Here is a 57,671-nt window from a genome sequence, read left to right as displayed (position 1 = left end):
AAGTGAAATAAAGCGTGATTCACGAAGGATCTCTTTTCCATTATAAAATAATAAAACTGTTGGTCCTGTAAATACTGCATATCGCCCCGCGATCTCTTGCATGTCTTGTAGTAATATTTCTACTTTCTCTACGTAATCATAATTCTCTAATACGCAATTTACTTTTCTTAACATAACATCACAAATACCACAATTTTCAGTTTTAATAAACAGCAGTACTAATTGTTGTCCTTCAATATATGTCGCTAATTCTTCTATCGTTTCAAATGTATTCATCTTATCCCTCTTAGCGTAATTTACGAAATACTTTACCCTGATACATACGAAAAGCTGAACTATCTTTAATCTTTCTCTTTTCCATTACCTGTTGAAAACGCAGCGTTTTTGCTGTTAACTCTTCTTGTAATTCTTTTTTCTCTACTTCATCATAACAGCACGCAATTAAGTCTTCTATTTTTAATATATCTTTTTGTAGTTCCATTTCTGGTGGAATCATACCCGCATTTTTTAAGATTTTATAACTCATTCTAAGTTCTGGAGGTACCATTGAAAGGTCTTCTAATTGTAGTGGTTTTCCTTTTCCCGGAATATAATCAAGGTCTCCATTCCGTATTGCTTGTCGAATTTTTTCTTCAGCAATGTTCAAAAAGACATCCACACCATTCGCTCCTTTACATATTTTTACTATTATTTTACATGATATTTTCTCATCTTGCTACGCTATTACAAATTGACTTTATACAATTTTTTCTCAAATTTAATTACAAGGAGCCTTTTCCTCCCTAATCAATATTTTATTTTCATGTGTAGTCTGTATTAGAGCCATTTCATATTGAGAAAATCTTTGCGAATTAAATAAAGCGTTTACACCAAATCTTACATTTGCTACGATTTAATCACCCCCAGCTCCCTTGTATAGACTTCGTGATGTCTGATCATTTTTATCTAGACGTTTCATACGTCTAGATTCACTTTGGTTTATTGGCGCATGCCTTTAAATATATCTTTTATTTTTGAAAGGAGAAATGACTATGAGCTCAAAAAAATTCACACTGCTATTACTATCCCTACTACTCTTCTTACCTCTTTTTCTCACAAACTTTATTACTCCAAATGTTGCATTAGCAGATTCACCAAAGCAAGGTCAAAAAATTGTTGGGTATTTTCCTTCATGGGGCATTTACGGACGTAATTATCAAGTTGCAGACATTGATGCATCAAAGCTAACTCATTTAAACTATGCTTTCGCTGATATTTGCTGGAATGGAAAACATGGAAACCCTTCTACTCACCCCGATAATCCAAATAAACAAACGTGGAACTGTAAAGAGTCTGGTGTACCACTGCAAAATAAAGAGGTTCCTAATGGCACTCTCGTACTCGGTGAACCATGGGCTGATGTCACAAAATCTTATCCAGGATCAGGTACAACTTGGGAAGATTGTGATAAATACGCACGTTGTGGAAATTTCGGAGAACTGAAACGATTAAAAGCTAAGTATCCTCACTTAAAAACAATTATTTCCGTTGGTGGCTGGACTTGGTCTAACCGTTTTTCTGATATGGCCGCTGATGAAAAAACAAGAAAAATATTCGCTGAATCTACAGTAGCTTTTCTTCGCGAATATGGATTTGACGGCGTTGATTTAGACTGGGAATACCCGGGTGTTGAAACGATTCCTGGTGGTAGTTATCGTCCTGAAGATAAACAAAACTTCACCCTACTCCTTCAAGATGTTCGAAATGCATTAACGAAAGCTACTGCAGAAGATGGGAAACAATATTTACTAACAATCGCGTCAGGTGCAAGCCAACGTTATGCGGATCATACAGAGCTAAAGAAAATCTCTCAAATACTGGATTGGATTAATATTATGACATATGATTTCCACGGTGGCTGGGAAGCTACTTCTAACCATAATGCAGCACTATACAAAGATCCAAATGACCCAGCAGCGGATACGAAATTTTACGTAGATGGTGCGATAGACATTTATACAAATGAAGGGGTTCCAGCGGATAAACTCGTATTAGGTGTACCTTTTTACGGACGTGGATGGAAAAGTTGCGGAAAAGAAAATAATGGGCAATACCAACCTTGTAAACCAGGTAGTGACGGAAAGCTCGCTTCTAAAGGTACTTGGGATGATTATTCTACCGGTGACACAGGTGTGTACGATTATGGTGATTTAGCAGCTAATTATGTTAATAAAAATGGTTTTGTTCGCCACTGGAACGATGTAGCGAAAGTACCTTATTTATATAATGCGACTACAGGCACGTTTATTAGCTATGATGACAACGAATCTATGAAATATAAAACAGACTATATAAAGACAAAGGGTTTAAGTGGCGCAATGTTTTGGGAACTAAGCGGGGATTGCCGTACAAGTCCAAAATATAGTTGTAGTGGGCCAAAATTACTTGATATGCTAGTAAAGGAATTACTTGGTGGACCTATTACTCAAAAAGATACTGAACCACCAACAAGCGTAAAAAATATTGCTGTTACAAATAAAAATTCAAACTCAGTTCAATTAAACTGGATTGCATCTACTGATAACGTAGGAGTTACTGAATATGAAATTACTGCCGGAGAAGAGAAATGGAGTACAACAACAAATAGTATTACAATTAAAAACTTAAAACCTAATACAGAATACACCTTTTCAGTATTAGCAAAGGATGCTGCTGGGAATAAATCACAGCCTACTTCCATTCTTGTAAAAACAGATGACGCTAACACAACACCTCCTGGTGGAAATAGCAATGCTACCTTTTCAGTCACTTCAAACTGGGGAAGTGGTTACAACTTCTCGATTGTAATTAAAAATAGCGGAACGACCCCTATTAAAAACTGGAAATTAGAATTTGATTATAACGGCAATTTAACACAAGTTTGGGATTCTAAAATTAGTAGTAAAATAAATAATCATTACGTAATTACGAATGCAGGATGGAATGGTGAAATTCCTCCTGGTGGATCGATTACAATCGGAGGGGCAGGAACAGGCAATCCTGCCGAACTTTTAAATGCATCTATTAGCGAAAACTAAACGTAACCTCCATTAATTATTTCACTAAAGTTTGAATTTAGGTTTGAGTGCTCTATCCTAAATTCAAGCTTTTAATTTTATGAAAAATCACAAATTGATATTATAATAACCTATTATAATTATATTTAATTTCTAATATGAAGTTCATGTGAAGTTCATCTGAATTTTACATGAATTCCCTTTAATTTCTATTGTCTTCCTATACTAATCACATTATCCTTTACATATAGGAATTATTTTTATTCCATTTCAAACTATCTATATATATAAAGAAAGATAGTCGCCTGTTAGGGAAAGGCATCTAAATATAAACATAACATAAGAAAAAGCACGCTTATAAGCGCACCATAAGAGTGCTTCTTCATACAATTCTCATGTAAGAGTTCTCGAAAATCATGTTAATCGCAAAGAAAAGGCATTAGCTTATACAAGCTAATGCCTTTTCTTTATTCATATCGTTCAGCGTCCCACTCTTCTATATTCCATACTTTTGTTATCCATGCTTCATAGAAAGAAGGCTCATGTGAGACAAGTAAAACTGTTCCTTTATATTGTTGTAACGCTTCCTGCAAAGACTTCTTTGTTTCTCTATCCAAATGATTAGTCGGTTCATCTAAAATTAAAACATTGCTTTTCGTTACGATAAGTTCACATAAACGTACTTTCGTTTGCTCCCCGCCGCTTAATAAACGAATAGGTTTTAATACATGTTCTTCTTTCAATCCACACTTTGCTAATGCTTGACGTACTTCTTTCTTTGTCATATCTGGTCGTTCTGCCCAAACTTTTTCTAATGGTGTTGTTTCTGAAGCAAACTCTTCCTGTGCAAAATAAGCAGGATTTACTCGTTCTCCAACAGAAATTGAACCGCTTAGCGGCTTTATTTGACCTAATAACGTTTTTAACATTGTCGTTTTTCCAATTCCATTATGACCAACAATCGCTATCTTTTCTCCTTTTTTTACTTGTAAATTCAATTCTGGAAATAACGGAGAACTATATCCTATCCTTAATTTTTCAGCCTGTAATATGCGACTAACTGGCTCCTCATAAACATTGAAATCAAAACGGGATCGAGGTACATGATTAACCTTTTCAATCCTTTGCATTTTCTCCAATACTTTCTCTCGACTTTTGGCCTGTTTCGCTTTTCTAATTTTATTTTTTTGAATAAATGTTTCTAACTGAGCAATTTCTTTTTGTTGTTTCGCATGCGCCGATTGTAATTGTTTCCTTTGCAATTGATAACTTTGCACAAATTTTTCATAACTTCCTACGTACCGCTTCACTTTCCGTTCTTCTAGATGATAAATAACATTCGTAATACTGTTCAAAAATACTTCGTCATGTGAAATAATCACATAAGCTTTTTCATACAGTCTCAAATACGATTGCAACCATTCTATATGGGCTATATCTAAATAGTTTGTTGGCTCATCTAGCAATAAAACATCAGCTTTTTCTAAAAGGAGCTTCCCAAGTAATAACTTTGTTCGCTGTCCTCCACTTAACTGTGAAACATCCTTTTGAAGCCCGATTTCAAATAAACCTAAACCGATTGCTACTTCTTCAATTTCTGTATGAATTTGATAGAAATTAGAGCTTTCCAATATAGTTTGTAATTCTCCATACTTTACTAACAGTTTTTCTACTTCTCCTGCTCCATTCATTTCTTCAGCAATTTTTAACATTTCGCATTCAATCACATACAAATTAGAAAATGCACTTTGTAAGTATCCTTCAATTGTTATCCCCTCTTGTAAATCCATATGCTGCTGTAAAAAACCTATCTTCACATGTGGAAACCATTCAATGTTTCCGTCATCATGTATAAGTTCTCCTGTTAAAATCCTTAACAATGTTGATTTCCCAATTCCATTTTTCCCAACTAACCCAACATGCTCGCCCTTTAATAGTCGAAAACACGCATTATATAAAATGGTTTTCTCACCATATGAATGACTTAAATTTTCTACTGTTAATATACTCATTTTTTTCTCTCCTCTACTTATAGTCCATAAGCTAAATAGAGAGAGCAACAGTATAAAGCCTTATTTAATTGTGCATATAAAAAAATGGGTAAGGTGAATACACCTTACCCATTACATATTATCGTAAAAAAGGATTAAGGTTCTTTACCTGCTGTCTTCAATTTAGCTTAATCGTTAAAAATGGGCAGACTTCTCCCGTATCAAGCTAAAACCATTTGAAGAACAGTTGATAAAGTCATTTTATCCTTTCACTCCTTTAACATTTGTTATATTAAGAGTATAAACTACTCTGTTATATTCTATTCTCTATTTTTTCTTTTGTTCCTTCTCCGTTTTTTCATTTTCTGCGTAAATTTCTTTATACATCTTTTCTAATGCATATGGACTTGTAAAGATGAGCGTTAACGATTTCCACATATAAATTCTTCTTTGTAATTCTATTCCATACTCTTTACTAACCATATTTTTCACTTCTGGAATATGTTCTTCGTTTTGAAATTGTTGTACAGACTTCAATTCATTCGTTTTAAAATCTGTTAAAAACCCTATTACAGATCGTCCATGTTCCTGTGAACTTTCTTCTAAATCAAACTGAATTGAATGAACAAAACCTAAAACATGAAAGATTTGAACATGTAACCCGACAGCAGCACGCTGTTCCATTAAGTTGTAGCACTCTCGTTTTAACTCTTCTACCATTTCTAAAGAATTTCTATTAACTGTCCTTTTGCTGACAAACATAACTTTTACAATATGAGCGACTGCCCCCATACTTTTTAATACACTCTCTAAAACTTCTACCGCGTCTTCCACATAACCATTTGAAATTATAGAATGAATAAATTCATCTAATACCACTTGAAACTTTTTAATTAAATGTAAATCGCGTAATTCTGGAACATCTTCTCTTAATTGATTCCGGCCTTGAACCCACTTTAAAACTTCTGTCATTTCTTCTTCTTTTAATTCATGATGTTCCATACCATACTTCATTAATAAAATATGATTTTTTAATAAGGTCTTTCCTTCTTCAAGATTGTCCGGCGTTAATGAATCAACTATTTTCTCTATAGATTTCATCTTTCTCCCCCTATATAAAAAAGCCTCTTAACAGTAATTATACCAAAAACTGTTAAAAGGCTTTTTCTATTTTTTCATATAAGGAGCTAATACTCTCAAAATTTCTTCCTTATCCTCCTTTAACTCAAGTGATGTTAACATATCCATCGTTCTCGGCCTAGGTAATTTCACTTGTACCTCACCAACTATTGATGCTGGTCTTTGGGATAAAATAAAGACGCGATCCGAAAGCAAAATTGCCTCATCTAAGTCATGTGTAACCATAACAATTGTTTGCTTCTCTTGGTGCCAAGAGTTTAAAAGCCAGCTATGTACTTCCATTTTTGTAAAGGCATCTAATTTTCCAAAAGGCTCATCGAGTAGCATAATTGGCTTTTCACATAAATATGTGCGCAAAAAACTAATTCTTTGACGCATACCACCAGACAATTCATCTGGATAATGGTCTGCATATTCATCTAGTTCAAATTGCTTTAATGCTTCCATTCCCTCTGTCAGCCTTTGTTTTTTCGGTTTCCCTTCGATTTCCAATGGAAGAACTATATTTTGCAAAGCTGATCGCCAAGGTAGTAATAAATCCTGCTGCGGCATATAACTTACAACATCTTGCTCTTGTACGTGCCTATCCTTATACGTTACATTCCCACTTGTTGGGTTTTCAACATTTGCAATCATATTTAATAATGTACTTTTCCCACAACCACTCGGTCCTACAAAGGAAACGAACTCTCCCTCTCGTATAGAAGCACTAATATTTGCTAATACATTCTTTCCATCAAAAGCTTTTACAATCTCTTTTATTTGTAATCCACTCATTTTTCACTTGGAAGGAACTCATTTGTAAAGGCATCTTTCACATCAATTTTCTTCTTAATAACTTTGTTATCATATAAGAAATTCATGTAATTCGTCCAAACTTCTTCCTTCTGTACTCCCCACGCTTTTGCATCATCTTGATACTTCGTACTTAACCATTTTTGACTTTCTTGTACTAAGTCTTTATTCACATCTGGAACAGCTTTAATTAAAATATCGGCTGCTTCTTTCGGTTCTTTAATTGCAAAATTATAACCTTCTGTCGTTGCACTCATAAACTTTTTCACAAAATCTTTATCTTGCTTCGTATGTTTTTCACTCGTAATAATAACAGGACTATAGAAATCAAGCGCTGGGTCTAAGTCTTTCACCATAATCGTATTTAACTCTTTTCCTTGGCGCTTCGCTTCAATTCCATCCCATCCGTAATATATCCATTCAAAGTCTGCATCACGACCGATTGATTTAAAGAAATCTGTTTGTCCTAAGATGATTTTTTCAACTTTATTAAAATCAGCTTGATGCTTCTCCATGATTGTCTTCAACGTTGCTTCTTCTGCTGGTCCTCCCCAGCCGCCGTAACGTTTACCTTCAAAATCTTTTGGTGACATCATATTATCTTTTTTAAGTGATGCAAAAGCTGAAGTGTTATGTTGGATGATTGCTCCTACAGATACAACAGGAATACCTTCCACACGAGCCAACGTTACATTTTCTTGTGCGCTTATTGCGAAGTCAGCTTTTCCGGAAGCTATCATTTGCTCCGCTGTCACATTATCACCTGGCTGAATAATTTCTACATCTAATCCTTGCTTTTTATAATAATCTTTCGCTTGCGCTACATATAGGCCAGTATGATTCGTATTCGGAAACCAATCTAATACTACTTTTACTTTTTGATCTTTACTTGCACTTTCTTCTTTCTTCGCCGGATTACATCCAGCCACACCTACTGCTAATAAGGCAGCCAATATAACTTTTAAACCTTTTTTCATTTTCTGCCGTCCTTTCTATATATCCATGGTGCTGTTATTCTTGCCATAAACTCCACGATAAAATACAGACATAATGTCACCATAACAATAATTGCTGCCACACCAAATACTCGGGCTGTTAAAAAGGATTTTGTAGCTCTCGTAAGCATAACTCCTAATCCTTCACTGGCACCGAGCCATTCCCCAATAATTGCTCCCATTACGCTATATGTAACTGCAATTTTTAAACCAGAGAAAAAGTATGGAAGCACTGCTGGAAACTTTACTTTCTGGTAAACTTGCCATTTCGTTGCCTTCATCGTTTGCAACAACTTCAGCATATTTTTATCTACCGTTTGAAAACCTTCTAAAATACTAAGCGCAATCGGGAAGAAACAAACGAGTATTACTACCATTACTTTCGGTAACATTCCATATCCAAACCAAATAATAAATAACGGTGCAAGTACAACGATTGGAATCGTTTGCGAAATAACAAGCAACGGATTTATTAAAATACGAAATAAAGGGATAACATCCATAATAATTGCAATACTTGTCCCAATTAAAATCGCAAAAAACAGTCCGATTAGAACCTCTTGTAACGTTTGCATCGTATTCGGTAATAGTAAATCTTTCATTCCAATTAATTCTTGAACAATGGCAGAAGGCTTCGGTAAAATCCACGGTTCAATTTTAAATAATGAAACAGATCCTTCCCATATCGCTATGAGAAGGATAAGCCAAATTGTTGTAATTATTTTAGATTGCTTCTGGTTTTGCATATTCATCACGGTACTTCCAAACCTTTTCATCTATCGTTACACCAGTGCTTGGACGATAATGGATTTTAATAGAAGTAATCACTTCTTCTGCTCCAGCATCCACACAAGCTTGTTGCGCACGTTTAATGACATCAAGAAGTACATCTAATTCTCCTTCCAGCGTTGTTTCCATTGCCCCTACTTCATAACGAACTCCCGATTGTTGTACAACTTCAATTGCTTTATCGACAACAGAATACACATCTTTGTTCTTCGCTTGCGGTACTACTGAAAATGAAATCGTAACTTGTTGTGACATAGTAAAATCCCCCTTATAAAATGAAATGTTAAAACAAGAAAAGGCTTTCCTACTGCGTAGGAAAGCCTTGTATGCAAGTTATTATAGAATAACATATGCTACATCACTTTAAGTAACTCCCTACGCTGGCATTATCCAGATCAGGTTGAGGGTCGATGTTTGTTTACATCCTCTCAGCCAATTGGCTCCCCGGTCCTTAATTCGTCTTCATTGTAGCATGATTCATTTTATTGAACAAACAAAAGCACGTATAATTATTTCATTTAACTTTTGAATTCCCCAATTAACTCTTGTAACTCCTGTGAAAGCCAGCTTAAAGAACTAGCTAATTCAGCAATATCTTGTACAGACATTTCCTGTTCTTTCATACTTTCTTCAATATTACTACTACTATTCGCATACGTATTTGCGATAAGTGATAGTTCATTTACAACACGAACAATATTTTGGCTATTTTGCAATATATCACTTGAATTGCTAGAAACAACTTTAACTTGATTTGTAACAGATTGTGCTGATTTTGAAATTTTTTCAAAGAAAGTGCCACTACTTTCAACAAGTTTCATTCCAGATTCTACTTCTTTTGAAGCTTTTTGCATTGAAACAACAGCTTCTTCCGTCTCAGCTTGTGTTTCTCCTATTAATTTCGCTATATCTTTTGCTGATGCTTCCGTCTGCTCTGCTAATTTACGCACTTCATCAGCAACGGCAAATCTCTTTCCGCTTGCATCAGCACGTGAAGCTTCAATAGAAGCATTTAAAGCTAGCGAATTAGTTTGATTTGAAATACCTGTAATTACATTTACAATATCTCTAATTTCTTTTGATCTTGTTTCCAAAGAATGAATGATAGAAGATAAATCTTGTACTGCATTTTGTATTATATTCATTTGATTAATCGCCTGTTTAATAACACCTTTTCCTTTTACTGAATGATGCTCCGTACCTTCAGACTCTTTCGCCATTTGTTCTGCAGCATTCTTTATCTCTTCCATCTTATCTTCCATTTCATATACAATACCTAAATACTGTGGTACTGACGTTTCTTGTGATTGAGCGCCAGCTCTTAACTCAACCATAGAACTTACGATTTCTTGAACTGCCATACTATTCTCTTTCGTACTCACTGACAATTCTTGTGAAGATGAGGAAGCCTGTTCTGCTGTCTGCTTCACTTTATCTATAATTCCTTTAAACTTTTCGATGGTATTATTAAAATACGCATTAATAATACCAATATCATCTGGTCTTTCCTCTAATTTAATACTTAAATCACCTTCCCCGACTTTGCGTAATCCTTCACGTAAATCTCGCAATGGAGCAAGTGCGTTACGCACAATTAAGAATTGAATAACAGTTGCAATTAAAACAGAAATACAAATAAACAGTAAACCTTGTATAATGAACTTTTCCTTTGTACTAGGAACAATCGAGGCATCTACATCAGCTGCAACAAGTGCCACAATATTATCTTCCCTATCTTTAATCGGCTCTAATATCGTTACCCATGTTCCTAATGCGTCTTCATATACTTCTGTCATGTTTGCTTTTTTCGTGCTCATTACTTTATCATATGCTTTCATCCAAAGATCTGGTTGTTTATAATATTCCCCCGGCCTTACTTCAACAACATTTGCTAACTCTGTAGACAAATCGACGATTAGTAACTCACCTTTTTCATTTTCTTTTGCTCCAACAATATAGGTTTGTCCAACACTGTTCAATTCTTCCGTTGCTTCATCTAATTTCTCTGTTAACTTTTCTCTCTTTTCTCTTTGTGCCAATGGGTCTTTTGTAACATCTCTCACTATTTCTTCGTCTAATTTATGTAATACCGTATCTCCTGTTTCAAAAGAATGCCTTTCAAACATAGACATCATACTATTTTGAAACATGTTAAAACTTAACGCTCCCATAGTACCGACAAGCGTCAAAATAACTAACACAGTTAACAATACATTTTTTTGAAGAAATGATAGCTTATGCCAATATTTTCTCATTAACATCACCTTTCTTAATTAACTTACTATAAAGTAACGCTATTAAAATATACACCTTATTAATAAACGATAACGGTTCTCATTTTTTTATAAACAAAAAAAAGACCAATGAAAAGAGCATTGGTCAAGACCAACCCTATCCGTCCGGTAACTGGCTAGCATAACCTTTCGGCCTTAGCTCCTGTAGTTTTGCGTCCTAATGTTTCCATCAGTTTGCCTTTCTCGCTGAACGAGTTGAACGATATGGGAGTTCTATGAGAATTAAATTATTCTCTATCAAAGATTACAACATAAAAATTAAAATGTCTACCTATTTAGAGATGCAAATGTAAAGTTTCAATGCATTATTTTTTCGAAATAATTTAACAAAGTTCGTGAATGTTACATTTCTTGTGTTATATAATAAAAAATGTATATAACACAAGGATTATTTTGAGTATTTGTTTTAATTTTCGTTCAAATTAAATTATTCAAATATATCTTAACTAATGAATTTCGGAGGTAGTTTATCATGTTTTGGCTACAATTTCTTACGTTACTACTCTGCATTTTTATTGGCGCACGCCTAGGCGGAGTCGGTCTAGGAGTAATGGGTGGCGTTGGTATGGCAATACTTGTTTTCATCTTCCACTTACAACCTACAGCTCCTCCTATTGATGTAATGCTTATGATTTTAGCAGTAATTACAGCTGCCGGTGCACTGCAAGCCGCTGGAGGAATGGACTACCTTGTTCATCTGGCTGAGAAAGCATTGCGAAAAAATCCAAAGCGCATTACATTCTTTGCTCCAATTGTTACTTATTTATTTACACTGTGCGCAGGAACTGGTCACGTTGCTTATTCTGTACTTCCTGTTATCGCAGAAGTCTCTCGCGAATCTGGGATTAGACCTGAACGACCAATGTCAATTGCCGTAATCGCTTCCCAACAAGCAATTACAGCTAGTCCTATATCAGCTGCAACAGTTGCACTTTTAGCAATGCTAGCTGACTATAAAATCACTTTATTAGATATTTTAAAAGTAAGTATCCCTTCTACCTTCATCGCTTGTATGGTAGCTGCATTTGTTGCTAGCAAAATGGGGAAAGAATTAAATGAAGACCCTGAATACTTGAAACGTTTAAAAGAAGGAATGATTCCTAAAATTGAAGAGAAGAAAGAATTTGTTGGTTTAAAAGGCGCTAAACTATCCGTTATCCTTTTCTTAGTAGGAACTTTCCTTGTCGTACTTCTCGGTTCATTTGAAGCACTTCGTCCAGGATGGATGGTTGACGGGAAGTTAGTTCGTCTTTCCATGCCAAACACAATTGAAATGGTTATGTTAACTATCGCAGCTCTTATTATTATTTTCTGCAAACCAAATGTAGAAAGCATCGTGTCTGGTAACGTCTTTAAAGCGGGGGCAACAGCAGTTGTTGCTATTTTCGGTATCGCTTGGATGGGAGATACTTTCTTTAACGGAAACTTAAATATGATTCAAGGATCAATTCAGCACCTAGTAACAAGTGCACCATGGCTATTTGCCATCGCATTATTCATTCTATCTATCTTACTATATAGCCAAGCCGCAACAGTACGTGCTTTAATACCTCTCGGATTATCACTCGGTATTCCACCAGCACTACTAATCGCGATGTTCCCTGCAGTAAATGGATATTTCTTCATTCCAAACTATGGAACAATCGTTGCTGCCATTAACTTTGATCGCACTGGTACAACAGGCATTGGTAAATATGTTTTAAATCATAGCTTTATGATTCCAGGCCTAATCGCAACATTCACTTCTATCGGAATTGGAATGCTCTTAATATCAATTATGTTTTAAAGAAAAAGCACAAACCTACAATTTTAAAGGGTTTGTGCTTTTTTAATTAAACGTTTGTTTAAATATTTTTAACCGTCCATTATGTTTTTTACTATTTTTGTGAAGTTCCCTTTTCCTACAAACTCCTATTTACTTCCTCTACTAGCTTCTTCGTACTTTCATACGGAGATTCAGCTAAACTAATCGCGGAAATAACAGAAACACCGTCCGCACCGGCTTCTATAACCCTAGCGGTATTTTCAATTGTAATGCCACCAATCCCAACGATTGGTATTGTAATTTCTTGTTCTCTAAAATGAGCTAAACCTTTCGTTCCTTGCACAGCTTTCGTATCTTTTTTCGTACTCGTTGGGAAAATAGGGCCAACACCTAAATAATCAGCTCCGTTTTTAATTGCCCAGCGTGCTTCTTCAATTGTATGGGTAGATACACCCACAATTTTATCTCCCATTTTTTCACGAACAGAAGTAATTCCTTCATCATCTTGTCCAACATGCACACCATCTGCATCTAACTCGAGAGCCAGTTCCACATCATCATTTACAATGAATGGTACACCGTACTCCTTACAGACTGCTTGTAATTCTTTCGCGAAACAAATACGTTTTTCCCCCGTTAAAGCGCCTTCCCCCTTTTCACGAAATTGAAAAATTGTTATACCGCCTTCAAGTGCATCTCTCAATACTTGTAGTGGCTCCTTCGTACAATTGTTACTTCCCATAATAAAATATACTGATAATAATCTAGACATTTCAGCCTCTGTAATACGCGACATCTAATTCCCCTCCTTACTATATAAGCTCAATCTTCCCATACTTCTCAATATCATCTGAAGTTGTATTCGATAACTGATTTAAAAATTCAATTTGGAAACTACCAGGTCCCTGTTCCACTGTCTTAGCAGCTGCCAGTTCCGCAGCTACACCATAAAACGTTAATGCCGCTACTGCTGCCTTTACATAATCCTTTTCTACTGCTACAAATGCTCCTATTACAGAAGTTAGTAAACAACCAGTTCCCGTAACCTTCGTTAAAATAGAGTGACCATTTCGAATAAGAATCGTTCGCTCTCCATCTGTAACAACATCTTCTTTTCCAGTAATCACCGCTACTGTATTTAATTCATCCGCTGCCTGCCTTGCAATACTTACAACATTGCCATTTCCAGCACCGGCGTCTACCCCTTTAATTTCCCATCTCTCATTAATAACGTTCGCTATTTCAGCTGCATTTCCGCGAATAATCGCTAAATTAATTTCAGCCGGAATATGTCTTGCAACTTCTGTTCGATACGATGTTGCTCCTGCACCAACTGGATCAAACAGTACTGGTACATTGTTCACATTTGCTGATTTACCCGCAAGTAACATCGCTTCTACTTCTTCAGGACGAAGTGTTCCCATATTTAATACTAGCGCTCCAGCAATGCTAGCCATTTCTGCTACTTCTTCTTTTGCATACGCCATTACAGGCGATGCCCCTAACGCTAACAAACCGTTAGCTGTAAAGTTTGTTACAACAACATTTGTAATATTATGAACGAGCGGATTAGATTCTCTCACCAAATCCACTACTTTACTAATTTCTTTCATATTCATCCTTCTCATCCCCTAACTATTGTGATGGGAGATACACAAAAAGGCACTTTGCGCGTACGCAAAGTGCCTGAACATGTGCTTTTACACTCTCCCTACGCTGGCATTATCCAACAGGTTCAAATGGTCAATGACGGATTAGTCATACTCTCAGTTTGCATCCACAAACTCCCATGTGTTTAGTATTCATCTACTTCAAAGTCTACTCTTATTCTAATAAAATAACAAGTTCTTTCCTTTTATAGAATGATAGAGATCATAACTCTCCTAGTTCAACCATTCTTCTCCTTTATATAAGTAAAACTCTCGCACGTATATTTCATCACAAATAACTCAAACCGTCAGCAAGACTGAATAGAACAAAGATGTATGCTATATTTAACGTATGGAAATTTGAAAGGATGTTTTTAAATATGGCAAAAAGTATTGTAATTGCTGAAAAGCCTTCTGTTGCACGTGATATCGCACGTGTACTGAAATGTGATAAAAAAGGGAACGGCTATCTTGAAGGTAGTAAATATATTGTTACTTGGGCTTTAGGTCATCTCGTTACATTAGCTGATCCAGAAAGCTATGATGTGAAATATAAACAGTGGAATTTAGAAGATTTACCAATGCTACCGGAGCGTTTAAAACTAACCGTTATTAAACAAACAGGGAAACAGTTTAACGCTGTAAAAAGCCAGCTTCTTAGAAAAGATGTAAATGAAATTATTGTAGCGACAGATGCTGGGCGTGAAGGAGAATTAGTCGCTCGTTGGATTATCGATAAAGTTAAAATACAGAAGCCTATTAAGCGTTTATGGATTTCATCTGTTACTGATAAAGCAATTAAAGATGGTTTTGCAAGTTTAAAACCAGGTAAAGCATATGACAATTTATACGCTTCAGCAGTTGCACGTTCAGAAGCTGACTGGTATATCGGCCTTAACGCGACTCGAGCATTAACGACTCGCTTTAATGCTCAACTAAATTGTGGTCGTGTCCAAACACCTACTGTAGCCATGATTGCAAGCCGAGAAGATGAAATTAAACATTTCAAAGCTCAAACTTACTATGGTATCGAAGCTCAAACAGCTGAGAGATTAAAACTAACTTGGCAAGACACAAAAGGAAATAGTCGCAGCTTCAATAAAGAAAAAATCGATACACTTGTGAACAAAATCAGTAAGCAAAATGCTACTGTTGTAGACATCGATAAAAAACAAAAGAAATCGTTCGCTCCTGGTCTTTACGATTTAACTGAGCTACAACGTGATGCGAATAAAATATTTGGTTATTCTGCGAAAGAAACATTAAACATTATGCAAAAGTTATATGAACAGCATAAAGTTTTAACGTATCCTCGTACAGATTCACGCTATATTTCATCTGATATTGTCGGCACACTTCCAGAGCGTCTGAAGGCGTGCGGAGTTGGAGAATACCGTCCTTTAGCACATAAAGTATTGCAGAAACCTGTAAAATCTAATAAATCATTTGTTGATGATAGTAAGGTAAGCGATCATCACGCGATTATTCCAACAGAGAGCTATGTAAACTTCTCAGCTTTCACAGATAAAGAACGTAAAATTTATGACTTAGTTGTAAAACGTTTCTTAGCTGTTTTATTCCCGGCCTTTGAATATGAACAACTAACATTGCGCACGAAAATTGGTGATGAAACGTTCATCGCACGAGGAAAAACGATTTTACATGCTGGTTGGAAAGAGGTTTATGAAAATCGATTTGAAGATGATGATACAATCGATGATGTAAAAGAACAAATCTTACCTCGCATCGAAAAAGGCGATACATTAAACGTAAAACTAATTGTCCAAACATCAGGTCAAACAAAAGCACCTGCACGCTTTAATGAAGCAACTTTACTTTCAGCGATGGAAAACCCAACAAAATACATGGATACGCAAAACAAACAACTTGCTGATACGTTAAAATCAACTGGTGGATTAGGTACTGTAGCGACACGAGCTGATATTATCGACAAGCTATTCAATTCATTCTTACTTGAAAAGCGTGGTAAAGATATTCACATTACCTCAAAAGGCCGTCAGTTACTTGATTTAGTGCCAGAAGAGCTAAAATCACCTACACTAACTGGTGAGTGGGAACAAAAGCTTGAAGCAATTGCGAAGGGTAAACTGAAAAAAGAAGTATTCATTTCAGAAATGAAGAACTATACGAAAGAAATTGTTTCTGAAATTAAATCGAGTGATAAAAAATATAAACATGACAACATTTCAACGAAGTCTTGTCCAGACTGTGGTAAACCAATGCTGGAGGTAAACGGCAAAAAAGGAAAAATGCTCGTTTGCCAAGACCGTGAATGTGGTCATCGTAAAAATGTATCTCGTACAACAAACGCTCGTTGCCCACAATGTAAGAAGAAGTTAGAATTACGTGGTGAAGGTGCAGGGCAAATCTTTGCATGTAAATGTGGCTATCGCGAGAAATTATCGACATTCCAGGAGAGACGTAAAAAAGAATCTGGAAGCAAGGCTGATAAGCGCGACGTTCAAAAATATATGAAACAACAGAATAAAGAAGAAGAACCACTAAACAACCCGTTCGCAGAAGCATTAAAGAAATTAAAATTTGATTAAACAAAAAGGTTCCTACCTCTATCGGTAGGAACCTTTTTTTATTAATGAATAATTTTACTTCCTTTTGCGTTCTCAACAAACTTTTCACTCGATTTGTTAATTGGTGTTTTCAATAATAACGCAGCGATAACAATGACTACTACGAACACACTTAATACAAGTAAATCTCTAATAACTATATCCCAAAGCATGCCACCTACTGTCTCACGAATTGCACTAATTGCATATGTGAATGGTAGGAACGGATAAATTGCTTGGAAGAATGGTGGTGTCATTTGAATTGGGAACGTACCACCCGATCCTGCTACTTGAAGCACAAGTAAAATGATTGCCATCGATTTCCCAACGTTTCCGAAAATAGAAACAAGTGAGTACACGATACAAACAAATACTCCGCCAATAAATAAACTAAATAACACAAACCAGAATTTATCGACTACGTACGTACCAAGTAAGAATATATCCCCCATTGATACGATAAACGCCTGTGAAAGACCTATCGTTAAGAATGTTAATAAACGTCCGAAGTAAACTTCATGGCTCTTATAATTCGCGCCCTCTTCATGTACTTCTACCGTTAATAACGAAACCATTAATAGTGCGCCTACCCATAATGCAAGCACTGTGTAGAATGGTGACATCGCTGAACCGTAGTTCGGCATTGCAAATAACTTATTCTCTTTTAAATTTACTGGATTCGCGAAGTAATCACTTTGCTTTTCAACATCATTTTTCAATAAGCGTATGATGTCTTTTATATCCTCTTCTGATTCAAAATCACGAATTTTATTTGCTAAGTCTTTAATCTTTTTCTCAGTCTCCGGCATGTCAGCTTTAATGTCTGCTAATTTCTTTCTACCGTCTACTAAGCCTTTTGATGAATCTTCTAGTAGCTTTTTAACATCTGGAAGCTTTTTGTCTGCTTCTTTTAAGATTTGAGATGTGTTTTTAGACATCTCTTTTGTACGAGCAATAGCTGTATTGAAATTAGGTACAATTTCTGAATCATACGTCGATAATACATCTGTTAATTGAGCTGACCCGCCCTTCGCAGCGTTGTTAATACTTTCAATTACATCTTTTGTAGGTTTCTGTCCATTGTTAAGAAGTGTAATTCCCTTATTCGTTGCATCTACACCTTTTTGCAGACTACTTTTTGCTTTATTTAATTTTGCAATTCCATTATTAAGGTTTTTATCACTATTTACATCTGCTAAAACCTTATTTGTACTTTCTAGAACAGGAATCATATCATCAATTAAACCGATCCCTGATTGGAATTGTCCATTTAAACTATTTAAAGCTACTTTCGTTGAATCTAAACCGTTAACACCTCTATTTTGTACATCTTCTTTCGCCTTTTGTAAATCTGCTTTTGCACCTTCAAGGCCATTTTTTGCTTTGTCGTAGTCTGCTTTTGCATTATCATATGCTGCATTCGCATCAACTTTAGCTTGATCTACTGTGCTAACTGCTTTTTTATAATCTGCTACAAATGTTTCATTGTAATCTTTTTCCGCTTGATCAATTAATGAGTTTGCTGCATCTAATTTTTGATTCGCTACATCTGTAACATCTTTCTTTACTTCTTGTCCTGTACCGATAACATTTACAATATCTTTAATACCATTATTTGCATTTTCCATACCTTTTTTAACATTAGTTAAGTGATCCACTCGCCCTTTGAAAAAGCTAATTCCAAAATCAGTTGTCGCTGAGTTTTGAAGTTCAGTAAAGAAATTAATAAGATATGAAATACCATCTGTACCAGTTTGCAATCGATCTGATACCGCATTTAAATCTTTCTTTGCTTGTTCAGGGTCAAATTGGCCATTTTGTAAGCCATTTAAAACACTTTTCCCATAAGCTGTTCCTGCACGTGATGAACTTAAAACATTATTTACTGTTTGATTAATATTTTGCGCTATGCTCTTATAACCATCACTATTCAACTTAGAAAGATCCGGTCTTGCAGGGAATTCAGGTAATCCATTCATTCCAGACAAATCAGGAATATTTAATTCTACACCTGGATTCATTAAGAAGTCCGTAAATGCAGCTGCACTATCCATAACGCCTTTTGCTGCTACTAAATCATTTCTTATCGTCCCTGGAGCGTTTTTCAACATTTGATCTTGATTCGCAAAGAATTTATCTAAATTCCCTAACGCTTCTTGCCCATCATTAATAACACTTTCTACAACTGGCAACTCTTTTTGTGCTACTTTCACAACATCCTCTGCTCGAGTCGCATCATCTAACGCCTTATCCATCAATGTATTCATTTCTGGGAACTGCGCTTCTAACTTAAATACAAGGTCTTTTACTTTCTCGATACTCGGCAAGTTCGTTTCTAAATCGATTCCAAGATCGTTGAAGATTTCAAAAATCTCGCCGTTTGCCGTTTTAACAAAGTTTTTACTAATCTCTTCTGTAAGACCCGATGCACCTTTAGCTGTAATCTTCGGCGCAATGGCATTTACCTTTTCATTTACGTAATACTCAATTTCTGGTTTCTGTGGATTTTCATCCAAGACTGTTGCAATCTTTTCAGAGAAATCTTTTGGAATAGTAATACTTGCAGAATAATCTCCACGTTCTACCCCATAAATCGCTTGCTTTTCATCAACAAACTTCCACCCAAAATTTTTGTCCTTCTTAAGTGAATCTACAATTTCTTTCCCGATGTTAATATCTTTCCCTCTTAAATTTGATCCAGCATCTTGGTTAGAAACTGCAATCTGGATTCCTTTCGTATTTCCGTAAGGATCCCAGGAAGCTTTAATGTTAAACCATGCATATAACGATGGTAAAATCATTAATCCTAAAACAATAACAATCGCAGCCCAATGTTTGGCTACATTCCGTAAATCTGTCTTATAAATACGCCAAATCTGTTTCATATAAGCAATCACCTAATTATATATTTTTCTTTCTTTAGAAAATGATACATACATTTTGCCATTATATCACTTTCTACATCGTAGATTAAACGAAAACATACTATTTTTCCCATTAAATATTTCACTTACTTCATTATATAACGAAGTAAAAAAAGTATGCATACAAAATGACCAAATTAGTTTTACATTCAATAATAACAAATATATAGGAAATGTCATAAAAAATACAAGTATTTTCTCTTGGAAATACTTGTATTCCTCAAAAAAATCCTCACAGCTTTTCATCATCTGTGAGGATTTCTTCTATTATATATCTACTTGTACTTCTACACCGAAATGATCTGAAATTACCTTTCTGTTCGTACCATTAAAAATGACTTTTGAAGAACGAACTTTTTCACTTTGGTTACACAATATTAGATCGATTCGTAAGTTATGTTTATTTTCATCCCAACCAGCAATCTCACCTTGGACAGTTGTTCCTTCATCCTTCTCTATTGCTAGTTCATATGTGTCATACAAACCTTTTTGCATCATATATTCATAACCTTCACCTTGTAAACGGGCGTTATTATTAAAATCACCCATTAAGAAGGAAAGTTCATTACTATCTACACGCCCCATCAAACGATTAACTTGATCTTTGAATGATTCTTCTTCATCATTCCACCAACCGAGGTGGCAAGAGTAAAACGTTATGTTCTTATCACTATAAGCAATTGTCGCACTTACAATTTTGCGTGTTTTCCAATACGTTGTATCCTTATTTTCTGAAATAAAGAACGTATCTTCTTTTACAACACTATGCTTCGTTATAATCGCTAATCCTTCTTCATACACATCATAACCAATATGAGAGAAATCCCAAGTAATATTGTAATCTTTTACATGTAACGCTTTTAACTCTTCTAATAGTAAAAGTCCAAAATTATCTTCTTTCTTGTTACCGCATACATTTTCAGCTTGTATCGACTGACTTACTTCTTGCAATGCGATGACATCGTACTCTTCTTCTTGAATGACTTTAGCAAGATATTTTATCTTTTCCAGTTGATTCTCTTCTTGCCAAGAGTGACAGTTTAAAGTTAGCAATTTCATCTTATTACGCACCTAACATATCTTGAATGTCTGACTTTAATACGTCAGCTTTCGGACCATATACTGCTTGTACACCTTTATCTTTTACGATAAGTCCTAAAGCACCATTTTGTTTCCACTGTGCTTCTGGTGCAACAACATCTAAATCTTTTACTGTTACACGTAAACGCGTCATACAAGCATCTACGTCAGCAATATTTTCTTTACCACCTAATAAATCAATAACTTTTGTTGCTAATGAACCATCCTGTACATTTCCTGTTCCTTCTGATGACTCATCTTCATTATCAATATAGTTACCTGCACGTCCTGGTGTTGGTAAATTGAATTTTTTAATTAAGAAATTGAATAATGTAAAGTTCAGACCGAAGAACACTAATGAAACGATAACGAAATTGATTAAATCTCTTGTTAGTCCTGCATTAACCATCATCGGTGTACGAGTAATTAATTCAATAAATCCAAATGCGTGAACACGTAAGTTAATTAAATCTGCTAATGCGAATGCAAGTCCTGTTGTAATTGCATATACAACATATAATACTGGTGCAATAAACATGAACATGAATTCAATTGGTTCTGTTACACCTGTTAAGAATACTGCTAATGCAGCCGATAAGAACATTGGTTTATATTTTGCACGTTTTTCTTTATCAACATTACGGAACATCGCGAAAGCAATACCCATTAACGCTGCTGTTGAGCCAATAACTTGTCCAGCTTTGAAACGAGCTGGTACAACGTTATTTAATAAATCGTTATATGCTTTCGTATCTCCATTTGCTAGTAAATTATTTAAGTCTGTAATCCATGCAAGCCATAAAGGATCTTGTCCTGCTACAATTTGTCCAACTTTTGAACCAGTTAACATCGTATATGTTCCGCCTAGCTCTGTGTAGTTCATCGGAATCGTTAACATATGATGTAAACCGAATGGTAATAGTAAACGTTCTAACGTTCCATATACAAATGGTGCAACAACTGGTGCACTATCTTTAGATGCTGCAATCCAGCGACCGAATTCATTTAATCCACTTTGGATGAACGGCCATAAAAGTGATAATACAATTGCAGTGACTGTAGACCAAACAATTACAACGAATGGTACGAATCGTTTTCCATTAAAGAATGCTAATGCCTGTGGCAGTTTATTATAGTTATAATATTTGTTATATAGAGTAGCTCCTAAGAAACCTGTGATAATCCCTACGAAAACTCCCATGTTTAATGCTGGTGCACCAAGTACAGAAGTAAAGTAATCTTTTACAACTAAATCTCCTGCTAATACTGAAGAAACTGTCGCTTTTGAATCCGCTAACATTTCAGCGTTTACGCCAAATATAGCTCCTGTAATTCGGTTTGTTAAGACGAATGCTAATAGCGCTGCAAATGCACCACCTGCGCGATCTTTCGCCCAAGACCCCCCAATTGCTACTGCAAATAAGATGTGTAGATTTGTAATAATTGCCCAACCGATGTCTTCCATTACACGAGCGATTGTATGAACTGCGTTAATATCCCCAGCAGACATCCCAATTAACTTACCGATAGAAATCATTAAACCAGCTGCTGGCATTACAGCTACAACAACTAATAATGCTTTCCCGAACTTTTGCCAAAAATCAAAAGACGTAATTTTCATCTGTTCTTCCTCCCCTTTATTTATAACAACATAATGATTTAAATTATAATTTCTGTTCCTATTATGAAAACGATTCCTTATGTTACTTTATTTTTATCTTTACGCAACCGTTTTCATAAATCTATTTTAATAAAAGCGTTTTCACTTTGCAATAGAAATTTATTTTTTTTCATAAAAAAAGATGCTCTAAGAGCATCCTTTTTTATTATGAAATACGATAAACCCTTGTTTCATAAGGCTTTAACGTGATTGAAGTTACTTGTTCATTTTCCGCAACTTTATAGTTATTTAAAAGCAAACGTTTGCGTTCTAGTGCAAATGAACCCTCATTATACACAGCTTCCTCTTTTGAGATATTGCTAATTACAACGATTTTTTCATCGTTTAATGTACGAGTATATGCATAAATTTGTGGATCATCTTCTAGAAGTAAATCGTACGTACCGTAATTCAGTACATCGTGCTCTTTTTTCAAGGCAATCATTTTTTTATAGAAATTGAAAATAGAGTTCTCTTCATTCTTTTGCTTTTCAACATTAATTTCTTTGTAGTTTGGATTCATACTAAACCAAGGCGCACCTGCTGTAAATCCAGCATTCATCTCATCGTTCCACTGCATTGGTGTACGTGAATTATCGCGGCAAGAAGCCCATATAATTTCCATCATATCTTGATGTGATACACCCTCTGCAATTTTCTCTCGATATAAATTTTTAGTTGCTACATCATCATAATCTTCAATATTTAATAATTGAACGTTCGTCATCCCAATTTCTTGTCCTTGATAAATAAACGGTGTACCGTGCATAAAGAAGTACATTGCTCCAAGAGCTGTTGCACTTTCACGCCAATATTGTTTATCATCTCCCCAAGTTGAAACGATACGTGGCTTATCGTGATTCTCAATATATAAAGCATTCCATCCTTTATTTTCTAACCCTTTTTGCCATTTCGTTAATACCTTTTTCAACCCTACAACATCAAGATCTTTCTTCTTTTCTGCATCCCATAAACTTAAATGTTCAAATTGGAATACCATATTGAACTTGCCTTGCTCTTCTCCAACCCAAAGCTCAGCATCTTCAATCTTAACGCCATTCGCTTCACCAACAGTCATAATATCGTACTTAGAAAACGTATTTTCTTTTAACTCTTCTAATAAAGGTTGAATACCATCCACATTCATATGTTTATCAAAAGATGGTACATACTTTAGTTCTTTTGGATTTGGCATATCTTTGAAACCATCTTCTTTTTTAATATGGCTAATCGCATCCACGCGGAAACCATCAATTCCTTTATCAAGCCACCAATTAACTGTATCGTATAACACTTCGCGAACTTCTTTATTCTCCCAGTTTAAATCTGGTTGTTTACGCGAGAATAAGTGTAAATAATATTGTCCTGTTACTTCATCATATTCCCATGCCGAACCGTTAAAAATACTTTCCCAGTTGTTTGGTTCCGAACCATCTTTACCATCATGCCAAATATACCAATCACGCTTCGGATTGTCTTTAGATGAACGCGACTCAATAAACCATGGATGTTCATCACTCGTATGATTAATAACTAAATCAATAATAAGCTTCATATCACGCTTATGAACTTCATCTAGTAAAGCATCAAAGTCTTCCATCGTACCAAACTCATCCATGATATCTTGATAATCACTAATATCATAACCATTATCATCATTAGGTGACTTATACATTGGACAAATCCAAATTACATCTATACCTAAATCTTTTAAATAATCCAGTTTTGCAATAATACCTTGTAAATCTCCAATACCATCACCATTTGAATCCATAAAGCTACGTGGGTAAATTTGATAAGCAACCGCTTCTTTCCACCATGTCTTGTTCATAGTCATTCTCTCCTTTTGCATCCCATCGGAAATTTTATGCAAACGTTTTCGTAACACTATCATAACAAAATATAAATAGTTTGCAACTGTTTTCATTGAACTCTATGTAGATTCCTTATTCTTATGCTTTATTTATTTCTCACAAAAGCAAATCTCATTCCTCACCTGCTCTTGTCCACGCACGTTACATACACTTTTCATATATTAATAAAAAGCACTGCTTGTTTTAGAAAGGAGTGATAAATTGAAACAAACAAAATTAACAGGTCGTATCGTCGTTCCTTCAGACCCGGACTATGACGTAGCCCGAATGAATTTAAATTTAAGCATTCCAAAACTCCCTTGTATTATTGTTTTTTGCCAAAATAAAAATGATGTGTGTAACGCCTTAAAATGGGCACGCGAACGTCATGTACCATTTCGCTTAAGAAGCGGACGTCATAGCTATGAAAATTTTTCTCTTTTAAATAGAGGACTTATTATTGATGTGAGTGAAATGCATCGTATTACTGTTAATACAGATAAATTAACAGCAACAATTGAAGCTGGTGCAAATCTTGGCACTGTTTATAAAGAACTTTGGAATTTTGGTGTGACAATACCGGCTGGTACAAGTGCAAGCGTTGGAATTGTTGGATTAGCCCTTGGCGGTGGCATCGGTATGCTTTCACGCTTATTTGGATTAACATGTGATCAATTAGTAGAAGTTGAAATAGTACAAGCGTGTGGTAAATTTGGAGCAAAAATCATTCGCGCAAACGAACATGAAAACCATAACTTGTTTTGGGCGTGCCGCGGTGGTGGTGGTGGAAACTTCGGAATTGTTACTTCTTTAACTTTTCGAGTCCATCCTATAAAAAATGTATCAATCTTCTCAATTACATGGGAATGGAAAGATTTTATCGCTGCATTTCAAGCGTGGCAAAACTGGGCACCTTATATAGACAAACGTCTCACTTCATCAATTGAATTATTCGCAAAGCAACGAAATAAAATTGAAGTAAAAGGTGAATTTGTTGGCTCTCCCTCTGAACTCCATTCCTTATTATCTCCTCTTCTTGAAACTGGTACCCCCTCTCTCTTTATAGATGAAGTTCCTTATATAAAGGCTGTTGAATTTTTTAATAGTGGTAACATCCCTGAAAACTTCAAGCGCTCCGGTTCCTATGTATATAAACCGATTCCCCTTAAAGGAATTCAAATCATGCAACATTTTCTTTCTCATGCTCCAAATAAAGATGCGAGTATTTGGCACCAATCGCTTGTAGGTGCTGTTGAAAATATTCCCCCTACTGAAACAGCTTATTTCCATCGTAAAGCAATTATTGCGCAAGAATACATTACCTCTTGGAAATGCGATGATGAAGAAAATCGCAATATACGCTGGGTTAAAGATTTACGAGAAAGCTTAGATCCTTATACACTAGGTGACTATGTCAATTGGCCCGATATCGACATTAAAAATTGGCAAACTAGTTATTATGGTCCTAACTTTCAAAGATTGCGTAAAGTGAAAACCATATATGATCCTTGCAATGTTTTTCGTTTTCAACAAAGTATCCCTCCTTTTCATACGTAAAAAAGGAAGAACAGAATGCTGTTCTTCCTTTTTACATTGAAAATCGTTCAATTGTTTGTTTCAAGTCTGCTGCTTGCTTCTCTAAATCCTTTAACAATTGATCGATTACTACCATATTTTTAGATTGTTGCAACGTCACACGTGCTACTTCTTGCGAACCAGCCGATGTTTCCTCAGCAATTGCTGCTACAGCCTTCGTCTGTGCTCCTGTTTGATGAATATGACTCACTTGCTCGTTCATATAGCCACTAATTTGCTTCGTTGCATCGGCAACTTCCATAATACTTGATGACATTTCTTTTAAAATTAATTCGGTAGCTTCCCCACGTTTCGCCTCTTCTTTAGCTGTTTTCACTTGCTCTGTCATTTTCAATGCGACTTGTTGCACTTCCTCTTGCATATTTCGTAATAACTGCGATATATTTCTTGCAGAATGATCGCTTTCATCAGCAAGTTTACGTACTTCTTCAGCTACAACTGCAAAGCCCCTTCCATGCTCTCCAGCACGAGCTGCCTCAATAGAAGCATTCAGTGCTAATAAATTCGTTTGACTAGCAATCTCACTCACAACGGAAACAATATGTTCTACTTGTTTCATTCGTTCTTCTAATTTCTGTACATTTTGCATCGAATTTTCATTTTCTTTTGCCAATGCTTGAATGCCTTGAATTAAAGAAGTAAAGACTCGTGTACTTTGCCCTAAAGCTTGAACCATTTCTAAAGACAACTCGTCAGACTGTTTTGCTTTTTCTTCTACTTCACTCGCAATAGAAGTTGTTGTATCAACAGCAGAAACAATCGCCTGAATGGAAGCAGCTGATTGCTCAGCGCCAGAAGAAATCTCTGCAAGAGTTTCAGATACACCTTGCGCTTGTCTCGTTGCTTCGCCTGTTTGTTTTCTAATCTGCTGTACTTGATTGTTTGTATAAGAAAATGTTGTATCAATATTTTTTACCATGCCCCTTAAGTTTCCTAACATCATATTAAATGCAACACTTAAAGATTTAATTTCATCATCTGTCTTCGGTAATGGAACATCTTCACGAATATCACCCTCAGCTGCTTTTCTTGCCGCCTCCTCTAACTTGCGAAGCGGTTTAATTAAAAATACAGCTGCTCCATATGCTAAAATTCCAGACCATACTACCCCTAATAACATAACGATAATATTATATACAGTTTGACTTACATAACTTTGAAAATAATCGTATATCACGTAAATAAAAAATATGCTTGTTGAATATGTAATAAAAGCTAAAACTGTAGTAAATAGCATAAGTTGTGTACGTAAACCAAAGGAAAATGTCTTCCTTTCTTTTTCCATTTTTTCTTTCCCCCTTTTTATAAGCAATATAAATACTACCTATATATTATTATCCATATTTTCATTATAGAAGGATATAGGGATTTTTAAAATTTATTATTTCCTTGAATATCAAATCCCACGAAAAAAATAAAGGATTCTGACAATTTATGACTAATAACAGAAATAAGGGGAAACATTTGTAAAATATATTTTTGACTGGGGGTTTTGTATGATTCAGGTTCGAAATCTAGTAAAATCATTCGGCTCGCTTGATGTTTTAAAAGGAATTGATTTAGAAGTAAAAGAAAAAGAAGTTGTTGTTTTAATTGGTGCCAGTGGTTCCGGTAAAAGTACATTACTTCGCTGTCTTAACTTTTTAGAAATGTACGATGAAGGTGAAATTCACTTACAAGGTGAACGAATTGATCCAAAGCATTCAAATTTAAACAAAGTTCGTGAAAATGTCGGTATGGTTTTTCAGCACTTTAACCTCTTTCCTCATATGACCTCACTAGAAAACATCATAGAAGCACCTATCCATGTAAAAAAATTAGAAACAGTAAATGCAAAGGATATCGGAAATCAGCTTTTGCAAAAAGTCGGTCTACAAGATAAAGCAGATGTAACTCCTCACCTCCTGTCAGGTGGTCAAAAACAGCGCATTGCCATTGCACGAGCTCTTGCTATGAATCCTAAAATTATGCTATTTGATGAACCTACCTCAGCCTTAGACCCTGAACTCGTTGGAGAAGTATTGCAAGTTATGAAAGAACTTGCTGAAGAAGGAATGACCATGGTTATCGTTACTCATGAAATGAATTTCGCAAGAGATGTAGCTGATCGCGTCATATTTATGGATGACGGAAAGATTGTAGAGGACGCTCCGCCAGCACAATTCTTTTCAGCTCCATCACATGAACGAGCAAAACAATTTTTACGCAACGTTTTATAATGTAACTTCTGTTTCAAATGAAAAGAAATACATTCATACGGTGCACAACTAATTGTCCAAATAAAATATCTCAGTAACATACTTAAAACCATCCGTATGATCAATATATAGGAGGGGTTTTATGAAAAGAAAACTATTAACCATTGTTGCGAGTATTACATTATGTACATCCTTCATACTAGGAGCCTGTAGTAAGGAAAGTGCTACTACTTCTTCAAATGGTGAAAAAGAATTTCGTTATGCAATGAGTGGCTTATATAAACCTTTTAACTATAAAGAAAATGACGGAAAGCTTGCCGGTTTTGATGTGGAAATTGGTGAGGCACTTGCGAAAAAAATGAATATGAAACCCACTCCTATTACAAATCCATGGGAAACGCTAATTCAAGGTCTACAATCGAAAAAATATGATGCTATATTGGGCAGTATGGCAATTACAGAAGAACGCTTAAAAGCTGTTAGTTTCTCAAATCCTTATTATCGTTCTGGTGCCCAAATTTTTGTGGCTAAAAAGAATACATCTATCTCTTCTCCAGAAGATTTGAAAGGTAAGAAAATTGGTGTTGTAAAGGCTAGTACCTTTAAAGACCTTGTTGCAAAACATACAGATCAAATCACAGAATATGACAGCGATATTACTGCACTTATGGACTTAGAGCCTGGGCGTATTGATGCAGTAATCACTGATCAAATGGTTGGTTTACGTATGATCAAAGAAGGTAAATCAAATATAAAAGAAGCTGGAAAACCATTAAATCTTGATGAAATGGGAATTGCTATTCGTAAAGATAATAAAGAAATGGTTGAGAAAGTAAATAAAGCTTTAGATGAAATCATTAAAGATGGTACGTATGAAAAAATCAGTAAAAAATGGTTTGGGCGTAATATTCTCGGCGAAGAGGAAAAAACGAAGTAAATTAGCTAGTCAAATGTTTCATACATTATGCCCCACTTTTTATGTGGGGTATTTCATTCCCTACCAAAATCCATACAATATGAGGTGACACATATGTTTGAAATTTTTATGTCTACTTATCCCACACTCTTAAAGGCTACTATTGTCACATTACAATTAACATTAACTTCCCTAGTACTCGGTTCACTAATTGGATTACTATTCGCTTTTTTTCGAATCTCTAACAATAAGATTTTAAATAGTATCGCTCATGTATATATCGCCATTATTCGTGGTACACCTTTAATTGTTCAAATTGCCATTCTCTATTTCGGTATTACATCGATTATTGTCTTCACCCCTTTTTGGGCAGGAGCAATTGCTTTAGCAATCCATAACGGTGCATATATTACTGAAATTTTCCGCGGTTCCATTCAATCTGTCGACCGTGGACAATTGGAAGCTGCTCGTTCTTTAGGTATGCCTTATCCTTTAGCAATGCGCCGTATTGTATTACCGCAAGCATTTCGTCAATCTCTTCCTCCTTTAGGAAATCAGTTTATTATTGGATTAAAGGACTCCTCTCTCGTTGCATATGTAGGATTGTCTGAATTATGGGGATCAGGTTTATCAATTGCTGCAAGTAACTTCCAACAATTAGATACATACATAATCGTTGGTTTATATTACCTCGTACTTGTTCTTCTATTTACTTATTTTGTTAATCTTTTAGAAAAACGATTACAAAGAAAAGAAACAAATTCAGTTCAATTTAGCAAAAAGAATAAAAAAGAAGTCTCTTTATAAAAAAAAGCAAGCCTGAGATGGCTTGCTTTTTCACTGCAAAATATATCAATTTTTACTGATTTACTTTTTTAATACTCTCTTCTTCCTCTATATGTTCCTCACGATATGAAATATTATGAGGATCTAGTCCATTTCCTAAAGAACCATAGAAATGCTCTCTATGCGGATCCACTAATTCACTTCCTTGATAATACACACGTGGTGTATTCCATAGCGCTGCCAAAGCTTTTGTCATTGGCATCTCATGATAGCGTTCCGGCCACATTTCTTTAATTTTATCTTTTACTAACGGATAGTATTTAGAGCTCATAGCAGGGAACAAATGGTGTTCTGTATGATATGAAAAATTGAAATGTAAAACGTCTACCCAGCGCGGCACTGTTACTGATAAACAGTTCGCTAACGGATCATTTACTGGAACAATTGGATTTAAGCGATGATTTGTTGCGATATATGCCATTACAATAAAGTTAGCAATTAACAATGGAATTACATATGCAAATAACCATTTTCCAGGTCCCATAATAAACAATAAACTAATCCAAACAGTCCAAGGCAAAAGAAGTTGAAGCCATACAGATTTTTGATTGGATGACTTAAAATCCTTTATAAAATGAAAGAACATTCGAGTTGAATGTAACGTAAATTGAATGGTTAGTGACAGAAAACTAAAGAATGAACGAACATGAAGAGGCATGCGATATACCCAGCTTAAAAACTTACTCTTTTTCAGTTTCTCAAGTGTAGGCCATGCATCTGGGTCATTCTCTTCATGTTGTGTATGAACATGATGCGTTGCATTATGCCACTTTCTCCAAAGCTTCGGTCCAGTTGATAATGGCATAAATGCTATCGCGCCTAAAAAATCACGAAGCCATGCTTTTCTTACAACAGTTCCATGTAAAATTTCATGTCCTAAAAATCCAAGTGAAGCAAAACATAATCCAAGAACAATCGCAATTCCTAGATTCGCCCACACATTCAATTCAAATACACCAATCGATATTAACCCCGCCAATGCCACAAGCAAATAAGCCAGTCCACCAAATAAACGAGTAGGAACTGGTTTAAATGCTTTTTTCGGCAAATGTGGTGATACACGTGCTGCATACCACCCAAACGTATGAAGCTCCTTCATCCTTTTGCCCCTTTCTTATGCCGCGCCTTGCGCAACTTACATATATCAATTCTTGCTTCCAGATTGATTTTACTAGGTGATTAAAAAAGCATTTATTATAAGGAAAATAAACTCACTCTATCGTCACTTATTTTTCGCTTTTATTATCAATGAAAAACATTTCTCTTTTTACTCTCTATCAACCTTTCCACATGATGAATCATATCAATAGAATTTCTATATTGTCAATAACTTTTATGACCTAGTAATAAAAGTTGGTTATATTTTTATAATCATACTTTATTTCACTAAAGAAAAAACATAGATTTTATAAGGCTTCATCCATTATGCATATACATACACTAACATACTATAGACTCTATCTTATTCAAGAACTCTCTGTGTAAACAACAAATAAACTCATCTGAATCTAGTTTTACACAACTCCTACTTCTTCATACCGATACCGATAAATAATTATACTAAAATAATTTTATCTTTCTTTTAATAAAAATAGACTCCTTCTAAAACAGCACACATGAATTTCCTATCATATGGAAATATTAAAAGGAAAATTGTTCTAAAATCGGGAGGTTTCTATAATGACAAGCGATACATTTCCACAATTTCCATTATCCTATTGGATTGAATCTACTCAAGTCCCTGCTTTTCCTCATTTATCTGAAGATACAAAAACTGAAGTTGCTGTTATCGGAGCTGGTATTACAGGCATTACGACTGCCTATTTACTTGCAAAAGAAGGTATGAACGTTGTTTTAATTGATTCTGGCCTTATTTTAAATGGAACGACTGGGCATACAACAGCGAAGGTAACAGCACAACATGATCTTATTTATGATGAATTAATCAATCATTTCGGTGTGGAGAAAGCGAGGCTTTACTATGAATCAAATAATCATGCTCTACAATTCATAAATAAAACTGTGCAAACATATAAAATCGACTGTAATTTCTCAAATGAAGATTCGTATTTATATACAAATACTGATAATGGATTAAGAAATTTATCAAAAGAATATGAAGCCTATCAAAAATTAAATATACCTTGCGACTATGTTCAATCTCTATCAATTCCCATTCCAGTACAATCTGCACTTGTCATGAAAAACCAAGCACAATTCCATCCTATCCTTTATTTGAAAACACTTTTAGAAAAGTTTGTGGAGATGGGTGGAAAAGTTTATGAACAAACAACAGCTATTGATGTAGAAAAAGGTGATTATCCACAAGTCATTACAAAAGGCGGGCATCGCATCACTTGTAAATATGTTGTCTCTTGTTCGCATTTTCCTTTTTATGATGCGAATAGCTTTTTCTTTACGCGAATGTATGCTGAACGCTCTTATTCTCTTGCAATCAAAGCAAAAACGGATTATCCAGGTGGCATGTATTTAAGTATTGATGACCCAAAACGCTCATTGCGCTATACAACAAACAATGGGGAAAAATTAATTTTAATTGGCGGAGAAAGTCATAAAACAGGACAAGGAATAAACACAATGCTTCATTATGAAGCACTGTATTCTTTTGCGGAAGCAACGTTTGGAGTAGATGAAGTTCCCTATAGATGGTCAGCACAAGATTTAATCACGCTAGATAAGCTTCCTTATATCGGACATATTAACGAAAGAAATCCAAATATATTTGTTGCAACTGGATATCGTAAATGGGGAATGACAACTGGAACTGCTGCCGCTCATTTACTGAAGGACTCCATTCTAAAAGTCCACAGTCCATATAAAGAACTGTATGCACCATCACGCTTCCATGCAAATCCAGATATAAAAACGTTCCTCTCCCAGAACATTGATGTTGCGAAACATTTAATTGAAGGAAAGATGGAAACCGCATTACGTCAGCCAGAAGACCTCGAAGTTGGTGAAGGATCTGTCGTGCATGTTAACGGGAAACGAGCAGGTGCTTATAAGGACAAAGATGGAAAATTACATATTGTCGATACAACTTGTACACATCTCGGCTGCGAAGTTGAATGGAATAATGGCGATTGTACTTGGGACTGCCCTTGTCATGGTTCCCGCTTTTCAATTGAGGGAAATGTTATGGAAGGTCCAGCAGATCAACCGTTAAAACGAGTTGATATCGAGTAGACAATGCAATATGACTTAGCCTAGAATTTTTACTTATTCTCCTTTGCAGGTCTTATCGCAGCTATATCTGTTTTTTTATTCCTACAAAATAAAAAAGAGCACAAACTCACTTGTGCTCTTTTTCATATACTGCAAACAACATATCTCGAAACAATGTATTTAAACTCTCAATATCGATCCCTGATCCCTTTTCAATTCCTTTTACATATTGCTGATAGTAATGAATTTGTTCTTCTAAAAATTGATTCAACACCTCAATTTTTAATCCAATATCTAATTCAGTACCTGCCTTTTTCTTTATTAACAACTGTTCAATTTCATCTAATACGCTACGTTCTAACGATAATTCTGTAATCAATCGATCGAATTCTACAGGTGGTAAAGTTGTTTTCTCCTCTAGCCACTTACAAGCTAAAATAGGACGCAATACATAAAAGTATTTTTTCAATTTTACGTTCTCACCTTGCAAAAATTCACGATAATTTTTTGAAGCCATATGTAAGTAATGATATATCGTTGCTTTTGGATCAAAGTGCTTATCACTCATTTGCTGAAGTTGTTCTGGAAAATGAGAGTTTTTCGAATAAAAAATCGGTGATCGAATCCATTCGAGTAAAGCTGGGTTTGACTTTGCGAATAACTGTAACGCCTTTTTAATATCCCATCCGCTTATATCTAAATCATCACTAATCGGATACTCAATTACATCTCGTTTATCATGAATTGATAAATACCACTCTACCGGATGCATATAAACAAATCTAACATCATAATCACTATCTTTCGATGGAAATCCCCAAGCACGACTCCCTGATTCCACTGCAAATAAAATTTTCACTTCATTTTCTTTTTCAATTCTTTCTAACTCCAACCTAATTTTCTCTCTCATTTCATACCCTCTCCATTTTTTGATTATTTCCTTGGAAATTCGACAAATATACTACTAAGTTTACTACATACTAAAATAGCTGTCAGAAAATTCCCGACAGCCTGCCAAAGTTCCTTATTTTTTCACTTGTTCTTTTCTGTTACACTAACCGCAATTCGTTCAAACTCTTTTTGAATCTCCTCTTTATATGCATCTACTTTTGAAAAATCCATAGCAGCAATATATATTCGTTCTAATTTATCACGAACTGATTTCGCTTTCGCTAGGAAAGACATCGCCTCATTCATTTTTGCTTTATATTGAATCGACACGTCACGAATTTCTGTCGCATACTTCTCATCTGTCCCTGGTGTCACAATCAAGGCATACATATCTATAATTTCATCACCTTCGCGGCTCGGAAAATATTCATGTGGTGCGGTACTATCAAAAATTGCAAACCCTAATTCTCTTACGATAACCATATCAAGACTATTTGGATCAAATCCACAATGATATACTTCAACTTCAAATCCTTTTTCTTCTGCTGCCTTAGCTAATTTTTTAAGCATTGTTGATTTCCCAGAGCCTGGGCGTCCTTTTATAAAATAACGATGTGGTAATCCCTCTGTTAAATTAGGAACAAAATCAACTGCTCCTTTCGGTGTAGCTGCCCCTAAAAACCGATGTTTCACAAGCGATTGTTTCCCGCCTTTATCTGTAAATAACTGCTGAATCAGCTGATTGGTTAATTCATTTGCTTTATTAAAATCAATATTATTAATATATATTTTCTCCCACTCATCATGTATAACTAGTGCCTCGTTAAAACATGCGTAAGCAGTTTGAAAAGCCTTGCTTGCTTCTGAAACAAATCGTTCAATTTCCACCTTCTGCTTTCTTAATTTATTTGAGTCCCAAGCAACCCCTAAATTAATATACTCTTCGACAACTCCTGGCATTTTCGGTTCAATAACATGCGGTGATGTTCCATCAACAATTCCTACTTTTAACTTCGGAATAATTACACCATCAACTGATTTGTTATCAGAAGAACAGTGTAAAAATTCAATATCATATCCTTTTTCAACCCATTCGCGACCTATTGCCTTAATTAAAGAAGATTTCCCGGTTCCAGGACCACCCTTTAAAATAAATAACCTGTTTAGTCCTTTTAAGTTCTCTTCGTATAAATTATGAAACCCTCTAGCTGTATTTCCACCAGCATAATAATTCAATACATTCCCTGTCACTGCACTCACTCCTTCGCAGCATTCTATTTACATAAGCTACAATATGCGAGCAACTTTATTTGGGTGAATACCTATTTTGTATTGCACGAAAAAAGGAAATGAATTACAATTTAAATACAGTGAATATTCAGAATCAAAAAACTTAATATGTCTTTATCAAGAGAGGCAGAGGGACCGGCCCTTTGACGCCCAGCAACCTCAGTTTATACAAACTGAATAGGTGCTAATTCCTGCAAAATGCATTGCATTTTGAAAGATAAAACGTAACTATTGTGTGCAAAACTCATCTTTCTTGATTATGAAAGGTGAGTTTTTTTATTTCAAAACATATATTGGAGGTATTAAAAATGAAAGTAATTGACCTATCACAAACATTTGAAAACAATATGTCCCAATTCCCTGGAACACCAAAAATCAATTTAGGAGCCATTACAAGCGTTGAAGAGACAGGCTATCAAGTTACAGATTTTCATTCTGTCGTTCATGTTGGTACGCATTGTGATGCTCCTGCGCATTTCATTTCAGGCGCAACGACTATTGACCAACTACCTCTTGATCAATTTGTAGGCGAAGCCGTTCTTGTCGATGTAACTCATATTCAAGAGCGAAAGTTACGTAAGGAAGTATTGCATAATGTTGATATACAAGAAGGAGATATTGTTATTTTCCATTCCAATCTATCTACTAAATGGAATACAGAAGCGTATGAAAAAGAAGCCTTTTATCTTTCTGAAGAATTAGCCGAAGAACTAGTTCAATTAAAAGTAAAATCGGTCGGTCTAGATTTCATTTCTCCTGATGAAGTAACGACAGAAACATCACCAATTCATCACATACTACTTGGGAATAATATTTATTTAATCGAAAACTTAACAAACTTAGATGCCATTAACACGAAACGTTTCTTTTTCTCAGCGGCACCTTTAAAAATTAAAGATAGCGACGGTGCTTTCGCAAGAGCATTCGCTGTGATTTTTTAAACAAACTATACAAAAAAGCAAAGATCATCATTGACCTTTGCTTCTATTTTTTTTATTTAAATTAAGAAAGAATTGTTCGACACGAGGACGTACCCAAGCTAAATAATCTTTCTCTTTCTTCTTTGTACAAGCTATTTCTTCCCCATCTACCATTCCGACAAGCTCTAGCTCTAACAGTTGCCTCGTAAATGCTAACATATTTATTTCTTCGTCTGGATACTCTTCTTTTAATTTCTCCTCAATTTCCCCCAATAAAAAACCGTCACGCATCATTGCCAATGCATCAATCCAAAGTGGCGGCATTTCATATTTTTCTCCTGTAATTGTATCTTTTACAATATAATTCTTTTGCTCTTTTCGAAATTGAATCGTGTGTAAACATACAGTCGAATTTAATGTTAATTCCATCATACCACCTCTTTCATAATATCTGCATAGAAAAAAGGATGCGCGTGCACCCCTTCTTTCTCTAACACTACCGAACCGTTACATGAATAACAAATCTCATGTCGATATTTTCCTCCATTATAAACGAAGTATTTTATAAAAAAAACCCTTCTTGAAACATTTTATAAAATGTTTATATTTACACAACAAGAACACTTTTCTGAAAAATATTTTTCTCTAGCACATTATGCTGTCGGTAAAAAAATTTCCACTTTCGTTCCTATTCCCATGCTACTTTGAATCACGATACTTCCTTGATGTTCCTCAATAATTTTATATGTAATCATTAACCCAAGTCCCGTACCATTCTCCTTTGTTGTGTAAAAAGCCTTTCCAATCTTCTCTAGCTTTTCCTTCTCTATACCAAAGCCTTGATCTTCAACAAACATGCACAAATGCCTTTCAGTTTTTTGATATGCACGGATATGAATATCTCCACCTTCCGGCATTGATTCTAGTCCGTTTTTAATAATATTTAATAACACTTGTTTTAATTTTTTATCATCACTATTTATAACAAGTAAATTCCCATCTACTTGCAAATGAAATCTCACTCTATATTGTGCTGCATAACTTTCCATTAGTTGTACAACATATAAAAGGATTTCCTGTATCAAGCTTTTAAATTTGTTCATATAAATACTCCTCATGATTCATACAAAAACTCTACGTGTTACCTCCTTAAATTCTAAGTATGAAATTGCTTTCAGGGCAATATACAACCTTATCATGTGAAAAGGAAGGAGATCTCTCCTTCCTTTTCGCTATAATTTATATCCACCTTACCCGATCATGTAGCAGACCATCCGTAAAATTATTATGTCCTTTTACAAAATTATTCATATATAAATTTAGATATTCCCCGTACTTACTCTCTGTATTTAATAATAATTCCTCTACATAATAGGCACCTTGTTTAAAGTTATCGAACAGTAAACTACACAAGCCAGCATAAATTCCACATCCTACTTGGAAGTAAGTCGCATTCGTTTTATATTTATGAAAAACTTGACTGCTATTCATCACGTTATACATATATGTCTCACTATTTTCATAAACGAGTAATACACCTACTAAATCCTCGCCGGCAATCTCTTCTTCGGCTGGATTAAATACTCTACGATTCCAATTCCATAAATCTTCTACTCGATCTAAGTTCTGTCTAATTACATTGGTCGTATACTCATTAATTCGGTAAAGAAAACCCACTTCCATATTGAAGTTTTTTCCTAAAATTAAAACTTCCTCATGTGGCATTAAACAACCATAAAACTCTTTCTCTCCTAACTTTACTTTATACTCTGAAGCATATACATCTTCATAAAAATAAAGGGGACGATGATGACTCATATACATCGGATAACTCCATATCGCTTCATCTAGAAATCGCTCTACTGCCCATGAAGCATACAGTGTATGAGGTTTTATCAGTGCTGCATCATTTAAAAATGACGTATCATGTTCTACTATATAGCATGCTTTTGGCTTTTCATTTGGACGTTCCTTCATAAGTTCAACGACCATCCATTGAACAACACCTGGATTCATACCTGATCCTATAATTGCTTTTGTATTTGTAAATTTCTCTTTTTCCTTCTCAAACCGCGTATATCTTTCCGTAAGCTGAAAGCCAATTAAACTATCGTCTTGATCTACTGCCTCATTCTCCAAAGCTGAATTAATATAACAAATTCCAAGTTCATTACAACAGCTTAATACTCTGATTGTATCTGCCCCTGAAACATCAATAACAACGCTCGTACCACTTTCTTTTAAATGCTGTTTAAATGTCACTACATCTTGAAGGTCTATTTCAAATAAAAACAATTGCTCTTTCAAATTTGGAAACAACTCATCATAATAAGTCCTATCTTTTTGTTTTATATCAACCAAATGAAATGTAACATTCTTTATCGCTTCATAAATCGGGTCTTTTTCATTTACTATCGCTTGATTTAAAATTGCTAAAACTGCTTTTGCTGCTCCACCAGCACTACCAAGTAATGTAATCAATAATGAATTTGAAAACTGTTCCACCAACAAAACCCCTTTAATATAGTAGTTGAACAGTTCTCCCCCCCAAAAATAAATTGAATATATCAAAAGATAGCTCGTACATATTTTTTATAATTTTGCACAAGATTAGCTCTTCATAGATAAAACTAACACAATTATATTCAATTCATTTTTCCCCTCACATCCAAATCAAACTAAATAAATAGGCTCGACCTTTTCTTTTGCATATATAAAAGAAAAAGCCAGCCTTTCAACTAGTCTACTCTACGGACAATGGACAGATTTTACATGTTGAATATTCACATACATTTTTGCATCACGTGCTTTTAATATTTCAATATGCCCTTCATCAATCTTCGCCATCTTTCCGATTTTATTAGATTCCTCACCTAAATCGAACACCATAATTTTCCCAGCCATTTTAATAAGCTGTTCTTCAAACGTTCTAGCTAACGTAATATTTAACGGATTCACGGGGAGTTCATTTTTATTGAGGGCATAAGGGACTTGATTTTCTTTATACGGAATTAACCATTTCAAATGCTTTAAAGATATATATACTGTTTTATAAACTGGACTATAAAAAACAATATAATCGTTCATTACACTTGTAACATAACCATGTATTGGAGCATTTCCTGCTACATAAACTTCTGTAAAAATTCCTTTAGAAGTACTTAATACTTTTCTCAAAGAAATGGAAGGCGACTCCCTCTTAATTACAGAATCAACATCTGGTTTTGATATTTCTTCATCATGTGGTCTTAAAAATTTATAATATTGTACATGGTATAAAGATATATATACGTAGTCTTGTCCATTGTAAAGAACAACAATATCATTTCCCACGTCTATTAATACACCTTTAAATCTTTTTTCACCGATTAATTTAACATATATATTTTCTCCAATACTTTTGTTTAACTCATTCATCTATATCCTCCTTCCTATGAATTTTTACTTTCCTATTCTCCACTTCAAAAAATAATCAGGGGCAATGTTTCGTCTTAATAGTAAGGACTTCCTTTTCATACTATCCGAAATAAGAAATCGTTCTTCACCTTCAACCATAATGCCCCTCTTATTTATCAAACATTATTCTTCTTCATTCTTTTTACATTTAACTACTTGACTCACACTCTTAATATGATAATTAATGATATAAATAACTTCATCACAGTTTACTAGTGTAATACATTCTTCATGAACTTCACTTAATAAACCTTCCACACACTCTGGACCACCACGATTAATCTTTACCCACTTATACGTCAAGTCACATAATACATCAACAAAAGTATCATCATCAGAGTAGAAACATGAAACATAGCCATCGTCACATTTACTTTCTTTCACTTTCTTAACTAGACTCTTCACATGTTTCAATTGATAATATACTAATTCACCAAGAGGAAGTTGTAATGTAAGGTAATCTCTCCCTAACGATACAAGTACCCCCACTCGACTCTCTGGTCCACGAAGATTTACTTTTACAGTCTCGCCGACTAAACATTTAATTTGCTCACAGCATAATACATTCTCCAATTTCGTATCCCCCTTTCTTATTATCTCCCTCTACTTGATTGTCTTTGTGCACGAGCTCGGCCTGAATTATTGCTTTCACTATTACCTTCTTCGTCCTCTCCGCACTCTACTGTGACACTCTTAATATGGGATATTGCAACTAATATAACTTCTTCTTTTACAATTAATGTCACAAATTCACAAGAAACATCTTGTAAAATACCTTCAACTTTCTCTGGGCCACCACGATTAATTTTCACCCAGCGATATTTGAAGCTTTGAAGTAGCTTTTCAAAGTCATCTTCACACTCACATTCCAACCATCCACAATCATCTGCTTTACAATCTTTCACATTTTTTGTAACACTTTTCAGATGACGAATCTGATAATAATAGAGCTCTCCTTTTTCATTCCTTAATACAAAGTAATCCGAGCATACTGCGACTATTGTCCCTTTTTGAGCTTCTGGACCACCTCTGTTTACTCTCACAAAAGATCCAATTAAGTCTTTCAGAAAATTACAATGAAATAAACTCACGAGAAAACCCCTTCCATTAATTTATAAGCTTTTGCACTGATAGTATATGTATCTGTACAGGTTACGTTCTCTATGTTTGTCCTAGCTAGAAAAAAATATGCTTTTAACATGGTAGACTACTACCTATCAAACTTCGAAGAAACACTAAGCGCTCCTTAGGCTTTTGATATCTTTAAACAAAAAAATCCCGTATGAAGATACACTTCTGCCTATCTTCATACGGGATTTCCCATCGTTTAATCTTCGTCTTTAACATCCATATCTTCTGGAATTGGTTCGTTCAATATTTCTTCCACTAAATGCTTATATTTCTCCATTTGTTCTAAATGTGTATTGAATTGTTCTTTATTTAATAAATATTGCTCTCCATCAAACAGTGCACGAATTTTCTTTTGCTGAATTAGCTCTTCAATATACGACTTTGGTAAATTCAAATACTCCGCAGCTTCTTCTACTGTTATATACAACGCGTTCATTCCTTTATTGTTTTTTCCTATATACTGTATCTTACTTTATTTTTGTAAACAAATAAAAAAGATTTTGTAAATGCAATTTAAAAAGAAGGTGGATGCATTCCATATATTGTATAATAATATAGTAAGGATTTTTTAAATATAGAATGGTATTACCCATTTACACAAAGGAGAGTTAACATATGGCTACTCGTCACATCATTACAATGTTAGAAAAAACATTACAAGTTGAAACAGAAAACACAATTTCTCATTTAACTACATCTTTATCTGATCGTATTCTTTCTCAAAGCACAGCAATACATGAAAACAATTGTTACCATACAATGGGGGAATGGTACAAAAATCATTTTTTATTCCAACAAGATGATTTCCTTTGGGCTAAATACGCTTTCTATGATGCATATTGTGAAGCTATAAAGGGACAAGGACATCTTACAAAACGCGTCCGTCAAATATTAGAATCATTAGCTCGAATGCATGGAAAACAGTACATTGCGTCTATATTAAATATGCCATTTCCTAACGAACGAGCTAAAGGGACAGCATAATGTAATACTGTTCTGCGTCAGCAAAACATAGATTCATTGTTTTCTAGGAACATTTACAAATAAAACGTTCATATCACATGAACTGATGAAACCGGTGTCATTATAATGATTGAAAATATAGTAAACAGGAAAACCCCCATTTGCCTCTCTTATCACTCGAATAGAGAAGTAAATGGGGGTATACTTGTTTTTTTATTATTTCATCATCTGCTTGATCAATTCACGATTTCTCTTCTTAAATACTTCATTATGCGACGAAACCATTCCATACTCACTTGCATCTGGTTGAATAAATTGTTTCGCTTTATTTACAGCATTTCCAGCATCTTGGAATGCTCCCGCGATTAAGTGTAATTTCCCTTCGTGCTTTAAAATATCTCCCGCAGCATATAATCCATCTACAGAGGACTCACTATTCGCATTACCTGCAATATAATAATTATCTATAATCGCAACGTCTAACTCACTATTTTCTAATAACGTAATGTCACGTTCATATCCATGGTTAATAATCACTTCATCAATAGGTAAATGTGCAATTTCACTTGTTTCATGATTCGTTAATTCTACATATTCGATCGCTTCATGGTTATCACCAGCAATGAGTTTTGTAATCGATGTATTAAAGAAACACTCCGCCGAGCTGTTCAGCAGTTGGTTTACTTGTGCTTCATGACCAGATAATTCTTCTTTTCTATATGTTACATACACTTTTTTCGCAATTGGTTCTAATTCATTTGCCCAATCAACAGCAGAATTTCCTCCGCCGGAAATAATGACCGTCTTACCTTTGAAACGCTTTAAAGATTTCACTGTATAATTTAAATTAGATACTTCAAATCGCTCAGCACCTTCAATTGATAACTTTTGAGGTTTCAATATGCCACTTCCAGTTGCGACGATAACTGTTTTTGAAAAATGTTCTTCTCCAGTGCTCGCTTTTAACGTAAAAGTGCCATCTTCGTTACGAATAATCGATTCTACTTTTGTATTTAATACCACTTCTGGCTTAAATGTTAGCCCTTGCTGTACAAGTTGTTCAATTAATTTATCACCTGTAACTGGCAGTAGCCCTCCTACATCCCAAATCATCTTCTCTGGATAAACATGTATTTTTCCACCTAACTGTGGTTGAAATTCTATTATTTTTGTTTTCATCTCTCTGAGTCCACTATAAAAAGCTGAATAAAGCCCTGCAGGTCCTCCGCCTATCACAGTTACATCAAACAATTCTTCTTGATTCATTCGTGTCACTCCTCAGCTACTAGTTATTGATTATCATTCTCAATAAAATATAACCTGTTTCCGCAAAATTTACAATCAAAATTACTATTGACAATACACCTATATAAAATTATATTATTTAAAGAATCAATAGTGATAATCATTATCATTTTGTTAATAATTAGCAAATTTGAGATTACATCTTCTTTTATTAATATGGTTAATACTATATTGTAGAATCTCATATTCAAGATTTTTAATAAGCATTTTGCATTACCACTACTCTTTCAAAAAGATTGCAGTTAAACAAATTATTATATACACATATCATCTATGTTAAAGGAGAAAGACAATGAAAAAGTTATTTATTTCACTAACAGTTCTTTTCGTTCTTGTTATGAGCGCTTGTAGCAATGGCTCTACAGACAAAAAGAACGATGCAAAAGGTAGTAAATCAGAAACAATTACATACCAATCTGAAAATGGTAAAGTAGAAGTTCCTGCAAATCCAAAACGCGTTGTTGTTTTATCATCATTCGCTGGTAACGTAATGTCATTAGATGTAAATCTTGTTGGGGTAGATTCATGGTCTAAACAAAACCCACGCTTTGATAGCAAACTTAAAGATGTTGCTGAAGTATCAGATGAAAACGTTGAAAAAATCGCTGAACTAAATCCAGATTTAATCATTGGTTTATCAAATATTAAAAATGTTGATAAGTTAAAGAAGATCGCTCCTACTGTAACGTACACTTACGGAAAAGTTGATTACTTAACACAGCATTTAGAAATCGGTAAATTATTAAACAAAGAAAAAGAAGCAAAAACTTGGGTTGATGACTTCAAGAAACGTGCACAAGACGCTGGTAAAGAAATTAAAGCAAAAATTGGTGAAGATGCAACAGTTTCTGTTGTAGAAAACTTCAACAAACAGCTTTATGTATACGGCGAAAACTGGGGCCGTGGAACAGAAATTCTGTACCAAGAAATGAAATTAAAAATGCCTGAAAAAGTAAAAGAAAAAGCATTAAAAGAAGGTTACTACGCATTATCTACTGAAGTATTACCTGAATTTGCTGGTGATTACTTAATCGTAAGTAAGAACAAAGATACTGATAACTCATTCCAAGAGACAGAATCATATAAAAACATCCCAGCAGTAAAAAATAATCGCGTATATGAAGCAAACATGATGGAATTCTATTTCAATGATCCACTTACTTTAGATTTCCAACTAGACTTCTTCAAGAAGAGCTTTCTTGGTAAATAATACAAACATGAGGAATTCTTAATTTAAGAATTCCTCTTCCTTTATTCTATGAACAGAAAAGATGTGAAACGAATGACAAAAGATCACGACAATCCACGTTCTATAGCTTTTACATACAAACTCATTTTGAGCATAATTGCATTCTTTCTTATTTTTATGGTGGCAATGGTATTAGGTGCTGCAGATACTTCAATAAAAGACGTATGGTTAGCACTCACATCCTCCGCTAAAGGGGACAAAATATCTATTATTCGCGAAATACGTTTGCCACGTGAAGTTGCTGCTATTTTTGTAGGGGCGGGCCTTGCTGTTTCTGGAGCAATTATGCAAGGATTAACACGAAATCCACTTGCAGATCCTGGATTATTAGGATTATCTGGTGGAGCAAATGCTGCACTTGCTTTAACGCTAGCCTTCAACCCTTCCATCAGCTATCTTTACTTAACATTTGCTTGCTTTATCGGTGCTGCAATTGGCGCAATTATGGTATTTGGCATTGGCATGGTGAAAAAAGGTGGACTTTCTCCTCTTCGAATTGTATTAGCAGGGGCTGCAGTTTCAGCATTTTTGCTTGCAATTTCAGAAGGTGTCGGCATTTATTTTAAAATTTCACAAGAGGTATCACTTTGGACTGCTGGGGGCGTAATTGGAACAACTTGGGGCCAATTAAAAATTATTATTCCAGTCATTTCAATTAGTATCTTTATCGCTATCTTATTTGCAAGAAAATTGACAGTCCTTAGTTTCAGTGAAGAAGTGGCTATTGGACTAGGTCAAAAAATTATTGTTATTAAAACCATTCTATTTATCATTATTATCTTACTTGCTGGTGCGTCTGTAGCGCTTGTCGGAAATATGGCATTTATCGGTTTAATGGTACCTCATATGGTACGCCCAATTGTCGGTCCAGATTACCGTTTTGTTATACCGATGTCAGCAATTGCTGGAGCATCCTTTATGCTACTTGCGGATACAATCGGTCGTACTATTAACGCTCCGTACGAAACACCAGTTGCCGCTATTGTCGCAATTGTAGGGCTACCATTCTTCCTATTCGTTGTACGTAAAGGAGGAAAAACATTCTCATGATGCAATCTATTCTAAGAAAACAACGTCTTATTATACTCGCTTTACTAATACTGACCATCACCACCATTGTAGGTGGAATGGGACTTGGTTCAGCATCTTTATCTTATGATCGACTACTCCCAACATTAATGGGACAAGGGACTTTTAAAGAGGAGTTTGTTTTATACTCTTTAAGACTACCTAGAATTGTTATTACATTATTAGCTGGTATGGCTCTAGCTTTATCAGGGGCTATCTTCCAAGGAATTACTCGAAATGATTTAGCTGAACCTGGTATTCTCGGAATCAACTCTGGGGCCGGTGTTGCTGTTGCTATTTTCTTTTTATACTTTCCAATAGATGTAGGTTCATTTCTTTACTTACTACCAGTCGTTGGATTTATCGGGGCTTTTCTGACAGCTGTTTTAATCTATGTATTTTCATATAGTAAATCAACTGGGCTTCAGCCAATCCGACTAACATTAACTGGTATTGGTTTTTCATTTGCACTATCTGGAATGATGATTGTCCTTATTTCATCCGCTGATCGTATGAAAGTGGACTTTATCGCCAAGTGGATTGCCGGAAACATTTGGGGAGATGACTGGGTCTTCGTTTTAGCAATGCTCCCATGGTTAATCGTATTAATTCCGTTCGTTTTCTATAAAGCAAATCGATTAAACATTCTAGCATTAAACGAGCCAGTCGCAATTGGCGTTGGAATTGAAATTGAAAAAGAACGCAGATACTTATTAGTTGCAGCCGTTGCGCTTGCAGCTGCAGCTGTTTCCGTAACAGGAGGAATTAGCTTTATCGGACTAATGGCTCCTCATATCGCGAAATCTTTAGTAGGTCCAAGACATCAAATCTTCATGCCGATCGCTCTTTTAATCGGCGGATGGCTATTGCTATTAGCTGACACAATCGGAAGAAACATCGTTGAACCTAATGGCATCCCAGCAGGTATTGTCGTTGCTTTAATTGGTGCCCCTTACTTTATGTATTTGTTGCTTAAGAAATAAAGTTTTAAGCATAATTCAATTCTTTCTGTATACAAATCTGAATTATGAATGCTTACACGCTTGAAAAATCCGACATAAATCAAACAACCGACCTACTCTTAGAGGGGGTCGGTTTCTTACTAAATTATTTACTTTCCTGAAATCAATGCACCTTATATAGAGAGTAACAGACCTTTATTTTACAAAATCTATTAAACCTTGTGTCGTTTCTTTTCGTTCAAATAATTTTCTGTCTGCTAAAAAATTCAATTGATTTAAAAAACAGCATATAACCGTTGTCTTATCTATACTGTTCCACTCTTATTAAATCTAAATTTTCTTCCTCTAAAAAATGATTCATTATATCTCTAAATTGACTAATAGTTAATACCAAAGGAATATTAATTATATCAAATATAGGTACATCTTTTATACTTTTAATTAAAGATGAAAATAGAAGCATTTTCATACAACCTTCCATCTTATCCTCTGGAAATAATATTATTGGAATTTTAGAAAGACTAATTGCATTTAAAAAATCTCCCATCAAATGCTTTGGATTTTTTTGATTTTCTATCTCTATTCCAAACAAATGCATTGGTCGATTATTTATATAGCTCGGGTCATTTAAATGATTTAAATTAAATCGTTCCAAATTCCTATTAGACTGTCTTCTTAAAGCAAATTCCATTTGTTTTATAAAATCTAATTTATAAATATAGTTAATTAATTCAACGTCTTCGCTTAAGCGGTATATACCCATACTTACCCTATTTCCTCTTCTTTTAACAAGGGTTGGCGTAATTGCAATATCCATACGAGGAGAATAAATCATAGTATTACTATCCAACTCTCGATTAATATCACTTAAATTATATTCAGTAATCGGTTCCGCCAAACAAGATAACCAATTCTTATGAATCTCTAGTTCATTCGCAATACTGTTATTTACTGAATTCCTTATAAACGATATTTGCTTCTGGTATTCCTCTATAATTTCTAGATAAGACTTTCTATCCTCTCTTTCTAATTTTACTATTTTCTTTTCAAATAACTTACTAAGCTTTTGAGCAACGTCTTTTTGAAATTCATTAGTAATATTTGTGACAGACACTTCTCCTACACGCCCTTCAAAATTTTGTACTGTATAACCTATTATAAATAAAGTGTAATTAATTTTAAGAGTCCTAATTATGACTCTTACCTCTTTTGTTCACCCAGTAATTAAGACCTACAATGTGGGATAATGATCCAAATACAAATAATCACCTTAGTTATCCATCTTTCTCTAACGCTATATCGCTAAAAGCAGCTTCTTATCTCCAAAGCAATGAACTTTTCCTTCTACTGCTGCCCATACCCTTCAAACTTCTTCGCCAAATTCGCCATCTCATCTTCTGGTAATAACTTCGGTTCTCCGACGCTTTTTGTTTGATAATAAATTTGCGCACAAAACTCGATTTCTTCTGCAATAGTAAATGCCATTTTTATGTTATTTGCACCTGCAATTAAACCGTGGTTCTCAAGTAAAACGGCACGACGATCAATCATGCATTCAAAAGCAGCATCTGCTAATTGCTTCGTACCAAATGTTTCATACGGTGCACAGCGTACATTCGGGCCTGCGAAAGCGATTAAATACGATACTGCAGGAAGTTCCCATCCTAATGATGCAATCGTCTTCGCATAAGGTGAATGTGTATGCACAAGCGCATTTATATCTTCACGATTTCTATAATAAATAAGATGCATATCTAACTCGCTTGATGGCTTTCTCTCTCCCTCTACCACTTCACCATCTAAGTTTAATATAACTACATCTTCAGGTTTTGTTTCATAATACTCTAAACCACTTGGGCTAATTGCAACAAGACCTTGCTCGCGATTGAAAATACTAATATTGCCGCCTGTCCCCTTTGTTAAACCGCTAGAAATCATTTTCTTTCCATACGCTACAATTTCTTCTCTTTCTTTTTGTAATAACATATATATCCCCCTAAGTATGAAGCTTATGATGACTGACTTTTTAAATCTATCTACTTATTGAAATAGATTTTTTAAGTTCTCCGTAAACGGTGCTTTTACAATCCCTTTTTCCGTAATAATCGCTGTTACATTTTCATGTGGCGTGACATCAAAGGCTGGATTATATACTTTACTTTCTTTCGGAGCAGAATATTGTCCGAAGCGATTAATCACTTCAGAAGCATCTCTTTCCTCGATTGGAATTTCTTTTCCTGTCGGTGTTTTTAAGTCGATTGTCGGTGTTGGTGCTGCTACATAAAACGGAATGTTGTAGTATTTTGCTAGAATAGATACGCCTAATGTCCCAATTTTATTTGCTACATCACCGTTTGCTGCCACACGGTCGCATCCAACGATTACAGCGTCAATCTTCCCTTGTGACATGACCATAGCCGCCATATTATCCGTAATGACAGTAACATCAATTCCCGCTCGCTGTAGTTCTAATGCTGTTAACGTTGAACCTTGTAATCTAGGACGTGTTTCATCTGAAAAGATTTTTAAGTTCCATCCTTTTTCTTTCGCTAAGTACATTGGAGCTGTTGCGGTACCATACTTAGTCGTCGCTAACGCACCTGCATTACAATGTGTTAATACTCCCATTCCATCATGGAATAACGTTAATGCATGCTCTCCAATTTGACGGTTAATTTCTTCATCTTCTCTATGAATCTCTTTTGCCTCTTCTAGTAATCTATCTTTCAACTGGGCGATTGATAAATGTGCGTTCTCTGTCGCTACCGCCTCCATTCTTTCAAGTGCCCAGAATAAGTTTACTGCTGTCGGCCTTGATGTTGCTAAATATGCACATACCTTTTTTACTTCCTCTATCAATTCTTCCAACGTACTTTGAGTAACTTCCTTTACCCCTAAATACACACCATAAGCTGCCGAAACACCAATCGCTGGCGCTCCTCGTACTTTCATTACTTGAATGGCATCCCACACACTTTCAGCTGTCTTAAAAGATTCATAGACAACCTCATTCGGTAATAATGTTTGATCTAATAAAACTAAAGCATCATCTTTCCACTGAATGGGTATTAATTGCTCTTCCATCATCTTCTCCCCTTACTTCGCGTAGTGCATTGACTGTTCTTTTAACGTTTCTACAAAACTTGTGCCTGTTTTATATTGATTCGCTCGTAAAATAAACTTCTTCGCTACTTGAAGACAAATGCGTTCCGCTCTAGCACGTGCTTCCTCATTCTCAATACAAGTAATATCTTTCACTTTCGCTAACCCAACAATACGACGAATTAACTCAAGGCCCGTCACTGCAGCCGTATCTTCTAATACAGATTGTAAATATACTTCGTTAAAGCCTTCTTCCTTTGCCATAATCTCGGTCACATGAATATTCCAAGCATCTAAAAACTTCTTCTTAAATAAATCAATTACCTCTAACATTGTCGATTGTAGCCAACCCATATACGTATCTTTCTCAGCCCCGGGCGGCATCGTCGCATCTGCATTCACCCAAGCAAACATTAAATTCGCCATTACATTCCCAACGTCATATCCCATCGGTCCATAAAAGGCAAACTCAGGATCAATAATCTTCGTGGAATCATTTTTCACAAAAACTGAACCAGTATGCAAATCACCATGAAGCAATGCCTGTGCATTCGTCATAAAAGAAAACTTAAGTTTTGCTACTTCCATACGAAGCTTTTTATCACTATAAATATGCTCTCTAATCCATCCCTCATTTAGCGAAAATAACTCGTTACGCTTATTATGATTTGTAAATGGCTCAGCGTAGACGAGATCTTCTGTAATTTCACATAACTCAGGATTTATATAATTCTTCACAAGTTCCTTCTTTTCTTTATGATTCATTACAACATCTGATGTTAATAAGAGTGTGTTCACCAAAAAAGTCGTTACATCGTCAGCAAGCCTCGGAAATATTTGATGATTGATAAGTGCTGTACGTAATATAATGTGATCCGATAAATCTTCCATTACGCAACAATTCATCACACTATCAAACAAATACACCTTTGGAACAAGCCCAGGTGCTAACTCCTCCTCTAACTGCAAAACATCTGATTCTATACGAATACGATTCGTCGACAACTTAAATTCATCTGAAATACGTGCTGTATGCCCAGCTTGCTTTAAAATGACAGAAATATTCTTCTGTTCATCCCAAACGCGGAATACATAATTTAAATTACCATCGCCTATTTCTTTACACTGTAACCCCTTTGCATCCTTAAACTTAGATAATTTCTCTTTCACATACACAATCACATCGTTAGCTTCCATTAAAAAATACTTCGTGAACTTAGACATGGTTTCCCCTCCACACTAATTGTAAGCGTTTTCTAAAGGTCGTAAAAAATAATAGGATGAAATTTTTTCATCCTATATTATATCTTCTTTTTGAAAGGTATATCTAGATTTTATTATATCTTGTTAGCACCTTGAGTCAATGTTTCTATATCATTGCAATTTACTTCCTAATTATATATTTGAGATGACAAAAATTGTTCAAAAAGATTTTAATTCATTTTATTTTATTTATCACACAATTCTTTGTAAAATAGAAATAAGCAATCCTTTTCAACTCCACAACTTCTAAGAAGTATTCTCTTCCTAACAATTTATACTTACACCATGTCTCTAACATACACACTACTCTTTTATATACTCATTGAAAATCGATTACATGAAAACTACCTTTTAATTCTCTAACAACCTTAATTGAGAATAAATATTAATTAAATTGATATAAAGTTGGTTTATTCTCTTGACAAAATAACCACTTCTATATGATAATTAATATCGAATTAGAATTATTATAGTTAATTAAAAAATATATTTTATGAGCACACTATTTTTTGATGCTCAAAACCAACATTTAGGAGGAATTTTAATATGTTATTAATCGGCACAGAAGTAAAACCGTTTAAAGCTAATGCTTACCATAATGGAGAATTTATCCAAGTTACTGACGAAAGTTTAAAAGGAAAATGGAGTGTAGTTTGTTTCTACCCAGCTGACTTCACATTCGTTTGCCCAACTGAACTTGAAGACTTACAAAACCAATACGCAACTCTTAAAGACTTAGGCGTTGAAGTATACTCTGTATCTACAGACACTCACTTCACTCACAAAGCATGGCATGATAGCTCAGAAACTATCGGCAAAATCGAATACATTATGATTGGTGACCCAACTCGCACAATCACTACAAACTTCAACGTTTTAATGGAAGAAGAAGGTCTTGCTGCTCGTGGTACATTCATCATCGATCCAGACGGCGTTATCCAATCTATGGAAATCAATGCTGACGGTATCGGCCGTGACGCAAGCATTCTTGTTAACAAAATTAAAGCAGCTCAATACGTACGTAACAACCCAGGTGAAGTTTGCCCAGCTAAATGGCAAGAGGGTTCTGCAACACTTAAACCAAGCCTTGACCTTGTAGGCAAAATCTAAGGAGTTCGATCAAAATGATACTAGATGCAGATATAAAAACACAACTATCCCAATACCTTCAGTTAATGGAGAGCGATATTTTACTTAAAGTAAGCGCTGGAGACGACGACGTATCTAAAGATATGTTAGCTCTAGTAGACGAATTAGCTACTATGTCATCTAAGATTACAGTAGAAAAAGTTGAATTAGAGAGAACACCAAGCTTTAGCGTAAATCGCCCTGGTGAAGACACTGGTGTCGTATTCGCTGGTATTCCATTAGGACACGAATTTACTTCATTAGTGTTAGCTTTACTACAAGTAAGTGGACGCGCTCCAAAAGTTGAACAAAAATTAATCGATCAAATTAAAAACATTCAAGGCGAATATCATTTTGAATCTTATATCAGCCTAAGTTGTCATAACTGTCCTGATGTTGTACAAGCTCTTAACGTAATGAGCGTTCTAAACTCTGGTATTACACATACTATGATTGATGGCGCTGCATTCAAAGAGGAAGTAGAAAGCAAAGACATCATGGCAGTACCAACAGTTTTCCTAAACAGCGAATCTTTTGGAAGTGGTCGTATGACACTTGAAGAAATTTTAGCTAAAATGGGTAACGGTCCAGATGCATCAGAGCTTTCTGATAAAGATCCATACGATGTTCTTGTTGTTGGCGGCGGCCCTGCTGGTGCAAGTGCAGCAATTTATGCAGCGCGTAAAGGCATCCGCACTGGTATCGTTGCTGAGCGCTTCGGTGGTCAAGTAATGGATACTATGGGCATTGAGAACTTCATCAGCGTAAAACGCACTGAAGGTCCTAAGCTAGTAGCAAGCCTTGAAGAGCACGTAAAAGAATACGACATCGATGTAATGAATCTACAACGTGCAAAACGTTTAGAGAAAAAGGAACTTATTGAAGTGGAACTTGAAAACGGCGCTATTCTGAAAAGTAAGAGCGTAATCGTTTCAACAGGTGCTCGCTGGCGTAACGTTGGCGTACCAGGTGAAGCTGAGTTCAAAAATAAAGGTGTAGCATACTGCCCACACTGTGACGGTCCATTATTCATCGGAAAAGACGTAGCAGTTATCGGCGGCGGTAACTCTGGTATTGAAGCAGCTATCGACTTAGCAGGTATCGTTAAGCACGTAACTGTTCTTGAATTCATGCCAGAATTAAAAGCTGATGCTGTATTACAAGAGCGTCTTAACAGCTTACCAAACGTAACTGTTCTAAAAAACGTTCAAACGAAAGAAATCACTGGTACTGATAAAGTAAACGGTATTTCTTACATCGATCGTGAAACTGAAGAAGTTCATCACGTTGAATTACAAGGTGTATTCGTACAAATCGGTCTTGTGCCAAACACAGACTGGTTAGGCGAAACAGTTGAACGCGCTCGCGGTGAAATCGTAACAGACAAGCACGGCGCTACAAACGTACCAGGAGTGTTTGCTGCAGGTGACTGTACAAATAATCCGTACAAACAAATCATCATCTCTATGGGTTCAGGTGCAAACGCAGCTTTAGGTGCATTTGATTACTTAATCCGTAACTAATTATATAGACGTGAGTAAAAGACGCGCTCCCAATTGGGAGCGCGTCTTTTTTTATTACATTATATGGTCGTCAAATTCCTTCCAGCATATTAAAGATATCGTCTGATAATATTGCTACTCCCCAAGCACCCATACATTAACACTCCAATCTATACACTAAAAACCTCTCATTCCCATTCTTTTCATAAACACCTGGCAATCTAACTTCCCTCTTCAATTCAAACGCAGTCTGATTTTCTAAGAAGAAAATATAGTCCTCAGAAGGATAATATAAAATAATATCCACTTCTCTCTCTGTTTCCTCTACCGAAAGCAAAATGTTATTGACTACGTTCATAAACACTTGTACAGAAAATGGATTAAAGAAATAAAACCGATTATCACGTGGATCAATCTCATATTCTTGCGCTAAACAACATTCAAACCCAATTTTATCTTTACTGTTTCTTACCTTTCGTGCATAACGCTCAAGATTATCCATTGCTTCTTTATAAAACTCTTCATTCATTTCAATTCCAACCGCTGAAGCATCACACTTATGATGCATGTAAAAGTTTAATCGTCCTTTTCCGCATCCGAAATCTACAACTCGGTCACTACGTTTTATCTCATATTGATTCAGTAACTCATCTAATCCGCTATATGGGGTCGGTTCATAACGGTGATAGTGCATAGACTTGTTAAACCCTTTTTGTTCACCTACTGTTTTTATATTTAAAACTGCATCATAATATTGTTCGTTCATTTTTTTCTCCTATTAAGAAATGGTACTTCTTATTATACACCATGTACTGGAGAAGGATTTTTCATCAAATTAATAGGTACGTGAAATTATATAAACGATTTTTTCAATATATCGACTTAACAACAAATTCCTACAAAAAACAGGAGCTATCTAGCCCCTGTCCTCTAATACCTTTAATACAGTTTGCTTCAATATTTCTACTCCATCCATAATACAACTATGATCAAACTTCATATACGGATGGTGTAATCCAGGTTGTAGGTTTGCACCTAGTCCAAGCATGACAGCTTTTAAATGTGGTCTCTTCACTGTGTAGTAATGGAAATCATCGCTTCCTGTCGTATACAGTGGTCCAGTGCATCCCTCTTCTCCGTACACTTCAAGAATGCCTTTTCGCATAAAGCGCTCAGCTTCTTCTGACACTTCAGCTCCTGGCGCGAGATCGATCCACTCATAAGATACTTTAGATCCCATTGATTCCGCTGATAGAATTACTCGCTCTATTTTTTGCTTCAATTCATTTAGTAATATATTATTTTCTGCTCTTACATCTAAACTAAAATGCCCGTTACCTGGAATGATATTTAAATTATCTCCACCAGCTTGGCACCTTGTCATCTTCACTGAATATGAACTTTGCGGTGGTAGCCATATATTTTTCAAACCGATATTGATCATAGAAATGACATCAATTGCATTTATCCCTTGATGCGGGCGTGCCCCATGTGCATCATCTCCATGAATCGTTCCTTCTAAAAATCCTGCTGCTCCATGGCGAATAGATGGGGCAGCTTGTTTCAAAGGCAGTTCTTCAATCGGCCTTAAATGAACACCAAATAAGAAATCAGCATCATCCACAGCACCCTTATCTACCATCTTTAAAGAACCATTTCCTTTTTCCTCTGCCGGCTGAAAAATAAACCTAACCGTCCCACTATCCCACCTCATATTTTTCAATTGTAAAATAAGCCCCATCACAATTGTCATATGAGCATCGTGACCACATGAATGATTCGCTTTAAACTCTCCGTCCACTTCTTGCCAAAGTGCATCCATATCAGCACGAATTGCAATAACTGGATTTCCGCTTCCAATTTCAGCAATCACGCCTGGGCAATCATCAAATATTTTATATGAAATTCCTTCTTCTTTTAAAAAGTTAGTAATATACGCTGTCGTTTCATACTCTTTCCAACTCACTTCAGGGTTTTCATGTAAATGCTGAAAAATTTCAGTTAACCGCTCTTGTAGTTCTAATGTTTTCAAAGCCACATTCTCCTTCCCAAATTCCAAAACCATTCAGGTTAATTATACTTATGAAAAACAGATGTTTTTATGAACATATTGAATTTTAAGAAAAAAGTCAATTGTTTATTTTCAAATGCGATCGACAACTCATTTCCACTCACTTTATAACGATAGAACATTCCTTATTTTCTGTTTTTTATTGACGCTCATATCATTTTTTAGTTATTATAATTTAATAACGTCTATTTTGCGACAATTCTAAAAATATAAACATATATAATGAGGAGGCAGTTTATGAAAAAAGAAATACCTTTTGGCGTAGCAATAATCCCTATTATCATTACAGTTGCAGTTATGATGGTTACAATTGTTGTATTAAAACAAAGCCCTCATGTCCCACTTATTATCGGTACAATCGTTGCTTCTATCGTCGCTTGGCGTTACGGTTACAAATGGCACGACATTGAAGAAGCGATGTATAAAGGAATTCGCCTCGCATTACCCGCTATCGTTATCATTATTCTAGTAGGTTTAACGATCGGTGCTTGGATTGGCGGCGGAATCGTCGCAACAATGATTTATTACGGTTTAAATCTTTTAACTCCATCACTATTTTTAGTTTCAATTACAATTATTTGTTCTATTGTTGCATTAGCTATCGGTAGCTCTTGGTCTACAATGGGAACAATTGGTGTTGCAGGAATGGGAATTGGACTAAGTATGGGAATCCCAGCTCCAATGGTTGCCGGTGCTATCATTTCCGGTTCTTATTTCGGCGATAAAATGTCACCGCTTTCAGACACGACAAACTTAGCTGCAGGATTAACAAATACAGATTTATTCACACATATTCGTCATATGTTATTTACTACAATTCCAGGTTTAATTATTACTCTTATCGTTTATGCGTTCTTAGGAAAAAGCTTCGGCGCTAACAATATTGATGCAAAAAGTATCGATCAAACGTTACAAGTATTGCAACAAAACTTTGTTATCTCACCTTTCCTATTAATCATACCTGTAGTCGTTATGGTATTGGTCGCTAAAAGGGTTCCTGCGATCCCAGCTATTCTCGTAGGTATTATTTTAGGATTTTTATCACAAGTCTTTATTCAAGGTGGTTCTGTCTCCGCCTCTGTCGGTGCACTCCAAAATGGATTTGTCATAGACACTGGCAACAAACTAGTAGACGAACTCTTTAACCGCGGTGGCTTAGATTCGATGATGAATACAGTTTCTATGACAATTGTCGCTATGACTTTCGGCGGAGTACTAGAACATACTGGTATTCTTCGCTCAATTGTAAATCAAATTTTAAAATTAGCGACATCAGCAAAAGGACTTATCGCTTCTACTATCGCATCTTGCTTTGCAACCAATCTTACTTGCTCTGAACAATATATTTCAATTGTTGTTCCCTCAAGAATGTACGCAAATGCATACACAGAAAAAGGACTACATTCTAAAAATTTATCCAGAGCATTAGAAGATGGCGGAACATTAACTTCTGTCTTCGTACCTTGGAATACATGTGGTGTATTTATTCTCGCAACACTTGGAGTTGGCGCATTCGAATATGCTCCTTATGCTATATTGAATTTCATCGTACCTATTATTTCAATCCTTTACGGTATAACTGGTCTCACAATTACAAAACTATCTGATATTGAAAAAGCAGAACTACTAAAAAAACAACAAGCTCAATTAGAAGCTTAAAGATAACGGTAAATTCAGTTCATATATTGCGCGAGGGCGCCCTTGTTGATAGGGCATTTCCTCGCCGCAAATATGAGCATACCCATAATCAACTAGTTTCTTTAATAACCTTTCTGTTGATCGGCGAGTCACTTGTAAGTATTCAGAAAGATCTGCTGCTGTAAACTTCAATGACGAATGTGACTGACTAAATTGAATAATTTTTGATAAGTTTGCTGGACTAAGTTTCGTTTCCTTCGCTATTTTCATGAGTTCCGGATTTTCATTCTTCAAACTTTGTACTCTCTGTTCTTTCGGGAACGGACCAAATAGTTCTTTATCACTTGTTAGTATATAAAAGCAGTGGTCTATTGGATTATTCTTCGCGAAAATTTGAGCGATTTTAGCATTTTGCTCCGCTTCTTTCACAGT

General features: G+C 35.3%; 49 protein-coding genes, 2 pseudogenes and 4 riboswitches (2 of these 55 cut by a window edge). Of the genes and pseudogenes, 16 read left to right on the top strand and 35 right to left on the bottom strand.

The window, feature by feature from the left end; translation table 11 throughout:
• Both MKO96_RS24520 and MKO96_RS24515 read right to left on the bottom strand, forming a co-directional pair.
• Positions 1-276: the 5' portion of a thioredoxin family protein gene (locus MKO96_RS24520; protein WP_240588962.1), read on the bottom strand. 39 nt of this gene lie to the left of the window's left edge; only the first 276 of its 315 coding nucleotides appear in the window; it begins with the start codon at positions 274-276; the stop codon falls past the left edge of the window.
• A gap of 10 nt (positions 277-286) precedes the next feature.
• On the bottom strand, positions 287-658 hold the full coding sequence (locus tag MKO96_RS24515) for a DnaJ family domain-containing protein (protein WP_240588961.1): 372 nt from the start codon (positions 656-658) through the stop codon (positions 287-289).
• Positions 659-1,031: 373 nt separating this feature from the next.
• Between MKO96_RS24515 and MKO96_RS24510 the strand changes: the two genes are divergently transcribed.
• Positions 1,032-3,056, top strand: coding sequence for a glycosyl hydrolase family 18 protein (locus MKO96_RS24510; protein ID WP_240588960.1), 2,025 nt, complete (start codon positions 1,032-1,034; stop codon positions 3,054-3,056).
• Positions 3,057-3,502: 446 nt separating this feature from the next.
• On the opposite strand, the gene MKO96_RS24505 is transcribed toward MKO96_RS24510, so the two are convergent.
• The 7 genes from MKO96_RS24505 to MKO96_RS24475 all read right to left on the bottom strand — a co-directional run bounded on the left by MKO96_RS24505 (position 3,503) and on the right by MKO96_RS24475 (position 11,000).
• Positions 3,503-5,047 (bottom strand): ABC-F family ATP-binding cassette domain-containing protein, encoded by a 1,545-nt coding sequence (locus MKO96_RS24505; RefSeq protein WP_240588959.1) that lies wholly within the window; start codon positions 5,045-5,047, stop codon positions 3,503-3,505.
• Between the two features lie 306 nt (positions 5,048-5,353).
• The gene (locus MKO96_RS24500) at positions 5,354-6,127 is read right to left on the bottom strand and encodes a hypothetical protein (RefSeq protein WP_240588958.1); all 774 of its coding nucleotides are present in this window, start codon (positions 6,125-6,127) and stop codon (positions 5,354-5,356) included.
• Positions 6,128-6,193: 66 nt separating this feature from the next.
• The gene (locus MKO96_RS24495; RefSeq protein ID WP_240588957.1) at positions 6,194-6,943 is read right to left on the bottom strand and encodes an ABC transporter ATP-binding protein; all 750 of its coding nucleotides are present in this window, start codon (positions 6,941-6,943) and stop codon (positions 6,194-6,196) included.
• Positions 6,940-7,938, bottom strand: coding sequence for an ABC transporter substrate-binding protein (locus tag MKO96_RS24490; protein WP_240588956.1), 999 nt, complete (start codon positions 7,936-7,938; stop codon positions 6,940-6,942). Before MKO96_RS24490 ends, MKO96_RS24495 begins: the two co-directional genes overlap by 4 nt.
• A complete protein-coding gene (locus MKO96_RS24485) occupies positions 7,935-8,708 on the bottom strand; it encodes an ABC transporter permease (protein ID WP_001057159.1) in 774 nt (257 codons plus the stop codon). Before MKO96_RS24485 ends, MKO96_RS24490 begins: the two co-directional genes overlap by 4 nt.
• Entirely contained in the window at positions 8,680-9,000 is a 321-nt protein-coding gene (locus tag MKO96_RS24480) for an MTH1187 family thiamine-binding protein (protein WP_000082898.1), read from the bottom strand. Before MKO96_RS24480 ends, MKO96_RS24485 begins: the two co-directional genes overlap by 29 nt.
• Positions 9,001-9,100: 100 nt before the next feature.
• Positions 9,101-9,202, bottom strand: a riboswitch (TPP riboswitch).
• Positions 9,203-9,263: 61 nt separating this feature from the next.
• Complete coding sequence (locus MKO96_RS24475) at positions 9,264-11,000, bottom strand: methyl-accepting chemotaxis protein (RefSeq protein WP_240588955.1); 1,737 nt, start codon at positions 10,998-11,000, stop codon at positions 9,264-9,266.
• A gap of 143 nt (positions 11,001-11,143) precedes the next feature.
• Positions 11,144-11,228: riboswitch (cyclic di-GMP riboswitch) on the bottom strand.
• A gap of 283 nt (positions 11,229-11,511) precedes the next feature.
• On the opposite strand from MKO96_RS24475, the gene MKO96_RS24470 reads away from it, so the two are divergent.
• Positions 11,512-12,825: an anaerobic C4-dicarboxylate transporter family protein gene (locus tag MKO96_RS24470; protein ID WP_240588954.1), complete on the top strand. Its 1,314-nt coding sequence runs from the start codon at positions 11,512-11,514 to the stop codon at positions 12,823-12,825.
• Between the two features lie 115 nt (positions 12,826-12,940).
• Here MKO96_RS24470 and thiE read toward each other — a convergent pair whose 3' ends face one another.
• Both thiE and thiM read right to left on the bottom strand, forming a co-directional pair.
• The gene (thiE, locus tag MKO96_RS24465; RefSeq protein WP_240588953.1) at positions 12,941-13,600 is read right to left on the bottom strand and encodes a thiamine phosphate synthase; all 660 of its coding nucleotides are present in this window, start codon (positions 13,598-13,600) and stop codon (positions 12,941-12,943) included.
• A 16-nt stretch (positions 13,601-13,616) separates the two neighbouring features.
• Positions 13,617-14,432 (bottom strand): hydroxyethylthiazole kinase, encoded by an 816-nt coding sequence (gene thiM / locus MKO96_RS24460; RefSeq protein ID WP_369294527.1) that lies wholly within the window; start codon positions 14,430-14,432, stop codon positions 13,617-13,619.
• Between the two features lie 63 nt (positions 14,433-14,495).
• Positions 14,496-14,605, bottom strand: a riboswitch (TPP riboswitch).
• A gap of 228 nt (positions 14,606-14,833) precedes the next feature.
• Between thiM and topB the strand changes: the two genes are divergently transcribed.
• Positions 14,834-17,023 carry a DNA topoisomerase III gene (gene topB / locus MKO96_RS24455; RefSeq protein WP_240588951.1) on the top strand — a complete coding sequence of 730 codons (2,190 nt, stop codon included), beginning with the start codon at positions 14,834-14,836 and terminating at the stop codon, positions 17,021-17,023.
• 41 nt (positions 17,024-17,064) lie between these two features.
• Here the strand turns inward: topB and MKO96_RS24450 are convergent, their stop codons facing one another.
• The 4 genes from MKO96_RS24450 to MKO96_RS24435 form a co-directional block, all read right to left on the bottom strand.
• Complete coding sequence (locus MKO96_RS24450) at positions 17,065-19,926, bottom strand: YhgE/Pip family protein (protein ID WP_240588950.1); 2,862 nt, start codon at positions 19,924-19,926, stop codon at positions 17,065-17,067.
• Positions 19,927-20,232: 306 nt separating this feature from the next.
• Positions 20,233-21,024, bottom strand: coding sequence for an endonuclease/exonuclease/phosphatase family protein (locus MKO96_RS24445; RefSeq protein ID WP_240588949.1), 792 nt, complete (start codon positions 21,022-21,024; stop codon positions 20,233-20,235).
• Positions 21,025-21,028: 4 nt separating this feature from the next.
• The gene (locus MKO96_RS24440; RefSeq protein WP_000705549.1) at positions 21,029-22,666 is read right to left on the bottom strand and encodes a PTS transporter subunit IIBC; all 1,638 of its coding nucleotides are present in this window, start codon (positions 22,664-22,666) and stop codon (positions 21,029-21,031) included.
• A 205-nt stretch (positions 22,667-22,871) separates the two neighbouring features.
• The gene (locus tag MKO96_RS24435) at positions 22,872-24,536 is read right to left on the bottom strand and encodes a glycoside hydrolase family 13 protein (RefSeq protein ID WP_001044747.1); all 1,665 of its coding nucleotides are present in this window, start codon (positions 24,534-24,536) and stop codon (positions 22,872-22,874) included.
• A 244-nt stretch (positions 24,537-24,780) separates the two neighbouring features.
• Here MKO96_RS24435 and MKO96_RS24430 point away from each other — a divergent pair, with 244 nt between their 5' ends.
• A complete protein-coding gene (locus tag MKO96_RS24430; RefSeq protein WP_240588948.1) occupies positions 24,781-26,115 on the top strand; it encodes an FAD-binding oxidoreductase in 1,335 nt (444 codons plus the stop codon).
• Between the two features lie 31 nt (positions 26,116-26,146).
• Here the strand turns inward: MKO96_RS24430 and MKO96_RS24425 are convergent, their stop codons facing one another.
• Together MKO96_RS24425 and MKO96_RS29665 are read right to left on the bottom strand one after the other, a co-directional pair.
• Positions 26,147-27,073: a methyl-accepting chemotaxis protein gene (locus MKO96_RS24425; protein WP_483298337.1), complete on the bottom strand. Its 927-nt coding sequence runs from the start codon at positions 27,071-27,073 to the stop codon at positions 26,147-26,149.
• Positions 27,074-27,088: 15 nt separating this feature from the next.
• Positions 27,089-27,274 (bottom strand): annotated as a pseudogene (locus tag MKO96_RS29665) (HAMP domain-containing protein); the annotation flags it as partial.
• A 376-nt stretch (positions 27,275-27,650) separates the two neighbouring features.
• Between MKO96_RS29665 and MKO96_RS24420 the strand changes: the two are divergent.
• From MKO96_RS24420 to MKO96_RS24410, 3 genes are all read left to right on the top strand, one after another.
• On the top strand, positions 27,651-28,373 hold the full coding sequence (locus MKO96_RS24420; protein ID WP_046958865.1) for an amino acid ABC transporter ATP-binding protein: 723 nt from the start codon (positions 27,651-27,653) through the stop codon (positions 28,371-28,373).
• 121 nt (positions 28,374-28,494) lie between these two features.
• Entirely contained in the window at positions 28,495-29,289 is a 795-nt protein-coding gene (locus MKO96_RS24415; RefSeq protein ID WP_000823734.1) for an ABC transporter substrate-binding protein, read from the top strand.
• Between the two features lie 93 nt (positions 29,290-29,382).
• Positions 29,383-30,075 carry an amino acid ABC transporter permease gene (locus MKO96_RS24410; RefSeq protein ID WP_087979276.1) on the top strand — a complete coding sequence of 231 codons (693 nt, stop codon included), beginning with the start codon at positions 29,383-29,385 and terminating at the stop codon, positions 30,073-30,075.
• 52 nt (positions 30,076-30,127) lie between these two features.
• On the opposite strand, the gene desB is transcribed toward MKO96_RS24410, so the two are convergent.
• Positions 30,128-31,213, bottom strand: coding sequence for a Delta(10) desaturase DesB (gene desB / locus MKO96_RS24405; protein ID WP_048560132.1), 1,086 nt, complete (start codon positions 31,211-31,213; stop codon positions 30,128-30,130).
• Between the two features lie 581 nt (positions 31,214-31,794).
• Here desB and MKO96_RS24400 point away from each other — a divergent pair.
• Entirely contained in the window at positions 31,795-33,321 is a 1,527-nt protein-coding gene (locus MKO96_RS24400) for an FAD-dependent oxidoreductase (RefSeq protein WP_240588946.1), read from the top strand.
• A 106-nt stretch (positions 33,322-33,427) separates the two neighbouring features.
• On the opposite strand, the gene MKO96_RS24395 is transcribed toward MKO96_RS24400, so the two are convergent.
• Together MKO96_RS24395 and MKO96_RS24390 are read right to left on the bottom strand one after the other, a co-directional pair.
• On the bottom strand, positions 33,428-34,210 hold the full coding sequence (locus MKO96_RS24395) for a nucleotidyltransferase domain-containing protein (RefSeq protein ID WP_240588945.1): 783 nt from the start codon (positions 34,208-34,210) through the stop codon (positions 33,428-33,430).
• A 122-nt stretch (positions 34,211-34,332) separates the two neighbouring features.
• Positions 34,333-35,442, bottom strand: a complete 1,110-nt coding sequence (locus MKO96_RS24390; RefSeq protein WP_240588944.1) for a PRK06851 family protein — start codon at positions 35,440-35,442, stop codon at positions 34,333-34,335.
• 150 nt (positions 35,443-35,592) lie between these two features.
• Positions 35,593-35,705, top strand: a riboswitch (SAM riboswitch).
• An 84-nt stretch (positions 35,706-35,789) separates the two neighbouring features.
• Here MKO96_RS24390 and MKO96_RS24385 point away from each other — a divergent pair.
• Positions 35,790-36,422, top strand: a complete 633-nt coding sequence (locus MKO96_RS24385; RefSeq protein WP_087979272.1) for a cyclase family protein — start codon at positions 35,790-35,792, stop codon at positions 36,420-36,422.
• A gap of 27 nt (positions 36,423-36,449) precedes the next feature.
• On the opposite strand, the gene MKO96_RS24380 is transcribed toward MKO96_RS24385, so the two are convergent.
• The 7 genes and pseudogenes from MKO96_RS24380 to MKO96_RS24350 all read right to left on the bottom strand — a co-directional run bounded on the left by MKO96_RS24380 (position 36,450) and on the right by MKO96_RS24350 (position 41,424).
• Positions 36,450-36,830: a hypothetical protein gene (locus tag MKO96_RS24380; RefSeq protein ID WP_087979271.1), complete on the bottom strand. Its 381-nt coding sequence runs from the start codon at positions 36,828-36,830 to the stop codon at positions 36,450-36,452.
• Positions 36,831-37,054: 224 nt separating this feature from the next.
• Positions 37,055-37,483 (bottom strand): annotated as a pseudogene (locus MKO96_RS24375) (ATP-binding protein); the annotation flags it as partial.
• Positions 37,484-37,640: 157 nt separating this feature from the next.
• Positions 37,641-38,906, bottom strand: a complete 1,266-nt coding sequence (locus MKO96_RS24370) for an S-adenosylmethionine decarboxylase related protein (RefSeq protein ID WP_240588943.1) — start codon at positions 38,904-38,906, stop codon at positions 37,641-37,643.
• Between the two features lie 243 nt (positions 38,907-39,149).
• Positions 39,150-39,818, bottom strand: a complete 669-nt coding sequence (locus MKO96_RS24365; RefSeq protein WP_240588942.1) for an LSm family protein — start codon at positions 39,816-39,818, stop codon at positions 39,150-39,152.
• Between the two features lie 162 nt (positions 39,819-39,980).
• On the bottom strand, positions 39,981-40,430 hold the full coding sequence (locus MKO96_RS24360) for a hypothetical protein (protein ID WP_046953740.1): 450 nt from the start codon (positions 40,428-40,430) through the stop codon (positions 39,981-39,983).
• A gap of 20 nt (positions 40,431-40,450) precedes the next feature.
• Positions 40,451-40,948, bottom strand: a complete 498-nt coding sequence (locus tag MKO96_RS24355; RefSeq protein WP_240588941.1) for a spore coat protein — start codon at positions 40,946-40,948, stop codon at positions 40,451-40,453.
• 236 nt (positions 40,949-41,184) lie between these two features.
• A complete protein-coding gene (locus tag MKO96_RS24350) occupies positions 41,185-41,424 on the bottom strand; it encodes a helix-turn-helix domain-containing protein (RefSeq protein ID WP_080467727.1) in 240 nt (79 codons plus the stop codon).
• Positions 41,425-41,603: 179 nt separating this feature from the next.
• On the opposite strand from MKO96_RS24350, the gene MKO96_RS24345 reads away from it, so the two are divergent.
• On the top strand, positions 41,604-41,972 hold the full coding sequence (locus MKO96_RS24345; protein ID WP_240588940.1) for a hypothetical protein: 369 nt from the start codon (positions 41,604-41,606) through the stop codon (positions 41,970-41,972).
• Between the two features lie 195 nt (positions 41,973-42,167).
• Here MKO96_RS24345 and MKO96_RS24340 read toward each other — a convergent pair whose 3' ends face one another.
• Positions 42,168-43,217 carry an NAD(P)/FAD-dependent oxidoreductase gene (locus MKO96_RS24340; RefSeq protein ID WP_240588939.1) on the bottom strand — a complete coding sequence of 350 codons (1,050 nt, stop codon included), beginning with the start codon at positions 43,215-43,217 and terminating at the stop codon, positions 42,168-42,170.
• Positions 43,218-43,548: 331 nt separating this feature from the next.
• On the opposite strand from MKO96_RS24340, the gene MKO96_RS24335 reads away from it, so the two are divergent.
• From MKO96_RS24335 to MKO96_RS24325, 3 genes are read left to right on the top strand one after another with little or no spacing between them, the layout of a single operon-like run.
• On the top strand, positions 43,549-44,466 hold the full coding sequence (locus MKO96_RS24335) for an iron-hydroxamate ABC transporter substrate-binding protein (RefSeq protein ID WP_000732569.1): 918 nt from the start codon (positions 43,549-43,551) through the stop codon (positions 44,464-44,466).
• Positions 44,467-44,514: 48 nt separating this feature from the next.
• Positions 44,515-45,555 (top strand): FecCD family ABC transporter permease, encoded by a 1,041-nt coding sequence (locus tag MKO96_RS24330; RefSeq protein ID WP_240588938.1) that lies wholly within the window; start codon positions 44,515-44,517, stop codon positions 45,553-45,555.
• Positions 45,552-46,556, top strand: a complete 1,005-nt coding sequence (locus MKO96_RS24325) for a FecCD family ABC transporter permease (RefSeq protein ID WP_240588937.1) — start codon at positions 45,552-45,554, stop codon at positions 46,554-46,556. The genes MKO96_RS24330 and MKO96_RS24325 overlap by 4 nt, the downstream gene beginning before the upstream one ends.
• 280 nt (positions 46,557-46,836) lie before the next feature.
• Here MKO96_RS24325 and MKO96_RS24320 read toward each other — a convergent pair whose 3' ends face one another.
• From MKO96_RS24320 to mtnK, 4 genes are all read right to left on the bottom strand, one after another.
• The gene (locus tag MKO96_RS24320; protein WP_240588936.1) at positions 46,837-47,649 is read right to left on the bottom strand and encodes a hypothetical protein; all 813 of its coding nucleotides are present in this window, start codon (positions 47,647-47,649) and stop codon (positions 46,837-46,839) included.
• Positions 47,650-47,879: 230 nt separating this feature from the next.
• Entirely contained in the window at positions 47,880-48,521 is a 642-nt protein-coding gene (locus MKO96_RS24315) for an L-fuculose-phosphate aldolase (protein ID WP_240588935.1), read from the bottom strand.
• 54 nt (positions 48,522-48,575) lie between these two features.
• Positions 48,576-49,619, bottom strand: coding sequence for an S-methyl-5-thioribose-1-phosphate isomerase (mtnA, locus tag MKO96_RS24310; RefSeq protein ID WP_240588934.1), 1,044 nt, complete (start codon positions 49,617-49,619; stop codon positions 48,576-48,578).
• 12 nt (positions 49,620-49,631) lie between these two features.
• Positions 49,632-50,861: an S-methyl-5-thioribose kinase gene (gene mtnK / locus MKO96_RS24305; RefSeq protein WP_240588933.1), complete on the bottom strand. Its 1,230-nt coding sequence runs from the start codon at positions 50,859-50,861 to the stop codon at positions 49,632-49,634.
• 585 nt (positions 50,862-51,446) lie between these two features.
• Between mtnK and ahpC the strand changes: the two genes are divergently transcribed.
• Entirely contained in the window at positions 51,447-52,010 is a 564-nt protein-coding gene (gene ahpC, locus MKO96_RS24300) for an alkyl hydroperoxide reductase subunit C (RefSeq protein ID WP_000924420.1), read from the top strand.
• A gap of 14 nt (positions 52,011-52,024) precedes the next feature.
• A complete protein-coding gene (gene ahpF, locus MKO96_RS24295) occupies positions 52,025-53,551 on the top strand; it encodes an alkyl hydroperoxide reductase subunit F (protein ID WP_240588932.1) in 1,527 nt (508 codons plus the stop codon).
• 136 nt (positions 53,552-53,687) lie between these two features.
• Here the strand turns inward: ahpF and MKO96_RS24290 are convergent, their stop codons facing one another.
• Together MKO96_RS24290 and MKO96_RS24285 are read right to left on the bottom strand one after the other, a co-directional pair.
• Positions 53,688-54,296, bottom strand: coding sequence for an SAM-dependent methyltransferase (locus MKO96_RS24290; protein WP_061672140.1), 609 nt, complete (start codon positions 54,294-54,296; stop codon positions 53,688-53,690).
• 150 nt (positions 54,297-54,446) lie between these two features.
• Complete coding sequence (locus tag MKO96_RS24285) at positions 54,447-55,562, bottom strand: M20 peptidase aminoacylase family protein (RefSeq protein WP_088057217.1); 1,116 nt, start codon at positions 55,560-55,562, stop codon at positions 54,447-54,449.
• Positions 55,563-55,838: 276 nt separating this feature from the next.
• Between MKO96_RS24285 and nhaC the strand changes: the two genes are divergently transcribed.
• Entirely contained in the window at positions 55,839-57,260 is a 1,422-nt protein-coding gene (nhaC, locus tag MKO96_RS24280) for a Na+/H+ antiporter NhaC (protein WP_240588931.1), read from the top strand.
• Here the strand turns inward: nhaC and MKO96_RS24275 are convergent.
• Positions 57,249-57,671, bottom strand: partial view of a transcriptional regulator gene (locus tag MKO96_RS24275; RefSeq protein WP_240588930.1) — the end only. 849 nt of this gene lie beyond the right edge of the window; only the last 423 of its 1,272 coding nucleotides appear in the window; its start codon lies beyond the right edge, outside the window; its stop codon occupies positions 57,249-57,251. The genes nhaC and MKO96_RS24275 overlap by 12 nt on opposite strands.

This window comes from Bacillus sp. ES1-5 (genome assembly GCF_022487605.1).
Classification (GTDB): Bacteria; Bacillota; Bacilli; order Bacillales; family Bacillaceae_G; genus Bacillus_A; species Bacillus_A wiedmannii.
This window is presented reverse-complemented; position numbering and strand designations above follow the sequence as displayed.

Coding starts and splice junctions, on each gene's coding strand:
- ahpF (WP_240588932.1), top strand. CDS start 52,025: ATGATACTAGATGCAGATATAAAAACACAACTATCCCAATACCTTCAG.
- MKO96_RS24490 (WP_240588956.1), bottom strand. CDS start 7,938: ATGAAAAAAGGTTTAAAAGTTATATTGGCTGCCTTATTAGCAGTAGGT.
- topB (WP_240588951.1), top strand. CDS start 14,834: ATGGCAAAAAGTATTGTAATTGCTGAAAAGCCTTCTGTTGCACGTGAT.
- MKO96_RS24290 (WP_061672140.1), bottom strand. CDS start 54,296: ATGAACGAACAATATTATGATGCAGTTTTAAATATAAAAACAGTAGGT.
- MKO96_RS24445 (WP_240588949.1), bottom strand. CDS start 21,024: ATGAAATTGCTAACTTTAAACTGTCACTCTTGGCAAGAAGAGAATCAA.
- MKO96_RS24475 (WP_240588955.1), bottom strand. CDS start 11,000: ATGAGAAAATATTGGCATAAGCTATCATTTCTTCAAAAAAATGTATTG.
- MKO96_RS24335 (WP_000732569.1), top strand. CDS start 43,549: ATGAAAAAGTTATTTATTTCACTAACAGTTCTTTTCGTTCTTGTTATG.
- nhaC (WP_240588931.1), top strand. CDS start 55,839: ATGAAAAAAGAAATACCTTTTGGCGTAGCAATAATCCCTATTATCATT.
- MKO96_RS24340 (WP_240588939.1), bottom strand. CDS start 43,217: ATGAATCAAGAAGAATTGTTTGATGTAACTGTGATAGGCGGAGGACCT.
- MKO96_RS24410 (WP_087979276.1), top strand. CDS start 29,383: ATGTTTGAAATTTTTATGTCTACTTATCCCACACTCTTAAAGGCTACT.
- MKO96_RS24470 (WP_240588954.1), top strand. CDS start 11,512: ATGTTTTGGCTACAATTTCTTACGTTACTACTCTGCATTTTTATTGGC.
- MKO96_RS24505 (WP_240588959.1), bottom strand. CDS start 5,047: ATGAGTATATTAACAGTAGAAAATTTAAGTCATTCATATGGTGAGAAA.
- MKO96_RS24415 (WP_000823734.1), top strand. CDS start 28,495: ATGAAAAGAAAACTATTAACCATTGTTGCGAGTATTACATTATGTACA.
- MKO96_RS24440 (WP_000705549.1), bottom strand. CDS start 22,666: ATGAAAATTACGTCTTTTGATTTTTGGCAAAAGTTCGGGAAAGCATTA.
- MKO96_RS24385 (WP_087979272.1), top strand. CDS start 35,790: ATGAAAGTAATTGACCTATCACAAACATTTGAAAACAATATGTCCCAA.
- thiM (WP_369294527.1), bottom strand. CDS start 14,432: ATGAGAAGGATGAATATGAAAGAAATTAGTAAAGTAGTGGATTTGGTG.
- MKO96_RS24485 (WP_001057159.1), bottom strand. CDS start 8,708: ATGAATATGCAAAACCAGAAGCAATCTAAAATAATTACAACAATTTGG.
- ahpC (WP_000924420.1), top strand. CDS start 51,447: ATGTTATTAATCGGCACAGAAGTAAAACCGTTTAAAGCTAATGCTTAC.
- MKO96_RS24345 (WP_240588940.1), top strand. CDS start 41,604: ATGGCTACTCGTCACATCATTACAATGTTAGAAAAAACATTACAAGTT.
- mtnA (WP_240588934.1), bottom strand. CDS start 49,619: ATGGAAGAGCAATTAATACCCATTCAGTGGAAAGATGATGCTTTAGTT.
- MKO96_RS24420 (WP_046958865.1), top strand. CDS start 27,651: ATGATTCAGGTTCGAAATCTAGTAAAATCATTCGGCTCGCTTGATGTT.
- MKO96_RS24500 (WP_240588958.1), bottom strand. CDS start 6,127: ATGAAATCTATAGAGAAAATAGTTGATTCATTAACGCCGGACAATCTT.
- MKO96_RS24450 (WP_240588950.1), bottom strand. CDS start 19,926: ATGAAACAGATTTGGCGTATTTATAAGACAGATTTACGGAATGTAGCC.
- MKO96_RS24425 (WP_483298337.1), bottom strand. CDS start 27,073: ATGGTAAAAAATATTGATACAACATTTTCTTATACAAACAATCAAGTA.
- MKO96_RS24330 (WP_240588938.1), top strand. CDS start 44,515: ATGAACAGAAAAGATGTGAAACGAATGACAAAAGATCACGACAATCCA.
- MKO96_RS24510 (WP_240588960.1), top strand. CDS start 1,032: ATGAGCTCAAAAAAATTCACACTGCTATTACTATCCCTACTACTCTTC.
- MKO96_RS24480 (WP_000082898.1), bottom strand. CDS start 9,000: ATGTCACAACAAGTTACGATTTCATTTTCAGTAGTACCGCAAGCGAAG.
- MKO96_RS24395 (WP_240588945.1), bottom strand. CDS start 34,210: ATGAGAGAGAAAATTAGGTTGGAGTTAGAAAGAATTGAAAAAGAAAAT.
- desB (WP_048560132.1), bottom strand. CDS start 31,213: ATGAAGGAGCTTCATACGTTTGGGTGGTATGCAGCACGTGTATCACCA.
- MKO96_RS24400 (WP_240588946.1), top strand. CDS start 31,795: ATGACAAGCGATACATTTCCACAATTTCCATTATCCTATTGGATTGAA.
- MKO96_RS24495 (WP_240588957.1), bottom strand. CDS start 6,943: ATGAGTGGATTACAAATAAAAGAGATTGTAAAAGCTTTTGATGGAAAG.
- MKO96_RS24365 (WP_240588942.1), bottom strand. CDS start 39,818: ATGAATGAGTTAAACAAAAGTATTGGAGAAAATATATATGTTAAATTA.
- mtnK (WP_240588933.1), bottom strand. CDS start 50,861: ATGTCTAAGTTCACGAAGTATTTTTTAATGGAAGCTAACGATGTGATT.
- thiE (WP_240588953.1), bottom strand. CDS start 13,600: ATGTCGCGTATTACAGAGGCTGAAATGTCTAGATTATTATCAGTATAT.
- MKO96_RS24435 (WP_001044747.1), bottom strand. CDS start 24,536: ATGAACAAGACATGGTGGAAAGAAGCGGTTGCTTATCAAATTTACCCA.
- MKO96_RS24315 (WP_240588935.1), bottom strand. CDS start 48,521: ATGTTATTACAAAAAGAAAGAGAAGAAATTGTAGCGTATGGAAAGAAA.
- MKO96_RS24380 (WP_087979271.1), bottom strand. CDS start 36,830: ATGGAATTAACATTAAATTCGACTGTATGTTTACACACGATTCAATTT.
- MKO96_RS24350 (WP_080467727.1), bottom strand. CDS start 41,424: ATGAACGCGTTGTATATAACAGTAGAAGAAGCTGCGGAGTATTTGAAT.
- MKO96_RS24325 (WP_240588937.1), top strand. CDS start 45,552: ATGATGCAATCTATTCTAAGAAAACAACGTCTTATTATACTCGCTTTA.